Raw genomic sequence first — 56,049 nt, 5'->3', positions numbered from 1 at the left:
AACATCAAGTCCGCCAAGCGGATGGTGGAGCGCGCCCGCCCGGTCGTGTGGGACGTCCTCGAAGAGGTCATCACCGAGCACCCCGTGCTGCTCAACCGTGCGCCCACCCTGCACCGCCTCGGCATCCAGGCCTTCGAGCCGCAGCTGATCGAGGGCAAGGCCATCCAGATCCACCCGCTCGTCTGCGGCGCGTTCAACGCCGACTTCGACGGTGACCAGATGGCCGTCCACCTCCCGCTGTCCGCGGAGGCGCAGGCCGAGGCCCGCATCCTGATGCTGTCGACCAACAACATCCTCAAGCCGTCGGACGGCCGTCCGGTGACCATGCCCTCGCAGGACATGATCATCGGCCTGTTCTGGCTGACCGCCGAGCGCGAGGGCGAGGTCGGCGAGGGTCGCGTCTTCTCGTCGCCGGCCGAGGCGATCATGGCCTACGACCGTGGCGAGATCGGGATGCAGAGCAAGGTCCGGATCCGTCTCAACGACATCGTGCCCCCGCTCGACCTCGAGCTCGGTGCCGACTGGGAGGAGCGGACCGCGATCCTCCTCGAGACGACCCTGGGTCGCGTGCACTTCAACGACACGCTCCCGGCGGACTACCCGTTCGTCAACGAGGAGGTCGGCAAGAAGCGCCTCGGCGCGATCGTGAACGACCTGGCCGAGCGCTACACCAAGGTCCAGGTCGCCGCCTCGCTCGACGCCCTCAAGGACGCCGGCTTCCACTGGGCCACGCGCTCGGGTGTGACCGTCTCGATCGACGACGTCACCACGCCCGACAGCAAGGGCGAGATCCTGGGCCGCTACGAGGCGCAGGCCGAGAAGGTCCAGAAGAACTACGAGCGCGGTGTGATGACCGACGACGAGCGTCGTCAGGAGCTCATCGAGCTGTGGACCCAGGCTGCTGCCGAGGTCGGTCGCGCGATGGAGACCAACTTCGACCGCAAGAACCCGATCTACATGATGGTCGACTCGGGTGCCTCCGGAAACATGAACCAGATCCGGCAGGTCGCGGCCATGCGTGGTCTGGTGGCCAACCCGAAGGGCGAGATCATCCCGCGCCCGATCAAGGCCAACTTCCGCGAGGGCCTGTCGGTGCTCGAGTACTTCATCTCGACCCACGGTGCCCGCAAGGGTCTCGCCGACACCGCTCTGCGCACCGCCGACTCGGGCTACCTGACCCGTCGTCTGGTGGACGTCTCGCAGGACGTCATCATCCGTGAGGACGACTGCGGCACCGAGCGCGGCCTGCCCAAGCGCATCGACGACGAGCACGTGGAGACCTCGGCCTACGCCCGGGCCTCCGCCGTCGAGATCACCCACCCGGAGACCGGCGACGTCCTCGCCGCCGCCGGTGAGGACCTCGGCGACGTGAAGATCGGTGAGCTCGTCGCCGCCGGCATCTCCGAGGTCAAGGTCCGCTCGGTCCTGACCTGTGACGCCCGCACCGGCACCTGCGCCAAGTGCTACGGCCGCTCGCTGGCCACCGGCCAGCTGGTCGACATCGGTGAGGCGGTCGGCATCATCGCCGCCCAGTCCATCGGTGAGCCCGGCACGCAGCTGACGATGCGTACGTTCCACACCGGTGGTGTGGCCTCCGCGGACGACATCACGCAGGGTCTGCCCCGCGTGGTCGAGCTCTTCGAGGCTCGCTCGCCCAAGGGTCGTACGCCGATCTCGGAGTCCGCCGGTCGCGTGAAGATCGAGGAGACCGACAAGGCACGCGTCGTCATGGTGACGCCCGACGACGGCTCCGAGCTCCAGGAGATCCCGGTGTCGAAGCGTTCGCGCCTCAACGTGGAGGACGGCCAGCACATCGAGGTCGGCCACCACATCACGTCCGGTACGCCCGACCCGCAGGACGTGCTCCGCGTGCTCGGTGTCCGCAAGGCCCAGGAGCACCTCGTGGACGAGGTCCAGGAGGTCTACCGGTCCCAGGGCGTGTCGATCCACGACAAGCACATCGAGATCATCATCCGGCAGATGCTCCGCCGGGTGACGGTGATCGAGTCCGGTGACACCAACCTGCTCCCGTCCGACCTGGTCGACCGGGTGCGGTTCGAGGAGGAGAACCGTCGCGTGGTCTCCGAGGGCGGCAAGCCGGCCTCGGGTCGCCCGGTCCTCATGGGCATCACCAAGGCCTCGCTCGCGACCGAGTCGTGGCTCTCGGCGGCCTCCTTCCAGGAGACCACCCGGGTGCTCACCGACGCCGCGATCAACGGCCGCTCCGACAGCCTCCGTGGCCTGAAGGAGAACGTGATCATCGGAAAGCTCATCCCGGCCGGCACCGGCCTCGAGCGCTACCGCAACATCCGCGTGGAGCCGACCGAGGAGGCGCGCGCAGCGGCCTACTCGGTCACCGGCTACGACTCCTACGACTACGACTTCGGTCCGTCGTCGCAGGCCGTCGCGCTGGACGACTTCGACTTCGGTTCCTACCAGAACTGAGCGCGCAGCAACCCCGAGCCCCGGTCTCTCTCACGAGAGGCCGGGGTTCGGCGCGTTTCGGTGGATTCCACCGTGACTGAGAGAATTCGGGAGTGACCACCCTCTCCTCGCGTCCGACCTCGGCGGACGTCCTCGTCGTCGGCGCCGGACCCGCCGGCTCGGCCGCGGCCGCCTGGGCCGCCCGCGCCGGGCTCGACGTCGTGCTGGCCGACGCGGCCGCCTTCCCGCGCGACAAGACCTGCGGCGACGGCCTGACGCCGCGGGCGATCGGCGAGATGCAGAAGCTCGGCCTCGAGGACTGGCTGCGCGCCCACACGGTCAACCACGGGCTGCGCGCCCACGGCTTCGGCCAGACGCTCCTCCTCCCGTGGCCGGGCGGCTCGCTGCCCGACTGGGGCTCTGCGGTCGCCCGCACCGAGCTCGACGACCACCTGCGCACGGTGGCCCTCAAGAGTGGGGCCCGGGGCGTCGACGGCACCCGCGCGGTCGGCGTACGTCGTGATGGTGAGCGGGTCGCGGCGGTCGAGATGCGCGACGCGGAGGGCACCTACGAGATCGCCTGCCAGTGGCTGGTGGTCGCCGACGGCGTGCGGTCGCCGCTCGGCAAGCTCCTCGGGCGGGAGTGGCACCGCGACACGGTCTACGCCGTCGCCGGCCGGTCCTACGTCGACTCCACGATGTCCGACGACCCGTGGATCAGCTCCCACCTCGAGCTGCGCGACGAGCACGGCGAGCTGGTGTCGGGCTACGGCTGGATCTTCCCCCTCGGCGACGGCACGGTGAACGTCGGTGCCGGCACGCTCGCGACCACCCGGCGCCCGGCCGAGGTGGCGATCAAGCCGCTGATGCAGACCTACGCCGACACGATCGGCCAGGACTTCGGCCTGTCCGGCGAGCTGCGGATACCGACCTCGGCACTGCTGCCGATGGGCGGTGCGGTGAGCAACGTGGCCGGACCCAACTGGGCACTCATCGGCGACGCGGCCGCGTGCGTGAACCCGCTCAACGGCGAGGGCATCGACTACGGCCTGGAGACCGGCCGGTTCGTCGCCGAGCACATCGCGAGCGGCACCGGCCTCGGCGAGGCGTGGCGCGCGACGCTGGTCGAGCACTACGGCGAGTCGTTCTCGATCGCCCGCCGGCTCGCGGGGATCGCGACGCAGCCCAAGGTGGTCTCCGCCCTCGGGCCGGCCGGCATGCGATCGGACTGGCTGATGACGCTGGCCCTGCGCTGGATGGGCAACCTGGTCGACGACGCCGACCGTGACCGCGCCGCGCGCGTGTGGCGCTGGGCCGGACGCCGCTCGATGGCCCGCGACGCCCGACCGCCCTTCCAGTGACCGGCCTGTGAGCGAGCGCGTCTACCGCGCCACCAACGTCCTCGGGCGCGCTGCCCTACGCCTCCTCGCGGTGGACACGCGGTGGACCGGGCTCGAGCACCTGCCCACGAGCGGTCCGGTGATCCTTGCCGCGAACCACGTCAGCTACCCCGACTTCGTGCTGGTCGAGCAGGTCGCGGTCGAGCGGGAGCGCTACGTCCGCTTCCTGTGCCGGCACGACGTCTGGAACGTCCCGCTGGTGCGGACGGCGATGGACCGGATGCAGCACGTCCCCGTCGACCGCGAGGCGCCCGCGGCGGCGTACCTGAAGGCGCGCCGACTCCTGCGCCAGGGCGACGCGGTGGGCGTGTTCCCGGAGGCCGGGATCAGCTGGTCCTGGACGATCCGCTCGCTGATGCCCGGCGTCGCGAGCCTGGCCCGGGAGACGGGCGCGCCGGTCGTGCCGCTCGCGATCTGGGGCTCGCAGCGGCTGTGGTCGGTCGGGATCCCCGACCCGCGCGGCCGCAAGCCGAGGCCCAGCCTCCGGCGCCGTCGGCGGGTCGACCTCTCCTTCGGTGAGCCGCTTGCCTTCAGCGCGGGTGACGACCTCACCGGGTTCACCCGGCGCCTCGGCAGCGCGCTCACCGAGCAGCTCGAGGACCTCCAGCGGCTGCCGCACCACGTGCCCACGCCGGGCCAGCGGGCGCCGTGGCACCCCGCCCACCTCGGCGGGCACGCGCCCACGCGGGACGAGGCGGCGCCGTACGACGTGGTGCCGCGCGCCGCGATCAGCCCGACGTGGGGCCCGACGTGGGGGCCGGGTCGCGGCGACGAGCCGAGCGGCGCTGCTCCAGCCAGCCCAGCGGGTTCGTGAACGGCTCCAGCACGCGGCGTACGGGCGGGCTGGCGAGCAGGAGGGCGAGGGCGACCGCGCCGAGGATCGTGAGCACCAGCCCCAGCATCGGATAGGCGGCGGTGAAGTCCTGGTAGCCGAGCCCCTTGAACGCCTTGATGACGAAGCCGTGGAAGAGGTAGATCACCATCGTCGCGGTGCCCATGGTGGTGAACCAGCCGAGCGAGCGCCGCGGGACCAGCGACATCGCGGCGAAGGCGCCGAGCAGGCCGACCATCATCACCGTCAGCCGGGTCTGGAAGACGATCTCGTTGTCGATCGGGATCTCGCTGTAGCCGGTGTCGTACCAGAGCAGCGCGGCATTGGCCCACGTGTCGGTGTAGACGGCCATCACCCCGATGCCGATCAGGGTCGGGACGGCCGCGACGCGCACCCACACGTCGTCGAGGTGCGCGAGGTGGCGTGGCTTGAGGTGCAGGCCCAGCACGAAGAACGGCAGCAGTCCGAGGAAACGGGGGATCATCAGGGCCTCGGTGTCCCACAGGCCGCCGGCCAGGCTGACGATCACCGACAGCGGCAGGAACAGCCAGTGCTTCTTGAGGATGGGGGTGATCAGCCGCCACATGAGCAGCACGATCAGGTACCACATGGTCCAGTGCGGCTCGATCCACAGCGGGTACTCGACGCCCTCCCCGATGACGTCGCGGCGGAAGTAGAACAGTGCCGGCTCGAAGAGCAGGTAGGGGATCGCGAGGATGTAGACCAGGCTCTTCATCCGGCGCCGGTCCCACTCGAACGACTTCGACAGGTAGCCGCTCACGAAGACGAACGCAGGGATGTGCCAGAGGTAGATGAAGTCGTAGACCCAGTGGCTGCCGGTGGTGGCCTCGACCAGCCCGATCGCGTGCCCGACCACGACCAGCGTGACCAGCACCATCTTCACGTTGTCGAGCCACGGATCACGGGACGCGGGGGACACGGCGCTCACCGTACTTCACCACTTCACTAAGTTGGGACCATGTCATCCCTTCCGCAGCGACAGCGCGTGGGGGCGTACGCCGTCCTGCTCCGCGAGCACGGGGGCCGCATCGAGGTGCTGCTGAGCCGGCTCGCGCCGAAGGTCTCGCGCACCGAGCTCTGGACCCTCCCCGGAGGCGGCGTGGACCATGGCGAGGACCCCCGGCTGGCGGTCGTCCGCGAGATCCACGAGGAGACGGGACTCGACGCCACGGTCAGCGAGACCGCCCACGTCTACAGCTCCCACCTGCCCCGCGCCTCGCGCGACGGCCAGCTCGTCAACGCCCACGCGATCCGCATCGTCTACGCCGGCTGGGTGCCCCCGGACGCGCCGGAGCCGCGCGTCATCGAGGTCGACGGCTCGACCGTCGACGCCGCCTGGAAGCCGTTCGACGACATCGTCTCCGGCGCCGTCCCGGCGGCCGGGCTGGTCGGCGAGGCGCTCGCCGACCACCTGCCCTTCCGGCTGCAGCGGGTGGCGGCGTACGCCGTCGTGCTGCGCGGCACTGGCGACGACCGGCACGTGCTGCTCACGCGGCTCTCCGCGCGCGCGGCGCACCCGGGCCGCTGGACCCTGCCGGGCGGCGGCATCGACCACGGCGAGCACCCGTCGGTGGCGCTCGAGCGCGAGGTCGAGGAGGAGTGCGGACTGGCGTGCGAGGTCGGCGCTCTCGTGGGCGTGCACGACACCCACTTCGCGGGCAACGCACCGTCGGGTCGGCTCGAGGACTACCACGGCGTGCACCTGCTCTTCGCCGCGACCGTGGGCGACGGTGAGCCGGCGGTCCGGGAGGTCGACGGCACCACCGAGTCCGCGGCCTGGGTCCCGGTCGCCGACGTCCGCACCGGCCGGGTCGAGGTGCTCGACGTGGTGACCTACGCACTGGAGGTGGTCTCGTGAGCGAGTCCGTGTTCACCTATGCCGCACCGGGGCTCAAGTTCGGCCGCGGGGCGAGCTCCGAGATCGGCTGGGACGTCCAGCAGCTCGTGGGCGGTGCGCGTCGCGTCCTCCTCGTGACCGACCCGGGCGTCGCCGCGACCGGCCACCCGGAGCGCGTCGCCGAGGGCATCCGCGCCCGCGGGCTCGACGTCACGGTCTTCGCCGGCGCGCGCGTCGAGCCGACGGACGCCTCGATGGAGGAGGCGATCGCCTTCGCCCGCGACGCCGGCCCGTTCGACGCCGTCGTCGCGGTCGGCGGTGGCTCCGCGATCGACACCGCCAAGGCCGTCGACCTGCTCCTCACCAACGACGGCGACCTGATGGACTACGTCAACGCGCCGGTCGGCGGCGGTCGCGCCCCCGAGCAACCGTTGCTCCCGCTGGTCGCCGTGCCGACCACGACCGGCACCGGCGCCGAGTCGACCACCATCTGCGTCCTCGACGTGCTGGCCCTCAAGGTCAAGACCGGCATCTCCCACGCCCGCCTGCGTCCCACGCTCGCCGTGGTCGACCCCGACCTGACCATGACGCAGCCGGCGATGGTGACCGCGTCGTGCGGGATGGACATCCTCTGCCACGCGCTCGAGAGCTGGACCGCCCGGTGGTTCGGCGACTACGACGCCAAGCAGCCCGAGCAGCGGGTGCCCTACTGCGGGGCCAACCCGATCGCGGACATGTGGTCGGAGAAGGCGCTGTCCCTGCTGGCCGGTGCGTTCCGCACGGCCGTGCGCGACGGGTCCGACGGCGAGGCCCGCGAGCAGATGGCCCTCGCCGCGACCTTCGCCGGGCTCGGCTTCGGCAACGCCGGTGTCCACGTCCCGCACGCCTGCGCGTACCCGATCGCCGGACGGGTCCGCGACTACCGCCCCGCCGGCTACCCCGACGACGAGCCGATCGTCCCGCACGGGATGGCCGTCGTGATGACCGCGCCGGCTGCTTTCGCGCTGACGTTCGAGGCCTCGCCCGAGCGCCACCTCCGGGCGGCCGAGCTCCTGGGCGGCAGCGCGGCGTCCGGAGGGCCCGAGACGCTGCCGGACGTGCTGCGCGGCTTGATCCGCGACGTCGGGCTGCCCAGCGGCCTGGCCGAGATCGGCTACGGCGAGGCTGACGTCGACGACCTCGTGGACGGCGCCCTCAAGCAGCAGCGCCTGCTCGACACCGCCCCCATCGACGTGACGGCCGACGACCTGGCCACCGTCTTCCGGGGCTCCCTGCACCACTGGTGACCTGTCGCGTGCACAAGCGTCAGCTCGACCGTCTCGCTGTGTGCAGAAGCGTCAGCTCGGCCACCTAGGATGAGGTCATGAACCCCCGCCACCGCCGCCTCGTGATCCCGGTGGCCCTCGGGGCGCTGATCCTCATCGTCGTCCTCGCAGCCGTGCTGTGACGGACAGCGTGACGGACGACGTCATGAGCGAGGAGTGGAAGCGGCTCCGTGCCGCCGTGCTCGACGCCGACCGACTGGTGCGGGCGCTGGCGAGCGGGCGGCGCAAGGGGCAGCCGGTCCCGGTCGTGGCGGGCCGTGAGGTGAAGCGGATCGAGGTCCGGGTCGTCGACCTCAAGGCGGGTCGTCACCTGCAGGTGGTGTCGTACGACGACACGCAGGCGCACACCACCAACCACGCGATCGGCGAGGACGCCGCAGCCGCGGTGGATGCGCTGCTGGCCCAGCCGTTCGCCAGCTGGCACGTCGACACCACCGACACGACCCACCAGCTCCGGGTGACCAAGAAGGGCGCCCCGCTGCTGCACACCAAGGCACGGAGCGAGGCCCTCGAGGTCTCCCACGACCACGACCGCGCCAAGGACCGTCTCCTCGCCGAGGACGACCCGGTGCTGGTCGCGCTCGGCATCAGCGACGCGCAGGGCCGCGTGAAACCCACCCGCCAGGCGAAGTACCGCCAGGTGGAGGAGTTCCTGCGGCTGCTCGACGCCAGCCTCACCGAGGCGATGGATCAGGGGCAGGTGCGCACGCCGACCGACGACGACCCGCTGCGCATCGTCGACCTCGGGTGCGGCAACGCCTACCTCACCTTCGCCGCGCACGCCTTCCTGAGCCGCCGGCTGCCGGTGCGGATGACCGGCGTCGACGTGAAGCAGCAGTCGGCCGACCACAACTCGCAGGTCGCCGCCGGGCTGGGGATCGACGCCGACTTCGTCGTCGGCTCGATCGGCGACGCGAGCCTCGACCGCGCCCCGGACGTGGTGCTCGCCCTCCACGCCTGCGACACCGCGACGGACGACGCGCTCGCGCGGGCACTGGACTGGCACGCGTCACTGGTGCTCGCGGCGCCCTGCTGCCACCACGACATCGCATCGCAGCTGCGGACGACCGAGGTCCCCGCGCCCTACGCGATGCTCACCCGCTACGGCATCCTGCGCGAGCGGTTCGCCGACACCCTCACCGACGCGCTCCGGGCCGCGCTGCTGCGACGGGAGGGCTACAAGGTGGACGTCGTGGAGTTCGTCGAGAGCGCGCACACCCCGCGCAACACGCTGCTGCGTGCCGTCCGGCTGCGCGGCGAGGCGGGAGCGCACCGACGCCCCAGCGAGGCCGAGGAGGCCGCGGGTCGCGAGTACGACGACCTCCTGGCGCAGTGGGGCGTACGTCCCGCGCTGGGGGAGCTGCTCAGCCGGTGAAGAGGGCCGAGGCCTTCACCAGGGTCTGCCAGAGCCCGTAGGCCAGGGGGATCCCGACGAGGGCCCAGGCGAGGGCGATGACGGCAGGGCTGGTCGTGGTGGTGTCGTCGCTCATCGGAGGGCCTCCTTGCGGTTCGAGATGCGGTCCTCGTTGGCTGCGTGTGCGTCGTCGTCGAAGTGGTCCTCGGAGACCGGCTTGATCATCAGGTTGGCGACGAAGCCGACCGCGAGCACGCCGACCATCGTCAGCAGTGCGGGCCGGTAGTCGGCCGCGACCAGGTTGCCCGGCTCCCCGACCGTGTCGAGGATGCCGTTGACGATCAGCGGGCCTGCGACGCCGGCAGCCGCCCACGCGGTCAGAAGGCGGCCGTGGATGGCGCCGACCTCGAGGGTGCCGAAGAGGTCCTTGAGGTAGGCCGGGACGGTCGCGAAGCCACCGCCGTAGTAGGAGATGATCACCACCGCGAGGGCGACGAAGACGAAGGTCGAGCTGCTGCCGAAGAGGGCGAGGAGCAGGTAGAGCACCAGTCCGACACCGAGGTACATGACGTAGGTCGGCTTGCGGCCGATGCGGTCGGACAGGCTGGACCAGACGAAGCGGCCGATCATGTTGGCGAGCGAGAGCACGCCGACGAAGCCACCCGCGGCCGCCGCGGTGACGGAGCTGTCGCCGTTCTCGCGGAAGAAGTCCTGGATCATCGGCGCGGCCTGCTCGAGGATGCCGATGCCCGCGGTGACGTTGCAGAACAGCACGACCCAGAGGAACCAGAACTGCGGCGTGCGGATCGCCTGCGACGCCCGCACCAGCGCGCCGTTGGAGCCGGGGGAGTGCTCGGCGGTGCTGTCGTCGCCGTGGCCCGGAGGGACCCGCACGAGGGCCGCGCCGATCAGCATGAAGACCGTGTAGACGATGCCGAGGGTGACGAACGTCGACGCGAGCGCCGACCCCGAGGCGACAGCGCCGGGCTCGGTCGAGACGAAGTCTGGGTCGTAGACGGCCATCAGCTTGTTGGACAGTGGCGAGGCGATCAGCGCCCCGCCTCCGAAGCCCATGATCGCCATGCCCGTGGCCAGGCCCGGTCGGTCGGGGAACCACTTGATGAGGGTGGACACCGGCGAGATGTAGCCGATGCCCAGGCCGATGCCCCCGATGACGCCGTAGCCGAGGTAGAGCAGCCAGAGCTGTCCGGTCGCGATGCCGGCGGAGCCGACCATGAAGCCCACGCCCCAGCACAGGGCGGCGGCGAGCATCGCTTTGCGCGGGCCGGAGCGCTCGACCCACGTGCCCAGCACGGCGGCAGAGAGTCCGAGCATCACGATCGCGATCGAGAACACCCAGCCGATCGCGGTCAGGCTGGTGTCGAAGCTGGCGACCAGGGAGTTCTTGAAGACCGAGAACGCGTAGACCTGGCCGATGGACAGGTGCACGGCGAGAGCTGCGGGTGGGATCAGCCAGCGGCTGTATCCGGGACCGGCGACGATGGCCTTCTTGTCGAGGCGCGACATGGGCGTCCTTTCCGAGGGTGACCGTGGTCACGGTAGGTGCGGGTAGTTGACCTGTCATCGACCTCAGGGGTGGTCCCACGACGAACGGTCGGCCACGGGCGACGAACGGCCCACGGCTACGGTGTCGAGGTGAAGGAGCGGTACTTCGTGGCGGGCGTCCTCGTGATGCTGCCGTTCCTGGCGGGCGCGGTGTCCGAGGAGTCCCCGTCCGCACCGGGCCGCGAGGCCTTCCGGTTCTCCGATCCCGACATCGTCGAGTCCAGCGGGCTGGTGGCGCAGGACGGGCTCGTCGTCACGACCAACGACTCCGGCGACTCCGGCCGCGTGTTCACCGTCGACGCGCGGACCGGCAGCACCGTCGGTGTCACGACCTGGCCCTCCGAGCCCGTCGACGTCGAGGCGCTCGCGCCCGCCGGGCCGGGGCACGTGTGGGTCGGCGACATCGGCGACAACCGGGCCGTCCGCGACTCGGTCGAGGTGCTCCGGGTGCCGTTCGGCCGCGGGGACGTCGCGGCCGGCGCGACGGCGTACGAGCTCGTCTATCCCGATGGGCCGCGCGACGCCGAGGCGCTCGTGCGACACCCGCTCTCGGGGCAGCTCTTCGTGGTCACCAAGGGCATCTTCGGGGGCGCGGTGTACGCCGCCCCGCTGCGGCTGCGGGCCGACCGACCCAACGCCCTGGTGGAGGCCGGCGAGGCGCCGGGACTGGTCACCGATGCCACGTTCCTGCCCGGAGGCGGCGGGGTCGTGATGCGGACCTACTCCAAGGCGTACGTCTCCGACTTCCCGTCGTGGCAGCCCGTGACGTCGTGGACCCTGCCCGCGCAGGAGCAGGGCGAGGGCGTCGCGGTCGGCCCGGACGGCCTCCTGCTCAGCACGGAGGGCGCCCGGTCGCAGGTGCTGTCGGTGCCACTGCCCGACGAGGCCCGCGCGACCGACCTGCGCGGCTCCGCGTGGACCGCCCTGCGCTGGCTCGCGACCGCCGGTGGTGTCCCGCTCTAGGCAAGTGCCGCGTCGAGCGCGGCCTGCACGTGGAGGGTCGTGCAGGGGAAGACGGGCAGCTCCACGTCGGCCTGCTTGACCAGCAGCTCGAGCTCGGTGCAGCCGAGCAGCACGCCGCCCGCGCCCGCGTCCCACAGCTCCTCGATGATCGAGACGACGCGGCTGCGCGTGCGGGGCAGTACGACGCCGTGGACGAGCTCCTCGTAGATGGCGTCGTTGAGGAAGTCGTGGTGCGCGGCGTCGGGCACGATCACGGACAGCCCGTGGCTCGCGAGCCGGTCGACGAAGAACGACTCCGACATCGCGACCTTGGTGCCGATCAGGCCGACGGTCTCCACGCCCGAGTCGCGCACCGCGGCCGCGACGACGTCGGCGAGGTGGAGGACCGGGATGTCCACGGCCTCCTCGACCTGGTCGGCGACCTTGTGGAACGTCGTCGTGCAGAGCAGCAGGAAGTCCGCGCCCGCACGCTCGACGCCCTGCGCGGCCTCCGCCAGCAGCGCGCCGACCTGGTCCCAGCGCTCGTCGTCCTCGAGGTGGGTGACCTCGGCGAAGTCGACGGTCGTCAGCGCGAGCTTGGGGCTGGAGAGCCCTCCGAGCCGCTCCTGCATCCCGAGGTTGAGGTCGCGGTAGTAGACCGCGCTGCTCTCCCAGCTCATCCCGCCGACGAGTCCGATGGTCTTCACGCGCGGCAGTCTTCCATGCCTCAGGTGCGGTGCACCTTGTGTGCCGCGGCTTGGGCACGCGGCTTGATGACGAGCTCGTCGATGTCGACGTGGGACGGCCGCGTCGCCACCCACGCGATCGCGTCTGCCACGTCCTCGGCGAGGAGCGGGTGGTCCACGCCGGCGTACACCGCGTCGGCCTTGGCCTGGTCGCCGCCGAAGCGCTTGACCGAGAACTCGTCGGTCCGCACCATCCCGGGGGCCACCTCGGTGATCCGGATCGGCTCGCCGTTGAGCTCGAGGCGCAGCGTCTCGGAGACCACCTTCACGGCGTGCTTGGCGGACGTGTAGCCGCCGCCGCCCTCGTAGGCCCAGCGTCCCGCGGTCGAGCCGACGTTGACGATGACGCCGTCGCCGCTGGCGCGCAGTGCGGGGAGGAGTGCCTGGGTGACCCGGACGAGACCGAGGACGTTGACCTCGTACATCCACCGCCAGCCCTCGATGTCGGCGTCCTCGACGCGGTCGGTGCCGACGGCGCCCCCTGCGTTGTTCACCAGCACGTGGCACACGGGCACGGCCGCCGCGAGGGCGGCGACGGAGTCGGCGTCGTTGACGTCGCAGGTGAGCGCCGTGCCGCCGATCTCGGCGGCCAGCTCCTCGATCCGCTCGGTGCGCCGGGCCGCGCACACGACTTGGAAGCCCTGCGCGGCCAGGGCGCGGGCGCTCGCGGCGCCGATGCCGCTGGAGGCGCCGGTGACGACGGCGGTGCGGGACGGGGCCTGCTCGTGAGTCATGCATCCATCCTGCCAAGATGTCGCAGTGATCATCGCGGCGGCCGACGGTTCGGCACTCGGCAACCCCGGCCCGGCCGGCTGGGCGTGGTACGTCGACGACGGCTGCTGGGCGTCCGGCGGCTGGCCGCGCGGCACCAACAACATGGGCGAGCTGATGGCCGTCCTCGACCTGCTCCAGCAGACCGCGCACGTCGACGACGAGCTGCACGTCTTCTGCGACAGCAAGTACGTCATCGACTCGGTCACGAAGTGGATGCCGGGTTGGAAGCGCAAAGGCTGGAAGAAGAGCGACGGCAAGCCGGTGCTCAACGTCGAGCTGATGAAGGCGCTCGACGCCGCCATGGAGGGACGCCGCGACCGCGTCCGCTTCGAGTGGGTGAAGGGCCACGCCGGCCACGAGCTCAACGAGGCGGCGGACAAGCGGGCCAACGCGGCCGCGACGGCGTACCAGCGAGGCGTCGAGCCCGACGCGGGCCCCGGCTTCGTCGGCGGCAGCTCCGCCCACCCGGCCGCGACCGTCGGCCAGGTCGAGGAGGAGCCCGACCTGTTCAGCGACCTGGGCGGCGCCCCCGAGCCCTCCGACGAGGAGCACGTCGTCGCCATGGAGCGGTCGATGCTGAGCGACGAGGTCCGCACGGACCGCGCGGCCATGGCCGCACTCCTGCACCCCGACTGGCAGGAGGTCGGCCGCTCCGGGCGGCTCTGGACCCGCGACGACCTCGACGAGCTCGGTCCGATCGACCCGGTGGACTTCGAGGTGGTCTCGACCCACCGGCTGGGCCCCGACACCATCCTCCTGCTCTGGCGTACGTCGACGGCGGACCGCTCGACGCTGCGCAGCACCCTGTGGGTGCGCACCGGTGGCCAGTGGCAGGCCCGCTTCCACCAGGGCACCGACGAGCCGTGAGCGCCCTCGTGGCCACATGGGACACTCTGCGGGTGATTCCCGCCAGGCTCGCCGCTGCAGCCGCCCTCGTGGGTGGCCTGCTCTGGATCGCGCGCGCGGTGCTCGGCGGCGGCAGCGACCCCGTGCCCGCGACGCTGCACTTCGTCGGCCTCGGCTTCATCCTCGTGGCGTCGGCGATCTTCGGCAGCTCGCTGGTCAAGAGCGACGCCGTGGCCATGCGGGTCGTCGTGGGGCTGGCCTCGGGCCTGCTCGCGCTCTCCCTGGTCGAGGCGTTCCGGGTCACCGACAGCGGCTGGTACGACGGGTTCTGGGGCATCGTCGCCGCGATCATCGGCGGCCTCGCCCTCCTGCGCGGCCGCGGCAAGCAGCAGCGCGCACCACGAGCCGGCGGCGCCCACTCCCGCTGACCCACCCTTCGTGGCGGTGATCGGGAATCCCGGGCACCTCCGCGGGGTTGCACCGGAGGTGCCCTGACGCGGGCGCACCGACAGACGTGACCGGCACGGGGCGGACGAAGGAGACCAGCGTGGGCGAACGGGTGGCGATGATCAGCCTCCACACCTCACCCCTGGACCAGCCGGGCACGGGTGACGCGGGTGGGATGAACGTCTACGTCATCGAGCTCGCGAAGCGTCTCGGCGCGCAGGGCATCGACGTCGACGTCTTCACGCGCGCCACGTCCTCGACGCTGCCGCAGGTGGTCGAGGCGGCCGACAACGTGCTCGTGCGCCACATCGCCGCCGGTCCGTTCGAGGGGCTGACCAAGGGCGAGCTGCCCGGCCAGCTGTGCACCTTCGCCCGCGAGGTGCTGCGCGCGGAGGCGCTGCAGCCGCTGGGCCACTACGACGCCGTGCACTCCCACTACTGGCTGTCCGGCCAGGTCGGCGCACTCGCGCGCGACCGGTGGAACGTGCCGCTCGTGCACTCGATGCACACGATGGCCAAGGTCAAGAACGAGGCGCTCGCCGCCGGTGACACCCCCGAGCCGATGTCGCGGGTGATCGGGGAGGAGCAGGTCGTCGAGGCCGCCGACCTCCTCGTCGCCAACACCGACACCGAGGCCCGCCAGCTCGTCGACCTCTACGACGCCAGCCCGGACGCCGTCGAGGTGATCCACCCGGGTGTCGACCTCTCCGTGTTCGCCCCGCGCGACCGCGCCGAGGCACGCCGCTCGCTCGGCCTGCCCGAGGACGCCGCCGTGCTGATGTTCGCCGGCCGGATCCAGCCGCTCAAGGCGCCCGACGTGCTGCTCCGCGCCGTCGAGGTGATGCTCGCTGACGACCCGTCGCTGCGTCAGCGCCTCGTCGTGCCCGTCGTCGGCGGGCCCTCCGGCTCCGGCCTCGAGCACCCCACCGCGCTGGCCGACCTCGCCGCCGAGCTCGGCATCAGCGACGTCGTACGTTTCGTGCCGCCGGTGGCGCAGAGCGAGCTGGCTGTCTGGGCATCGGCCGCCACGGCGGTGGCCGTGCCGTCCTACAACGAGTCGTTCGGCCTCGTCGCCGTGGAGGCGCAGGCGACGGGTACGCCCGTCGTGGCCGCAGCCGTCGGTGGCCTGACGACCGTGGTGCGCGACGGCGTCAGCGGCCTGCTGGTCGACACCCACGAGCCGCGTGACTGGGCCGCCGCGCTGCGCCGCCTCGTCGACGACCCGGAGCTCGTGGAAAAGCTCGGCCGCGGTGCCATCGCCCACGCGCAGGACTTCAGCTGGGAGCGCACCGCCGAGCGCACGCTGGTCGCCTACGAGCGCGCCGCCGGGCGGATGCGTGCTGAGATGGTGTCGTGAAGGAGCTCGAGACCGTCCGTGCGTACCTCGCGGAGAACGAGATCGAGCACGAGGAGACCTCGCGCGAGGGCGTCGACGGGGCGAGCTTCTCGCTGAGCCTGCCCGGCGAAAAGAAGCTCCAGGTCCCCGTCCGGCTCGACGTCGGCCCGCACGCCCTGGGCGTGCACGCGTTCGTCTGCCGCAACCCCGACGAGAACCATGCCCGGGTCTACCGGTGGCTGCTCGAGCGCAACCTGCGGATGTACGCCGTCTCGTTCGCCGTCGACCACGCGGGGGACATCTACCTCGAGGCCCGGCTGCCGCTCGCCTCGGTCACGCCCGACGAGCTCGACCGCGTCCTGGGCTCCGTCCTGGCCAACTCCGACGAGTCGTTCAACGCGATCCTCGAGCTCGGCTTCGCCTCGTCCATCCGCAAGGAGTGGGAGTGGCGCATCTCGCGCGGCGAGTCGACCCGCAACCTCGAGGCCTTCCGCGGCTGGCTCGAGCAGTAGCCCTCAGGCGGCCTTCGGCTTCTTCCGCGTCATCAGCACGCCGACGATCGCGAGCGCACCGCCGACGAACGTCAGCGACGGCGGCACCTCGTCGATGGTCAGCCACGCGATCAGCGTCGCGATCCCCGGGACGAGGAAGGTCGTCAGCGACAGCGCCCCGGCGTCGGTGTGCGTCAGCGCGTAGGCCCAGGTGGTGAAGGCGACCGCGGTGGGCAGCACGCCGAGGTAGACGATCCACCACAGCTCGGCGCCGCCGTCGGCCACGATGCCCGGCAGGTCCGGCGAGAACGGCAGGCAGATCACCGCGCCCGTCAGGAACGACACGAACACGACCTGCACGGACGGCAGCCGACGGAGCAGCACCTTCTGCGTCAGCACGCCGACGGCGTACATCGCCGCGGCGACCAGCACCAGCAGCACGCCGACGAGGCTGGCGTCGGCGTCCGTCGACGAGCCGCGCGCGATCACCGCGACGCCGGCGAACCCGACGACCATCCCGCCGAGGAGCCAGCCGTGCAGGCGCTCGCCGAAGAGCGGAACGGCCAGGAGCGCGACGATGACCGGGCCGATCTGGATGATCATCGCCGCCGTCCCGGCGTCGACGTGGCGCTCGCCGGCGTTGAGGGCCAGGTTGTAGATGCCGAACCAGCCGATGCCGCCCAGCGCCAGCAGCGTCCACTCGCGTCGCGTCGGGGCGACCCAGCCGCGGCGCAGCACCAGCGGCAGGACCACGAGCGCGGCGACGAGCAGGCGGCCGGATCCGAGCGCCCCGGGACTGACGTCGTGCGCGACGTGGCGGATCACCACGAACGCCGACGCCCACATGACGAGTGTGATGGCCCCTGCCGTGACCGGCAGCCAGGTCGGCGGTGCAGTCGTCGCGCTGGGCGTCGTGTCGGTGGTCGTCACGGGTCAAGACTAGGAACGGTCATGACCGACCGCCAGCGCATTTCGGACGTCGTACGCCGACATCCCGCCGCTGGTCAGAGATCCAGCTTGTAACCCAGCCCGCGGACCGTCACGAGGTAGCGCGGGTCGCTCGGGTCGGGCTCGAGCTTGGCGCGCAACCGCTTGACGTGGACGTCGAGGGTCTTGGTGTCGCCGACGTAGTCGGAGCCCCAGACGCGGTCGATGAGCTGGCCGCGGGTGAGCACGCGGCCCGGGTTGCGCAGGAACATCTCGAGCAGCTCGAACTCCTTGAGCGGCAGCCGCTGCTCGGTGCCGTCGACCGTGACCACGTGGCGCTCGACGTCCATCCGCACCGGGCCGGCCTCGAGCGTGTCGGGCATCAGCTCGGGCTCCTGGCCGCGGCGGAGCACCGCGCGGATCCGTGCGACCAGCTCGCGAGGGGAGTAGGGCTTGGTGACGTAGTCGTCGGCGCCGAGCTCGAGGCCGACGACCTTGTCGACCTCGTCGTCCTTGGCGCTGACCATGATCACCGGCACCGACGACGTCTGCCTGATCTGGCGGCACACCTCGGTGCCGGGGACGCCGGGCAGCATCAGGTCGAGGAGCACGATGTCGGGTCCGAAGCGGTCGAACTCGGTGAGCGCGGTGTTGCCGTCGGCGGCGATCGCCACCTCGTAGCCCTCCTTGCGCAGCATGTAGGCGAGCGCGTCGCTGTAGCTCTCTTCGTCCTCGACGACGAGTACGCGTGTCATGTGCTGGTCTCCTGCTGTGTTCTGCGGACCGGTGGGACGGGCCTGGTGATGGATCGGGCGTCGGGGTCGATGGGTACGACGACCTCGACCGGAGTGGTGCCCGAGCCGTGCTCGGGGCTGGAGTTGCGGGGGAGGGTCAGGGTGAAGGTCGAGCCCTGGCCCTGCACCGACCACACCGAGATGTCGCCGCCGTGGGTGGCGGCCACGTGCTTGACGATCGCGAGCCCGAGGCCGGTGCCGCCCGTGGAGCGGTGCCGGGCCGGGTCGACGCGGTAGAAGCGCTCGAAGATCCGCTCGATGTCCTCGGCGGGGATGCCGATGCCCTGGTCGACCACGGACACCTGCACCTGGTCGCCCTCGGAGCGGGTGGTGACGACGACCCGCGAGCCGCTGCTGGAGTAGGCCACGGCGTTGGCGACGAGGTTGCTCACCGCAGCACCGATCAGCTCCTGCGAGCCGAACACCTCGAGCCCGTGCTCGCCGCGCGACTCCACGGTGATCTCCTTCGCCGCGGCCTCCATCGCGCTCGTGTCGACCGCCGTGGCGACGGCCGCGTCGAGGTCGACCATCACCGGCTTCTCCAGCGGGTCGTGGGCCTGGAGCCGGGACAGCTCGATGATCTGCTGGACGAGCTTGGACAGGCGGTCGCTCTCGGTCCGCATCCGGCCGGCGAAGCGCTGGACGGCCTCGGGGTCGTCGGAGGCGTCGTTGACCGCCTCGGCGAGCAGCCGGATGGCGCCCACGGGGGTCTTGAGCTCGTGGCTGACGTTGGCCACGAAGTCGCGACGGACCTCCTCGACGCGCTTCTCGCGCGTGCGGTCCTCGACCAGCGCGAGCACCAGCCGTGCGCCGAGCGGCGCGACGCGGGCGGTGAGGGTGCGGGCGGTGCCTCCGGCGGGCGCGGGCAGGACGATCTCGCTCTCGCGGATCTGCCCGTCGCGACGCACCTGCGCGACGAGCTCGAGCAGCTCGGGAACGACGAGGGTGTTGCCGCGCACCAGCCCGAAGGCGTACGCCGGTGCCGAGGCCTTGAGGACGTGGTCGGACTCGTCGACGACGACCGCGCTCGACCGCAGGATGCTGAGCACCGCGGCGACACCGGCCTGGACGACGGGCTGCTCGACCTCGGGGAGGGTGTGGCGCTGGCGGTCACTGATGTGCCACGCGAGGACCGCGCCGCCAGCCATGATGGCCCCGACGAGCGCGGCCAGACCAGCCTGCATCGTCGGATCCACGCTCACATCGTACGCACCGGGGCACCGCCGCCCGCCCCGATGGACGCCCGGCGCCGAGTGTTCACGCGCCGTTCATCGCTCACCGACATCTGTTCGCTTCGGCTGCCTACTGTCCGGTGCATGCGTGAGGCTTTCCATGACCAGCTCGACGGCATCTTCGCCGACCTGTCCGACATCTGCGGCATGGTCGAGGTCGCTGTCCACGAGGCCACCAAGGCCCTGATGACCGGGGACGTGCACACCGCCGACCAGGTGATCAGCGGCGACAAGGCGATCGACGACGCGCGCGAGCGGGTGGACGACACGTCGTTCCAGCTGCTGTCGCTGCAGCAGCCGGTCGCCGGCGACCTGCGGATGATCGTCTCGGCGCTCCGCATGGTCAGCGAGCTCGAGCGGATGGGCGACCTCTCGGTCCACGTCGCGAAGATCGCCCGGCTCCGCGTGCCGCAGGTGGCGGTGCCCGAGGAGCTGCGCCCGACGATGGGTCGGATGGCCGAGGTCGCCGAGGACATGGTCCGCCGGGTGCGCGGCATCATCATCGATCGCGACGTCGAGGCAGCCATCGAGCTCGGCCGCGACGACGAGGTGATGGACCAGCTCCGGCGCCGCAGCTTCACCGAGCTGCTCTCGACCGACTGGCAGCACGGCGTGGAGGCCGCGGTCGACATCGCCCTGCTCGGTCGCTACTACGAGCGGATCGCCGACCACTCCGTCTCGGTCGCCAACCGCGTCGTCTTCGTGGTCACCGGCGAGCGCCCCGAGCGCGACTGAGCTCGGGCCAGGGTCAGCGGCCCTGGTTCGCCACCGCTGCAGCAGCCGCTGCAGCGGCCTCGGGATCGAGGTACTCGCCACCGGCGACGGTGGGCTTCATGGACTCGTCGAGGCGATAGAGCAGGGGCATGCCGGTCGGGATGTTGAGCCCGGCGATGTCCTCGTCGCTGACGCCGTCGAGGTGCTTGACGAGCGCGCGGAGGCTGTTGCCGTGGGCGGCCACCAGCACGGTCTTGCCGCCCTGGAGGTCGGGCACGATCTCGGCGTCCCAGTAGGGCAGGAACCGCGCGATGACATCCTTGAGGCACTCGGTGCGGGGCAGCTCGTCGCCGAGGTCGGCATAGCGCGGGTCGCCGGCCTGCGACCACTCGTCGGAGTCGTCGAGCGGCGGCGGGGGCACGTCGAAGGACCGGCGCCAGAGCATGAACTGCTCCTCGCCGTACTCCTCGAGCGTCTGCTTCTTGTCCTTGCCCTGGAGCGCGCCGTAGTGGCGCTCGTTGAGCCGCCACGAGCGCTTGACCGGGATCCAGTGGCGGTCGGCGGCGTCGAGCGACAGGGCGGCGGTGTTGATCGCGCGGCGCTGCAGCGAGGTGTGCACGACGTCGGGGAGGATGCCGGCCTCCTTCAGCAGCTCGCCTCCGCGGACGGCCTCGCCGCGACCCTTCTCGGTGAGGGCCACGTCGACCCAGCCGGTGAAGAGGTTCTTGGCGTTCCACTCGCTCTCGCCGTGGCGGAGCAGCACGAGGGTGTGGGTCACGAGGCGTCCATGCCTTCCCAGTAGCCGGTGTCGTTCGCGACGACCGGGACGTTGAGCGAGACCCGCTCGCCATTGCCGAAGTCGACCGTCAGCGGCACCACGTCGCCTGCGGTGAACTCGCCGGTGAGCACGATGTCGGCGGCGGGCTCGGCCAGGTTGACCAGGCCACCGGCCGGGATCGTGACCGGCTCGAACTCGGCGGCCGTCACGGTGGCGTCCTGGCCGGCGACGGCGGTGAAAGTCGCCTCACTGTCCGAGCTGTTGTTGGACAGTGACGCCACGAAGGTGCCCGAGCCCTCGGCTGCCGAGACCACGACGGCGGAGAGCACGTCGACGGCCCCCTCGCGGTTGTTGGCGCCGCTTCCCGGCGTGTAGACGCGGTCGGTGGCGTAGTCGAAGCCGCAGGAGGACAGCGGCGCGGCGAGCGCGACGACCGTTGCGGCGCTCACGAGGAGTCGATGCTGCATGGCGCACAGCCTAGCGCCGGCCGGCCCCACCGCTGAGCCCGGCTCAGGTCAGCCCGACCGTGCCTCCCGCGATGATGAGGCCGACCGCCACGAGGACCGTGAAGACGCCGGCGATCAGCAGCAGCCGGGGGGTGCCGGTCTTGAGTGCGAGCACCATCGGGAGCGAGCGCTCGCCCTCCTCGTGGTCCTGCACGAGGCCCGGCAGGGCGGACAGCAGGTGGAGGCCCAGGCCGAGGGCGGCGGCGAGGGCGGTCATCGCGACGGTGGGTGGCGTCGTCGTGCCGACGCCGTTCCAGCCGCCGTACGCCAGGAACGCCGGGTAGAGCGCGAAGCTCACCATCCACGGCAGGAACGACAGCACGCGCGCGTGGAGGTAGCGGTCGCCGACGGCCGAGACGGCCACGACCGCGAGATAGGCGAGCCCGGCGCGACGGCCGTGGGCCACCGCGAGGGGTACGACGAGGAGGACCGCGCAGGTGAGCGCGAACCAGACCGTCCCCGGGTCGAGCCCGCGGACGAGCGGCTTGTCGGGCCGGTGTCGCTCGTCGCGGCGTCGGTCGGTGAGGTCGTCGGCCCAGCCGATGATGGCCTGGCCGACCAGCACCGTGGCCACCACGAGACCCACCTCGCGCAGCGGTCGACCGGCGACGGCGGCCGCCGTGCCGAGCCCGATCGCCATGCTGATCACGTGTCGCGGCTGGGCCGCCAGCAGCAGGAGCACGGCGGGAGGCGTGGGCATGGCGGGAAGTATGCCCGCCGGCGTGCGCGGAGGGGGCCCGACCACAGGAACTGCCGATCTGTCAAGCCCGCAAGGGGCCTCTGACCTGCACAAACGCGTCAGGAGGTCGTTCGAACCCGTGTTAGAATGGTCACCTAGGAAAGGGAACTGAACATATGACTTTCACCGTTGGCGAAACGGTCGTCTATCCCAATCACGGGGCCGCTGTCATCGAGGAGATCGAGACGCGGACGATCAAGGGAGAGGACCGCGAATACCTCGTCCTCCGGATTGTCGCCCAGCAGGACCTGGTCGTTCGCGTGCCGGCCTGCAACCTCGACCTCGTCGGCGTCCGTGACGTCGTCGACAAGGAGGGCCTCGACCGCGTCTTCGACGTGCTGCGGGCCGCCCACGTCGAGGAGCCGACCAACTGGTCGCGCCGCTACAAGGCCAACCTGGAGAAGCTGCACTCCGGTGACGTCATGAAGGTGTCGGAGGTCGTGCGCGACCTGTGGCGCCGCGAGCGTGACCGCGGGCTGTCGGCCGGCGAGAAGCGGATGCTTGCCAAGGCGCGCCAGATCCTGGTCTCGGAGCTGGCCCTGGCCGAGAAGACCAACGAGGACAAGGCCGAGGCCACCCTCGACGAGGTCCTCGCCTCCTGAGCGTGTACGACGCCGATCGAGGCCCCTGGGACGAAGGTCCCCGGGGCCTCGGTCTCGTTCTGGACGACGAGCGCGGTTCCCTGCCCTACGAGCTCCTCCACGGTGAGGCGCTCGTGGCGTGCGCGGCGTGGGCGCTCGGGGAGTCCGGGGTCGACCTCGTCGACGCCAGCGTGACGTGGGGCGGCCTGGTCGACTCCGGCGAGGACGTCGTGCTGCACGACGCGCTCTGCCCGATGACGCCGCCGGCCTTCATCGCGGACTGCCTCGCGCAGGCGCGCGCCACCGGCGACGTCGTGGTCGGAGCCCGTCCGGTCACCGACACCGTCAAGGTCGTCAGCGACGACCGGGTCGGCGCGACGCTGGACCGCGACGACCTCGTGGCGATCACCTCCCCACTGGTGCTCCCGGCCGCGGTCGTGGCAGGCCTGGACCGGCAGCCCACCACCGACCTCGCCCGCGCCGTGGCCGACCTGGCTGCGGCGGGTCACCGGGTCCGGCTGGTCCCGGCGCCGTCCGAGGGACGGCGGGTGTCGTCGGTCGAGGACGTCCGGCTCCTCGACGCCCTCACCTCGCCCCAGGCACTGTCGCGCTGAGCTCCGTCGCGAGCGCCACGTCCTCGGGGAAGGTGACCTTGAGGTTGAGCGAGGTGCTCGGCACTGCGGCGACGGGCACGTCGGCGTACGCCGCGACGCAGGCCGCGGTGTCGGTGCCCTCGAAGCCGTCGTCGGCCGCCGCCCGGTAGGACGACAGCAGCGCGTCAGCGCGGAAGGCCTGCGGCGTCTGCACCGCACCCGCGTCGTCGGCGACCGGGGTCAGGTCGGCGTGCAGCAGGCGGTCGACCGGCACGACGGGGATCGCGCCGCCCACCTCGCGGGCGGCGTCGACGACGGCCCTCCAGAGCGCGAGCCCGGCGAGCGGGCGCGCTCCGTCGTGCACGACGACCACGTCGACCTCGCCGGAGACGACGTCGTCGGCCAGCACTTGGATGGCTGCCCACTCCGACGCGTGACGGGTGGCCCCGCCCTCCACCACGAGCACCTCGCGGTCGCCGAGGTGCGGCGCCACGTCGGCCTCGACGGCGTCCCGGTCCTCGGGTCGCACGACGAGCACGAGGCGGCGTACGTCCGGGAGCGCGAGCGCGTCGCGCACCGACCACACCAGCACCGGCACGTCGCGCAGGGGGAGCAGCACCTTGTTGACCTCGGCGCCGACGCGGGTGCCCGAGCCGGCGGCCAGGATGACGACGGCCGTGCCGGTCATGGACGCGTGACCAGCGCCGTGGCGATGGCGGCGACGCCCTCGCCGCGACCGGTGAGGCCGAGCCCGTCGGTCGTGGTGGCGGAGAGGCTGACCGGGGCGCCGAGCGCCTCTGACAGCGCGGCGGTCGCCTCGTCGCGTCGTGGACCCAGGCGCGGCACGTTGCCGATAACCTGCACGGCCACGTTGCCGATCTCCCAGCCGGCGTCGCGCACGCGGCGCGCGGTCTCGGTGAGCAGGGCGACGCCCGAGGCCCCCGCCCACTCGGGCTCCGCGGTGCCGAAGTTGGTGCCGAGGTCGCCGAGCCCGGCGGCGGAGAAGAGCGCGTCGCAGGCGGCGTGCGCGGCCACGTCGGCATCGGAGTGACCCTCGAGCCCGGCGGGCTCGTCGGGCCACGCGAGTCCGGCGAGGTGCATCGGCACGCCGGGCACCAGTCGGTGGACGTCGGTGCCGATGCCGATGCGGGTGTCGACGCGAGCGCCGTCAGGGGACTGTAAGGACGTCACGTCGGCATCATGCCCGGTCACGCGTCACAATGGACACGTGACTGATCGCCGCCCGCCGTGGGCGCTCGCCGGGGTCCTGGCCGGACTGGCCGGCCTCGCGACGAGCTATGCCGCCGCCATGGTGCTCACGATCCGCGAGTCGCCCGTCGTCGCGGTCGCCGAGATGGTCATCCGGCTCACGCCCGGTGAGGCTGCTGAGCGGGCGATCTCGGTGCTGGGCCACTTCGACAAGCCGGCGCTCGTCATCGGGATCCTGCTGATCCTCCTCGCCCTCTTCGCGCTGGCCGGCCGCCTAGCGGAGAAGGGCTTCTGGCAGCCGATGGTGGTCTGGTTCGCGCTGGCCGGCCTCGGCCTGGGTGCGGTGCTGGCCCAGCGCAGCGCCGGCCTCGCCGACTCCCTGCCGGTGCTCATCGGCCTGGTCACCTGGGTCACCGCGCACTCGGCGCTCAACGACGCGCTGCGCCGCGAGCGGCGCCGCCCCGACCTCGAGTCGCGCGAGCGCCGGGTCTTCGTGATGGTCGCCGGCGCGATCTCGCTCGCAGCGGTCGGCATCGCCGCCGGCGGCCGGGTCGTCGGCGCGGGTCGTCGCCACGTGGAGGCGAGCCGCCGGCTGCTCCGCATCCCCGGCGTCACCCGGCGCCAGGCACCTGTCGCCACGTCGGTCGACCTCGCCGGGATCGCGCCGTGGCAGACGCCCAACGAGGACTTCTACCTGATCGACACCACCCTCGCGAAGCCCACCATCGAGCCCCAGGACTGGGCGCTGCGCATCCACGGGCTGGTCGACCGCGAGCTCGTCCTCACCTACTCCGACCTCGTCGAGCGCGAGCTGACCGAGTCGTGGATCACCCTCAACTGCGTCAGCAACGAGGTGGGCGGCGGTCTCGTGGGCAACGCCCGCTGGAGCGGCGTACGACTCGCGGACCTGCTCGCCGACCTCGGCGTCTCGGACCAGGCGGACGCCGTCCTGCAGACCTCGCACGACGGCTGGTTCTGCGCGACCCCGCTGGCCGCGCTGACCGACGACCGTGACGCCATGCTCGCCGTGGCGATGAACGGACGCCCGCTGCCCATCGAGCACGGTTTCCCGGTGCGGACGATCGTCCCCGGGCTCTACGGCTACGTCTCGGCCACCAAGTGGGTCGTCGACATGGAGGTCACGACCTTCGAGACGGCCGTCGGCTACTGGACGACCAAGGGCTGGTCGGCCGAGGGGCCGGTCAAGATCGCCTCGCGCATCGACGTGCCGCGCTCGGGCGACGACGTCGAGGTGGGCGACGTGCAGATCGGTGGCGTCGCCTGGCACCAGCACACCGGCATCGAGGCCGTGGAGGTGCAGGTCGACGGCCGCGAGTGGGAGCGCGCCGAGCTCGGCGAGGTGCCGTCGGTCGACACGTGGGTGCAGTGGAAGGTCACCGTCGACGTCCCCGAGGGGGACCACACCGTGCGGGTCCGGGCGATCGGCAAGGACGGCGCGACCCAGACCGACGTCGTGCGCGCTCCCGACCCCGACGGGTCGACCGGGCTGCACGCGATCGAGATCAGCGCCTCCTGATTCGACCTAGCTGTTGCGGATGACGTACGCCGTCCCGCCGGAGGCGCTGATCCAGATCCGCTCGAACTGCGCCCGGTCGTAGACGCGGCGCACCTCGGCGTTCGTGGCGCCGGCGGGGTCGTTGACGACGACGTCGCCGTCGGCCTCGAAGCCGACGACCACCATCAGGTGGCCGTTGCTCGCCGAGATAGGCGCCCCCGCCAGCTGGTTGCGGCCGAACGCGACGGAGACGACCAGCGGCATGCCGGCGGCGATGTAGTCCTCCGCCTCGCGCAGCCCGCTCATCCGGGTGACGTAGGAGTCGCCGCCGACGAGGGTGGCGGCGTAGGCGGTGTTGAAGGCCCAGTTGCCGGTGCCGTCGTAGCCGTGGTCGTAGACCATCTTGGCGGTGTGGTCGACCACTGCGTCGACATGACCGGGCGTGATGCCGGTCGGCGCGGGGGAGATGCCGTAGTAGCCCAGCACCATCGCGGTCGAGGCGGCCGAGCACCACGCCTCGCCACCGCCACCCCACTGCGGGTAGTGCCCGTCGTGCACCATCTGCGACAGCGTCGGGACGGGGAGGACCGTGCCGACCGCCGGGCCGGGCGTCGAGGTGGGTCGCGGCGCGCTCGCGTCGAGCGACGCGACGCCGCCGACGCGCTCGAGGCTGACCGCCAGGCTCGACCCGCGGGGCCGCATCAGGGTGACGCGGACCTGCCACGACGCGATCGAGGAGGCGGCGTACCACGTGTCGACGCTGACGCGGCCGAGGTCGTCGGACTGGCCGGAGTACGTCGTCCGCGCGACAGGGCGCCCGGTGCGGGACCAGTCGGCCATGGTGTCCCAGCTGCCGGTGGTCCCGTCGGTGGCCATCGCGCGCACCTCGACGCGGACCAGGCTCTTGCCGGGCGTGGTCGCCTCCCAGGTCGGGATGAGGGCGGTCGCGTCGAAGCCCGGCGTCGACCACGGCGACGTCCAGGTGCCCGCCTCGTAGCGGCGGCCCGCGACCGTGCGCGGCTTGGCCTTGCGCAGCGACACCTGGCCGCGGCCGAGCTTCAGTCCGGCGCGGGTGCCGGCCTTGAGGTCGGCGTACGAGCTCCAGGACACCAGCGAGACGTGCGGAGTCGCGCGGACGCGCGGCTCGGCGTGGGCGGCGGGAGTGGGCGCCAGCGCGCCGAGGACGAGCGGGAGCAGGAGGAGCGCGGCGGCGCGGCGTCGGAGCACCGGACGACGATACCCCGCGAAATCCCACCCGTCCCAGGAGCCACAGGACCTCGTGCGCGACACTTCTTCGTTGTCGCGCCTGCGCCCCTAGACTCGGCGGGTGACCCTGAGGCTCCACGACACCGCGACGCGCGAGACGCGCGACTTCGTCCCCCTGCAGCAGGGCCGGGCGGGGATCTACGTGTGTGGCCTCACCGTCCAGAGCGAGCCGCACGTCGGGCACGTCCGCTCGGCGGTGAACTTCGACGTGCTGCGCCGCTGGCTCGCGGCCACCGGCTACACCGTCGACTTCATCCGCAACGTCACCGACATCGACGACAAGATCCTCGCCAGGTCCGCGGAGCAGGGCGTCCACTGGTACGCCCTCGCCGCCGCGATGAAGCGCGAGCTCGACAAGGCCCTCGCCGCGATCAACGTCCTCCCGCCGACGTACGAACCGGGTGCGACCGGGCACGTCCCGGAGATCCTCGAGCTGATCGAGCAGCTGGTCGCCCGCGGCCACGCCTACGCGGCCGAGGACGGCAGCGGCGATGTCTACTTCGACGTCCGCAGCTGGCCGGCCTACGGCGAGCTGACCCGCCAGAAGGTCGAGGACATGGAGCCGGCCGGCGACGCGGACCCGCGCGGCAAGCGCGACCCCCGCGACTTCGCGCTGTGGAAGGGGTGGAAGCAGGAGACCGAGCCGCAGACTGCGGCCTGGCCGTCCCCCTACGGCCCCGGTCGGCCCGGTTGGCACATCGAGTGCTCGGCGATGGCCGGCAAGTACCTCGGTCCCGCCTTCGACATCCACGGCGGCGGCGTCGACCTGCGCTTCCCCCACCACGAGAACGAGCAGGCCCAGTCGCGCGCTGCCGGCCGGCCGTTCTCGTCCTACTGGCTGCACAACGCCTGGATCACCACCGCCGGCGAGAAGATGAGCAAGTCGCTCGGCAACTCGTTGCTCGTCCCGTCGGTGCTCGAGCGGGTGCGCGGCATCGAGCTGCGCTACTACATGGTTTCCGCGCACTACCGCTCGCACGTCGAGTTCAGCTTCGAGGCGCTCGACGAGGCGGCCAAGGGCTTCCGCCGGATCGAGGACTTCCTCGACCGGGCCTCCGGCGTGGTGGGCGGCTGGTTCGCCTCGCTGCCCGACGCCTTCGTGCAGGCGATGGACGACGACCTCGGTACGCCGGCCGCCGTCGCGGTCATCCACGACTCCGTCCGCGAGGGCAACCGCCTGCTCGTCGACGGCGCCTCCGACGAGCTCAGCCAGAAGTTCGGCGAGGTCATCGCGATGCTCGACGTGCTCGGCCTCAACCCCGCCGACGAGGCGTGGGCCAACGGCGCCGACGACGACGACAAGCTGACCAGCGTGATCGACGCGCTGGTGCAAGGACTCCTGGCCGAGCGGACGGCGGCACGCGAGGCGAAGGACTGGGCGCGTGCGGACGCCATCCGCGACCAGATCAAGAACGCCGGCGTCGAGGTGGAGGACACCCCCGCCGGCCCCAAGTGGACGGTGAGCTGACATGGCAGGCAACAGCAAGCGCAAGGGCGCCATCAAGAAGACCGGCAAGGGCAACCCCACCGCCGGCTCGGGCGGCCGCGTCCGTCGCGGGCTCGAGGGCAGGGGTCCGACGCCCAAGGCGACGGAGCGGCCCTACCACCAGGCGCACAAGGCGGCGAAGCGCGCCGAGAAGTCCAAGGACACGCGGGCCAAGCGGCGTACGACGTCCGACGCCGAGTGGGCAGCCGGGCGCAACTCCGTCGTCGAGCTGCTGCGCGGCGGCGTGCCGGTGACGGCGGTCTACGTCGCCGAGGGTGCCGAGCGCGACAACCGGCTGCGCGAGGCCTTCAAGCTCGCCGCGGAGCAGGGGGTCAAGCTGCTCGAGGTCACCCGCAACGAGATGGACCGGATGACCAGCGGGGCGGTCCACCAGGGCCTCGCCGCACGGCTGCCGGCCTACGAGTACGCCCACGCCGACGACCTGCTCGACCGTGCCGACGAGGCCAAGGAGCCGGCGCTCATCGTCGCCCTCGACTCCGTCACCGACCCGCGCAACCTCGGCGCCGTGGTGCGCTCGGCCGCGGGCTTCGGCGCGCACGGCGTGCTCATCCCCGAGCGCCGCGCGGCCGGCATGACCGCCTCGGCCTGGAAGACCAGCGCCGGCGCGGCCGCGCGTCTTCCGATCGCGCAGACGGTCAACCTGACCCGCCAGCTCAAGGCCTACCAGGAGGCGGGCTGCATGGTCGTCGGCCTCGCCGCCGACGGCGACATCTCGCTGCCCGAGCTCGTCGCGCCCGACGGGCTCGCCGAGGGACCGCTCGTCGTCGTGGTCGGGTCGGAGGGCACCGGCCTCGGTCGCCTGGTCGCCGAGACCTGCGACCAGATCGTCTCGATCCCGATGGCCGGGCAGCTGGAGTCCCTCAATGCCGGGGTGGCCGCCTCGGTCGCCCTCTACGCGATCTCGCAGGCCCGCCTCCCCGGATGACCACCCCACGCCGCGTGCTCGTCGGTGCCGTGCTGCTGGCCGGCAGCGTGGCGCTCGGGTTGGCGGTCGCGGTCTCGCTCTTCCTCAACAGCAGTCGCACGACCGTCCTGGTCGGGCACGACGCCGTCGTACGACCCACGATGGCGCGCGACGCGGTGGTGCAGACGGGGCCGCTGCTGCCGGACTTCCGGTTCCGCGACGTCGGAGCGATCGGCGTCACGATCACCCTCGGCAAGACCGAGGTCGGCTCCATCGAGGAGCTGGTCGAGCGCTACGCCTACATCGCCGGCGACCCGGCGGCACCAGTGGAGAAGGTGCAGGGGGTCGTGGTCGACATGGCGGTCTCGGCCGCGATCCGCGGGCTGGGCGTCGGCCTGCTGCCCGTCGCGGTCTTCCTGCTGCTCGGCCGGCACCGACGCGGCCAGCTGTTCCGCGGCATGCGTACGCGCCAGGGGGTGCTCGCCGCGGCGCTGCTGGCGGTGCTGCCGCTGCTGATCTGGCAACCCTGGCAGTCGAGGGAGGAGACCCAGGAGGAGCAGGGGACCTGGCAGACGCTGGCCGAGCTCGCCGGTCCCGACGTCGAGCTGCCTGCGGAGGTGCGCGACATCGAGGTCCGCTCCGGCCCCGTCACGACCCAGAGCAAGCGCCTCGTGCTGAGCGCGATCGACACCTATGACAAGAGCAAGGAGTTCTACTCCACGGCCGCCGAGGGCGCCGCGGACCTCGCCGTCCGGCAGCCCGAGGACGGCGAGACCGTCGCGCTGCTGGTGAGCGACCGGCACGACAACATCGGCATGGACCGCGTCGCCCGCGCGATCGGCGAGGCGGCCGGGGCGACCGTGGTGCTCGACGCAGGGGACGACACCTCCACCGGCCAGCCGTGGGAGGCCTTCAGCCTCGACTCCCTCGCGGCGGCGTTCGATGACTGGGACCGCTTCGGCGTCGCCGGCAACCACGACCACGGGACCTTCGTCAGCACCTACCTCGCCGACGAGGGCTGGACGATGCTCGACGGCGAGGCGGTCGACGCTCCCTGGGGCGGCACCCTGCTGGGCGTCGACGACCCGCGCAGCAGCGGGCTGGGCAACTGGCGCGAGGAGTCCGGCCTCAGCTTCACCGAGGTGGGGGAGCGGCTCGCCGACGCGGCCTGCGCGGCCGCCGACGACGGCGAGCGGGTGAGCACCGTGCTCGTCCACGACGCCAACCTCGGCCGCGAGGCGCTCGCCCGCGGCTGCGTCGACCTCGTGCTCGGCGGCCACACCCACGTGCAGTCCGGGCCCACCGAGGTGACGGGCGAGGGCGGCGAGTCGGGGTGGACGTGGACCAACGGCACCACCGGTGGTGCGGCGTACGCCATCGCGCTCGGCAGCAAGCCCCGCCGCGACGCCGACGTCAGCCTCGTGACGTACGCCGACGGGCGACCGATCGGCCTCCAGTGGGTGCGGCTGCGCACCGACGGGTCCTGGCTCGTCGGCGACTGGTCGCCGATCGAACCGGGCTGAGGAACCCCACGCTCCCCAGCCCGGCTCGAAGGGTCAGAAGGCGCAGAGGACGCGGGCGTCGCCCCACACGCCCCAGCCGTAGCCACTGCCGCTGCCGCTTGAGCCCGCGACGTACTCGTCCTGGAGGCGCAGGCGGAAGACGCCCGTGACGTCGAAGGTGACGCGCGTCGGCGCCTGCCCGGTGGTCATGATCCCGTGCGACCGCTCCACGCTGTCGGCCCACGAGCGGAACCCGACCTTGAAGCCGGTCTCCGACTCGTCGTCGAGCCCGATGGAAGCGTCGAACGTCGTGCAGGAGTCGCTGAGGTTCCACTCTCCCCACGGCTTGGCCTCCCACCAGAAGTCGGAGCTGTTGAAGACGGAGTGCGAGTAGGGCGTCCCCGCGATGAACGCCGAGCCGTCGTCGAAGCGCAGGCTGTCCACGCGGTCACGGTCCGAGAGGTAGTACCAGCCGTAGACGGTCATGGACACGGCGGCGCTCGTCGAGTCCTTGAGCCCGACGCCACCGGGGAACGCCACCCGCACCGGGACCGACTTGCCGGCTGTCGAGAGGCTGGTCGTCGACGTCCATGCGCCGTTCGCCACGACTGCGCTACCGATCACGCCCCACGACTCCGCTGCTGCCTGGTAGGCCTGGACCTCGACCGTCCGACCGTCGAGGTTCCGGCTGGCCGCACCCGCCACCGTGAACGCCTGGCCGGCCTCGACCGTCGACGCGCTCTGCCCGGTGATGGAGACAGCGGTGGTCTGCTTCGGCTGCTGGCCCATGTGCACCAGGACGCTGTCGCACGCCCGCTTCACGCACGCCCTGTAGGTGCGGTCGCCGGACTTCACGTCCTCGCGGTGGGTGAAGCGGCCCTTGCGGCTGGTCCGCTTGACCGCCTCCACGACCCACGACTTGCCCTTGGTCTTCTGGAAGATCGTGACGGGGACCCGACCTCGCACGCCCTTGACGGTGCCGGTCAGCGTCACGACGCCGCCCTTCTTCACCCACTCCGGGGAGGCCGAGATGGTCACCCGGGCGCGCTGCGCCTTGTGGTCCGAGGAGGGAGTCGCTGCGACCCCTGGTGCGGCAAGCAGGGTGAGCAGCAGTGCCGTCACGACGGCGTGGACCAGGCGCATGGGGGCCTCCGGTGGATGGTGGTCCTCGGATCCTCTGCTGCCGACTCGTCGGTCGCACTCCCCACAAACGGGGGTCGGCCCGTCACTCCGGGTCCGTGACCGCCTCGTCGCCGGTGATCGCCTCGTCCGGCTTGGTGGTCAGGAAGCGGTCGATGTAGTCGCGGGCGGTCTCGAAGATGTCGACCTGCTGGCCGGCCTGCTCGGAGAGGTACCAGCGGTGCTCGAGGATCTCGTGGAAGACCTCGGCCGGCTCCAGCTTGCCGGACGCGTCGGGCGGGATCATCGCCATGATCGGCTCGAAGATGGCGTGCATCCACTTGCTCGCCACGAGGTGCCGGTCCTCGCGGCCGAGGTCGAAGTGCGCGGTGAAGGCGGCGAGGTCGTTGAGCAGCCGGCGGGCCTGGTTCTCCTCGACGCTCATGCCGGTCAGCGCCTGGATCTCCCGGGCGTGGTGGCCGAGGTCGACGACCTTGGGCTGGATGCGGATGGTGTCGCCGTCGAGGTCGGTGACGATGTCGAGCTCGTCGACGTCGAAGCCGAGCTCGTTGAGCCGCTCCACGCGCTGCTCGATGCGCCACATCTCGTCAGCCCGGAACTCCTCCAGGCCGGTCAGCTCGCCCCACAGCGCCTCGTAGCGCGTGCGCAGGTGCTCGATGATCTGGAAGCCGTCGATCTCGTGCACGGCGCCGCTGGCCTCGAGGTCCATCAGCTCGGCGAAGATGTTCTCGCAGCCGACGGTGATGTCGTACTCCCGCATCCGCTCGCTCACCTCGTCGCGCAGCTCCCCGGTCTCGGCGTCGACGAGGTAGGCCGAGAACTCGCCGGCGTTGCGCCGGAACAGCACGTTGGACAGCGACACGTCGCCCCAGTAGAAGCCGGCCAGGTGCAGGCGGACGAGCAGCACGACGATCGCGTCGATCAGCGTCGGCACCTGCTCCGCGGTCATGCCGCGGCTGAAGAGGCTGCGGTAGGGAAGGGAGAACTGCAGGTGCCGGGTGATCAGGGCCGCCGGCAGCTCCTCGCCGTCGGCGGACTCGCGGCCGGTGACGACACCCTGCGGCACCACCGCCGGCATCCCGATCCGCTGGAGGTCGCGGAGCAGGCGGTACTCGCGGAAGGCGATGTCGTCCTGGGTCTCCTTGACGGCGTAGACCCGGTCGCCGAGCCGCACGATGCGCACGATGTGGCGCGACAGCCCGCGCGGGAGGGGTACGACGACGTCGTCCGGCCACTCCTCGAGCGGGAGGTGCCACGGCAGGCCGAGGATGGCCGGGTCCGGCCGGTTGGCGACGATCCGCATGGCCATGGGACGACCCTAGTCCTAGTCGAGGGCCCAGATGTCGACGCGCGGGCCGTCCGTCGCCGGCACCTCCACGCCGTCGGGGCTGCTCGTCAGGTCGGCGCCGCCCGGCTCCGACCCGAGCACGTGCCGGCCCGGATCGAGGGGCAGGGAGAAGGCCGGCGCTGCGGCCCGCCGCGCGACGACGAGCGCCGAGCCGTCGGGGTGCTCGCGCACGAAGGCGATGGTGTCGTCGTCGACGTGCGCCCATCGCAGCCCGCCGCGCCGGAGGGCGACGTGGGCACGACGCACCTGCGCGAGGTCGGCGTACGCCGCCAGGGTGGTGCGGTCCCAGTCGTCGGGTCGGTGCCACGGCATGGTGCGCCGCGAGTCCTCGCCGTTGACGCCCTCGAGGCCGATCTCGTCGCCGGCGAACAGCATCGGCACGCCGGGCAGGGTGAACTGCAGGCCGGCCGCGACCCGGTGCACGGCGGCGTCGCCGCCGACGACGGTGCGGATCCGGGCGGAGTCGTGGGAGCCGAGGATGTTCCAGCTCGACGCGGTCGCCCGCCACCCCAGCGTGCCCTGCCACGCACGGAGCGTCTCGACGACGGTCGCGCCGTCGCGTCGGGGGACCGGAACCGGCCGGCCGAAGGCGCGTGCGGGCGACGAGGGGTCGCGCAGCCACGACCACACCGGCCACGAGAAGCCGGAGTAGTTCATCGTGCCGTGCCAGCCGTCGCCGTCGATGTCGCCGGTCGCGTCGTGGTTGTGCTCGCCGATGACCCACGGGTCCTCGCGCAGCTCGGCGGCGGTGGCGCGCACCGCCCGCGCGACCTCGTGCGCGACGTCGATGTCGGCCAGCCGACCGGTCATGTTGGCGACGTCGATGCGCCAGCCGTCGACGTCGTACGGCGGCCGGAGCCAGCGCCCGACCACCGAGTGCGGTCCCTCGACCATCGCGTGCCGGACGTCGTGGTTGGCGTGGTTGATCTTGGGCAGCGTGCCGTGGCCCATCCAGCAGGCGTAGGTGCCGTCCTCCTCGAAGTAGTAGAAGGAGCGGTGCGGGTCGTCGACGCCGTCGACCGCGGACAGGAACCACTCGTGGGTGTCGCCGGTGTGGTTGGTCGTGAGGTCGCCCAGGATCCGCCAGCCGCGGGCGTGGACCGCCGCGCTGAGCCGGGCGTAGGCCTCGTCGCCGCCCAGGAGCGGGTCGACCGCGGTGAATGTGGTCGCGTTGTAGCGGTGGTTGCTCTCGCCCGGGAACACCGGAGTCGTGTAGACGACGTCGGCGCCGACCTGCTCGACGTGGTCGAGGTGCTCGGTGATGCCGTCGAGGTCGCCGCCGTAGAGCTGCATCGGCGTGCGGGGGTCGCCGCCCTCGAAGCACACCTCGTCGTCCCACTCGGCCGCCAGCGCCCAGTCGGGGACCTCGCGCTCGTCGGCCGCCGCGGACCGCGCGAACCGGTCGGGGAACACCTGGTAGACCACGGCGTCGCGTCCCCAGTCCGGTGCCGACGGGAAGGCTGCGAGCCGGAAGTCGTTGCCGTCGGGGACGTCGTGGTCGACGGTGCCGGCGCCGGTCAGCCACTGCTGCGTGCCGTCGGCCCGGACGAGCAGGAACCGGTAGTGCGTGACCGGGTTGTGCACCGGCAGGGCCGCCTCCCACCACACGGCGTGGCCGTCGGCGGTCGAGGTGGTCGGGTAGAAGACCGGCTCGGCGTCGTACGTCGTCCGCAGCCAGATCGCCTCCACCGGGTCGGCGGCGCTGGTCCGGACCCGCACGGTCACCGTGTCGCCCAGGCCGGGCGCCTCGTCGGAGACGTAGAGCGGGGAGCCGTCGTGGTGCGGCAGGTGGAGGAGGCTCACGGGCCTCATCATCTCAGCCGGAAGGCCTGACTAGGATTGCCGCCGCGTCCCCCGGACGCACGCCGCGTTAGCTCAGGGGTAGAGCACCAATCTTGTAAATTGGGTTGCGAGAGTTCGAATCTCTCACGCGGCTCGCTGTCGGACCCGCTCCCTAGCGTGGAGCCATGAGTTGCCTCGGGTGCGGCGCGGCCCTGACCAGGCGCCACCAGAAGGTCTTCTGCAGCAATCGGTGCCAGCGTGCGATGGAGCGCAAGCGGAACATCGCGCTCTGGCTCGAGACCGGCGTCGCTCACACCGGCAGCGGCATCGGTCACTACGTCCGGTCCTACCTCCTCGAGCAGCAGGAGAGTCGGTGCGCCTTGTGCCGGTGCTCGACGACATGGCAGGGCAGCGAGCTGAGGCTCGTCCTCGACCACGTCGACGGCGACTCGACCAACAACCGGCGCGAGAACCTGCGGCTGGTCTGCCCGAACTGCGACTCCCAGTTGCCGACGTTCAAGGCCCGCAACCGGGGGAACGGGCGGGCCTGGCGACGGCAGCGCTACGCCGACGGGAAGTCGTACTGACGACCGCGGGGTACTACGCCTCGGACGCGAAGGCCTTGTCGAGGTCGTCGAGCCGGTCGTCGCAGTAGGCCAGGGTAAGGGCGAAGAGGTGCGAGATCTGGTCGGCGTCGCTGACATGACGCAAGGTTCGACTGACGTCCTTGCTGCGCAGCCATCGCGCTCCCGACGGCGCCAGACAGACGGCCGCCGCGTCGGTCGAGAGGTCACCGTCGGTCATGTCGTCCGTGGGGACCTTGCGCCAGTCGAGGAAGAACCGCGCCAGGTCGCCACGCTCCTCGTGAGTCGGCTCGGCGCTCTGGTCGCCCGTCCTGATCTCGCGGTACCCATCGAGAAGGTTCGGGCAGTAGGCGTCGACTGCGGCGTCGAAGACCTCCCCGCTGCCGTCGTCGAACTCGAGGGACGCGGCCCACACATCGACCTTGGCGGCCACCATGCCCCCGCCGCTAAGGATCGAGCAGAAGGTGCGACCACGGTCGACGAGCTTCTCGTCGGAGATCCTGAGGTCGATGTCGGCCCTGTCGAGGTTGGCCGTGGCCCGGTCGAGGAACTCCTCGTCGTCACCTGGCAGGTCGTCGGGCGGCACCGGGGTCGCGAGGGGCACGGCGACGGGGTCTCCGGCCGTGCTTTCGTCGGCGGACGGCGCCGAGTCAGACGCCGAAACCGTGGCGGACGTGGAGCTCGGCTCGCCAGTGTTCGTGCACGCGGGCAGGGCCAGCAGTGCCCCGACCACGAGGATTCGCCCAAGAGTCGACATCAGCGGACCTGCTCGACCCCGAACTCGCACGCCGGGTCGGCGATGGCGTCCTGGGCGGCGATGAGGCGCAGCTCGCGCTCGCCGGAGTCGAGGGTCTCCTTCAGCACCGCGAAGACCGACGAGGCCGTCCGGGCCAGCGCCTCGGCGGGGGAGCCCGTCTCCTTCAGGTGCGCGGTGAAGAGCGCTGCGGTGATGTCGCCGGAGCCGTTGGCCTTCATCGGGAGGCGGGGCGTGCTCACCAGCCAGGCACCGTCACCGGTGACGGCGAGCATCTCGATCGTGTCGTCGGCGGCGCCGTCCCGGTCGACCGAGGTGACCAGCACCGTCGAGGGGCCGAGGCCGCGCACCTCGTCGACTGCGATGAGGATGTCGTCGAGGGACGACGTACGGCTGAGGGCGTCGCGGTCGGTGATGAAGCCGAGCTCGAACTGGTTGGGCGTCAGCACGTCGGCGACGGGGATGACCGTCGAGACGTACTTCGGCGGGATGGCCGGGTTCACGAAGCAGCCCGACGTCGCGTTGCCCATGACGGGGTCGCAGGTGTACGTCGCCGCGGGGTTGGCCGCCTTGACCTGCGCGACCGCGTCGGCGATGACGTCCGCGATCTCCGGCGATCCCTGGTAGCCAGACAGGATCGCGTCGCAGGACGCGAAGACGCCCCGCTCGCCGATGCCCGTGATCACCGCGGCGACGTCCTCGGCCGGGATCAGTGGCCCGCGCCACGCGCCGTAGCCGGTGTGGTTGGAGAAGTTCACCGTCAGCACCGGCCATACCTCGTGGCCGAGGCGCTGGAGCGGGAAGACGGCCGCGGAGTTGCCGACGTGGCCGTAGGCGACGTGGGACTGGATCGAGAGGACGCGCATCCTGCGACTTTAGTGCCGGGTGTCAGGCCACCTGCAGCGACCGCTTCGAGAGCCCCATCCAGTAGCCGTCGATGACCTGGATGCCCGGTGCGTCGGCGGCCGTCGCTGCACCGAGAGTCACGAAGAGCGGCGTGTAGTGCTCGACGGTCGGGTGGGCATACGGCATGCCCGGCGCCTTGGCCTTGTAGTCCGACAGCAGGTCGACGTCGCCGCGGGCCAGCGCTTCGGCGGCCCAGAGGTCGAAGTCGACCGACCAGCCGGGAGCCTCGGCCTCGATGCGGAACTCCTTGAGGAACGGCAGGCCGTGGGTGAGGAAGCCCGACCCGACGATCAGCACGCCCTCCTCGCGCAACGGGCGCAGGCGCTCGCCGAGCTTCATCAGCCGGTGGGGGTCGTCGGTGGGCAGCGACATCTGCAGGACCGGGATGTCCGCCTCGGGGTACATGATCTTCAGCGGCACCCACGCGCCATGGTCGAGACCGCGGGAGACGTGCTGGTGGACCGGCTCGCCGTCGGGCATCATCGCCGCGACCCGTTGCGCCAGCGCCGTGGCGTCGGGCGTCTCGTAGGTCATCTCGTAGTACTTCGGCGCGAACCCGCCGAAGTCGTAGACCAGCGGAGCCCGGCTTGCCGACAGGCTGACCGGGGCCGATTCCCAGTGGGCGCTCACGATGAGGATCGCCTTGGGGCGCGGCAGGTCGGCGGCCCAGGCCGAGAGCTGGCCGGACCAGATCGGGTCGTCGAGCAGCGGCGGCGCACCGTGGCCGATGTAGAGGGCGGGCATCGCAGTGGTCATGACATCCTCAATAGTCCGAGATTCAACTATATTCCCCGGGTAGTCCAGTGACAATCGGTTTCTCCGGCGCCCGATCGACGACCGAAGGCCACTGGACTACCGCGGCGGCACGTTGTCGTACTCCGGAAGAGCCCAGTCGATCGGATCCGAGCCCTGCTCCTCGAGCAGCCGGTTGACCTTGCTGAACGGCTTGGAGCCGAGGAACCCGCGGTGCGCGCTCAGCGGTGACGGGTGCACCGACTCGACCGACGGGATCGACCCGAGCAGCGGCTTCAGCGACTGGGCGGGACGGCCCCACAGCACCGCCACGCACGGACCACCGCGCTCGGCGAGCGCGACGATCGCGCGCTCGGTGATCGCCTCCCAGCCCTTGCGCTGGTGGCTGTTGGAGTCGCCCGGGCGCACCGTGAGGCACCTGTTGAGCAGCATCACGCCCTGGTCGGCCCACGCCGACAGGTCGCCGTGCCGGGGCGGCATGATCCCGAGGTCGTCGCGCAGCTCGAGATAGATGTTGCGCAGGCTCGGCGGCAGCGGCCACACGCCCCGCTCGACCGCGAAGCTCAGCCCGATCGGGTGCTGCGGGTTGGGATAGGGGTCCTGCCCCACCGCCAGCACGCGTACGTCGGCGAGCGGGCGCTCGAACGCCCGGAAGACTCGGTCGGCAGCGGGCTGGTAGCCCCGCCCGGCCGCCGACTCCTCCTGCAGGAAGCGACCCATGGCCGCGATCTGCTCGTCGACCGGCGCGAGCGCCTCGGCCCAGTCGGGCGCGACGCGCCCCTTCTCGACGAGCCTCGCCAGGGAGCTCATCTCGTCGGCCTCTGCAGCCGGTCGAGGAACGCCACGAGCAACGCCTCGCGCATCGCCGGTGACGCCACGTCGAGCATCGCGTTGACCTCAGCCATCCGGCTGGGCAGCTCGAGGTCGCCCTCCGCGGAGGCGCCGACCAGTCCCGACGCGGCCAGCAGCCCGTCGAAGTCGTCGTCGCCCAGCGTGGCCGGGTCGAGCGCCTCGATGAAGGCGACCACCCCGGCATCGACCGCCACCGGGCCGACTGCCTGGGCCGCTGCCACCGACTCGCCCAGTGCCGACGCGAAGTCGTCCACGTGCGTGAGCGTCCCCGCGCTGACGGACAGGTGGATGCTCGGGCCGTGGTCGGCGTACGACAGCTGCGGCTGGACGTACCACCCGCGCGCGACCAGCTCGTCGGTGAGCGTGAACGGGTCGAGGGTGTCGTCGGTCGCCAGCGTGACGAGGGTCGAGTCGGGCGCCACGACCAGGCGCAGCGCGGGCTCCCGCTCGATGCAGGCGACGATCGCGTCGACCGCAGTCAACGCCTGGTCCGTCAGCTCGGCGTAGCCCGCGTCGCCGATGTGCTCGACGACCGCCCAGGTCCCGGCGATCGGTCCGCCGGACCGCGTCGACTGGGTCGTCGCGTTGAGCATCGTGTAGCCGGGCCAGGCGGCGGAGGCGAAGAACTGCGGCTTGCGCAGGGCCGCGTCGCGGTGCAGCAGCAGCGACGTGCCCTTGGGGGCGTAGGCGTACTTGTGGGTGTCGACCGAGATCGACGTGACCCCCTCCACCGCGAACGTCCACGGCGGCACGGCGCGACCGAGCCGGGCGGCGTAGGGCAGCACCCACCCGCCGATGCACGCATCGACGTGGCAGCGCACGCCCCGGGCGGCTGCGGCGGCGGCGATCTCGGTGACCGGGTCCACCACGCCGTGGGCGTACGACGGTGCGCTGGCCACGACCAGCACCGTGTCGTCGTAGATCGCGTCGGCCATCGCCGCTGCGTCGGCGCGGAAGTCGGGTCCGACCGGCACGAGCACCGCCTCGACCCCGAAGTAGTGCGCCGCCTTGTGGAACGCGGCGTGCGCCGTCGCGGGCAGCACCATCCGCGGTCGTACGACGTCCGGGCGGGCGTCGCGCGCCCCCTGCACCGCCAGCAGGATGGACTCCGTGCCGCCGGAGGTCACCGTGCCGACCGCGCTGTCGGGCGCGTCGAGGAGGCCGCACGCGAAGCCGACCAGCTCGTTCTCCATCTGCAGCAGCGAGGGGAACGCCGTCGGGTCGAGGGCGTTGGACGCGGCGTAGGCGGCGACCGCCTCGCGGGCGACCCGGTCGACCTCGGGGTCGCCGGAGTCGTAGACGTAGGCCAGGGTGCGGCCTCCGTGGACCGGGAGGTCGGCACCCTGCAGGGCCCGGAGCCGCTCGAGCGGGTCAGACATCGGAACCTCCTGGTCCGGACGTGGCAGCCGCCACCTCGGCGGGATCGAGGGTGTACTGCCGCAGCCACCACAGGCTCGCGGCCGTCAGCGCCGCAGGCACCAGCGAGAAGCCCAGCGCGATCGCGGTCAGTGCCGAGTCTGGCTGGCCGAGGTCGCGCCCTTCGCTGGAGAGGTAGCCGCCCAGCGCGAGCATCAGCGCGAACACCGCGGTGCCGAGGGCCAGGCCGAGCGTCTCCGCAGCCGTCCACACCCCGGTGTAGACGCCCGCCCGGTTCTCGCCCGTCCGTGCGGCGTCGACGGCCGCGACGTCGGGCAGCATCGCCATCGGGAAGACCTGGCACCCGGCGTACCCCACGCCGACCAGCCCGGTCGCGACGAAGGTCCACACGTCGTTGCCGCCGCGCGCGAGCACGGCGAGCGCGGCACCGGCGGCGAGCACCAGCGACGCGGCGACGTACCCCCGCTTCTTGCCGACCCGCTCGCCCCACCGCGCCCACACCGGCGTCAGCAGCAGCGCGGGTCCGACGAAGCAGACGAAGAGGATCGTGGCGGCGGCCGTGCTTCCCAGGAGGTCGTCGGCGACGTAGGGGACGCCGGCAAGCATGGAGCCCGTGGCCAGCGCCTGCAGGACGAACGTCGTCAGCAGGACGCGGAAGTCGCGGGCCTGCCCGACCACCCGCAGCTGCTCGCGCAGCGTGCCCGCCCCGGCGCCGACGGCACCGATGGGCGCGGACCGGGTGCCCCACCACGCACCGACCACGCCGACGAGGATGACGACGGCCATCACGACACCCATCACCCGATAGCCGTCGCGCCCGCCGATCGCGTCGCGGATCACCGGCGCCGTCGCGCCGGCCAGCATGATCGTGAACGCCAGGATCGCGACCCGCCACGTCATCAGCCGGGTGCGCTCGTCGTACGACCTCGTGATCTCCGCGGGCATCGCGACGTAGGGCACCTGGAAGAAGGCGTACGCCGACGCGGCCAGCACGTAGAACACGAGGACCCACCCGGCCTCGAGCCACCGGCTGTCGAGGTCGGGCGCCGCGAAGATGAGCGCGAAGGCACCGGCCAGCATGAGGCCGGCCCGGATCAGCCAGGGCCTGCGCGGCCCGGCGGGGTCGATCGTGCGGTCACTCACGCGACCGGCGACCGGGTTGAGCAGGACGTCCCACGCCTTCGGCAGGAAGACGATCACACCCGCCCACAGCGCCGCGATGCCGAGCTCGTCGGTGAGGTAGGGCAGGAGCATCAGCCCGGGAACCGTGCCGAAGGCACCGGTCGCGACCGACCCGCTGCCGTAGCCGATCCGGACTCCGTGCGACAGGCGCGACGAGGCGCCCGGTGAGGTCGCGGTCGTCACCGCTGGCCCAGCGCGCGCGAGCCGGACGACCCGTAGCGGCGCGTGGGGTTCGAGCCGATCGAGGCAGCGGAGGCGGCCTTCTTGGTGGGCGCCTTCTTCGAAGCAGCAGCCTTCTTCGAGGCCGCAGCCTTCTTGGCCGGAGCCTTCCGTGCAGGCGCCTTCCGTGCAGGCGCCTTCGTGGCAGGCGCCTTCTTGGCAGCCGCCTTCGTGGCAGCCGCCTTCTTCGCAGGAGTCCTCCTCGCCGCAGCCTTCTTCGCCGGCAGTGTCCCTGCCGACCACTCCGCGACCCACTCGTCGATGACCTCCCACGTCGTGCCGCGGGCGGCGCGCCCGGTGAGCATGCCGAGGTGGCCGCCCGGCACGATCTCGAAGCGCACCTGCGGCGAGCCGGTCAGCAGCGGGATGACCGCGCGGACCGCCGGCAGCGGCGCGATCCCGTCGGTGTTGCCGGCGAAGACCAGCACCGGGACCGTGATCGCGGCGAGGTCGATCGTCCGGTCGCCGATCTCCATCCGGCCGGCCGCGAGGGCGTTGCCCTTGACGAAGCGGTGGTAGAGCTGGCCGAACGTCCGGCCCGGGTAGGCGGTCATGCTCGACATGAACCGCGTGACGGCCTCCATCTGCTTGAGGTAGTCGGTGTCGTCGAGGTGCGTCGCCACGGCCAGCGGCTTCATCACGACCTTCTGGGCCGAGGCTGCCGTGAACGCCCAGTTCACGATCGGCACCGGTACGCCGCCGAGCGCCCGGTAGGCCCGCGTCACCAGGCCGGTGCCCTGGCCCAGGTTGAGCAGCGGCCGGACCGGTGCCATCAGGGGCACCTTGGTGACGTCGACGGGGGAGCCGACCACCGTGAGGGAGGCGATCGGCAGGTCCGCCCGGTCCGCGGCGACGAGCAGCGCGAAGATGCCGCCGAGGCTCCACCCGACCAGGTGCACGCCCCGCCCGCCGGAGTGCTCGTGCACCGCCCGGATCGCCTCCGGCAGCACCTCCTCGACCCAGTGCTCCATGCCGAGGGCGCGGTCCTTGAAGGAGACCTGCCCGTACTCCACGAGGTAGGTCGGCCGCCCGCCCATCACCAGGTGCTCGACGAGCGAGCAGTCGCGGCGCAGGTCGTAGCACAGCGACGGCGCGGCGAGCGGGTTGACCAGGAGGACGGGGTCGCCGGTCTGCTCGACGTCGACCGCCGGCCGGTAGTGGTAGACCTCCCGCAGGACCCCGTCGTCGATGAGCGTCCGGGGCATCGGGCGCAGGTCGGCCAGCCCGCCGTAGAGCAGCGTGTGGGCGACGTTGCCCGCCGCCGCGACCAGCTGCTCGGGCGTGGGGATGAGATCCATGCGAGAAATCTACGCACCCGGTGCATCCGGACGCTGCGTTCGCACCGAGAAGGGGGTGACGGGCGCCGACCGGCGCCCCTGACGGAAGGACCCTCAGATGCGACGCGTACCCGCACTCCTCGCCACCTCCGCCCTGGCCCTCGGCGCCATCACGGCTGCCGCCCCGGCCGCCAACGCGAAGGCGGTCGGCGAGGACGCCCTGGCCGGCCTCCTCACCGCCGACGGTGACGAGTTCGACAAGAACGCCAAGGACTTCGACATCCTCACGCAGGCTGCCTTCGCCGTCGTTGCCGCCAAGCCCGGCACCCCGGTCGCCATCGTCGCCGACGGCACGAAGCGCGCGACCGTCTTCGCTCCCACCGACCAGGCCTTCCGCGTCCTCGTGAAGGACCTGACCGGCAAGACCATCAAGAGCGAGAAGAAGATCTTCGAGTCGCTCGTCGAGCTGGCGGGCGTGGACACCATCGAGGACGTGCTCCTCTACCACGTCGTGGTCGGCAAGACGCTGACCAGCCCCAAGGTGCTCAAGGCCAACGGCGCCATGCTGAAGATGGCCAACGGCAAGACGGTCAAGGTCAAGGTCCAGATGAAGCCGAAGCTGAAGATCACCTTGAAGGACAAGGACAAGGGCGCCCAGGACCCGAAGGTCATCCTGAGCGCGCTCGACCTCAACAAGGGCAACAAGCAGATCGCCCACGGCATCGACCGGGTCCTGCGCCCGATGAAGTTGAGCTGAACGACTCGACCACCACGCACGCCGTGACGTGAGACGGGTGGGGAGCGCTGATGACCGTCGTCGCGTTCCCCACCCGCACGCCCCGGTACGGTGGCCCCGTGGTGACCGAGGCAGTGACGTTCGACGACGAGCACGACACGTCCGTCGAGGACGTCGCCGCGCGTCTGGTCGCCGGTGACGAAACCGCCCTCGAAGAGGTCTACGACCGCTGGTCGGCCCTCGTCCACACCTATGCCCACCGCGCCCTCGGCGACGCCCACGACGCCGAGGACGCCACCCAGCAGGTCTTCGTCGCTGCCTGGCACAGCCGGCACACGCTGACCCCGAGCCCTTCCGCGCTCCCCGCCTGGCTGATCGGCATCGCACGGCACAAGATCTCCGACGTGCGCGCGGCCCGGGCCCGCGACGCCCGACGGGCCGAGGCCGCGATCACGGTCGACGGCGTCGGAATCACCTCCGAGCAATCCGCCGAGCACGACGTCGCCGAACAACTGGTGATCAGGCAAGTCGTGCAAGACCTGCCCGACCCGCGCAAGACCATCCTGTTCCTCGCCTTCTGGGAGGGACAGAGCCACGCCGAGATCTCGGAGTCCACCGGACTCCCGCTCGGCACCGTGAAGAGCCACGTCCGTCGTGGACTGATCCACATCCAGCAGCAGCTCGAGGGGGTGCGCCGTGAGTCACGCTGAGCTCGACGACCTCGCAGGGCTCGCCCTCGACCGCGACGACGTGTCCCCCGACGTGCAGCGCCACGTCGACGGCTGCCTGCAGTGCACGGAGGCGGTCGACGCCTTCGCGGCGGCCCGAGCGCTGGCCGGTGGTGGCCCCCTGGTGGCGCCCCCGCAGCACGTACGCGCCCAGGTGATGACGCACGTACGCCGTGGCACGCCGGACGCACGGTCCGCCGCGATCCCGCTGCCCGTCGCACTCGAGTCGCACCCACGTGCCCGTCGGGGGATCTCGCCGTGGCTCGCCGGCATCGCGGCTGCGCTCGCACTCCTCGCCGGGCTCGGTCTCGGCCGGCTGACCGGTGAGCCTGCCCCCACCCCCGAGGCGGTCGATCCCGGCACCGTCGTGGCCGCGGCCGACCTGACCGCGCTCGACTCCGACGCCGCGCGTGGCGTCGCGAGCGCCGTCGAGACGGCCGACGCCGTCACGCTGCGCGTCAGCGCCGAGGAGCTCGGCGACGGGGACGGGGTGCACGAGGTCTGGCTGATCAACGTCGACGGCAAGCGCATGGTCGCCATCGGCCTGCTCGCCTCCGGTGACGAGGGCCAGTTCGAGGTGCCGCTCGGCCTCATCGACAAGGGCTACCGCATCGTCGACATCTCGGTGGAGCCCGACGACGGCGACCCCACCCACTCGGGTGTGAGCCTCGCGCGCGGGGAGCTCGCGTAGCGCGCGTTGCTCGACACGGCCCCGGGTGAGGGCTAGGCATGTCTCCATGAAGTGGAGGTACGCGATCCTTGGCGGCACCGCGGCGGCTGCGGCCGCCACGACGGTGCACGACCTGGTCCAGACGAAGCACGCGATCATCCGCAACTTCCCGATCGTGGGCCATGCGCGCTACTTCCTCGAGCGGTTCGGTCCCGAGCTGCGCCAGTACATCGTCACCAGCAACGACGAGGAGCGCCCGTTCAGCCGTGACCAGCGGCGCTGGGTCTACGCCAGCTCCAAGCTGGAGAACAACTACTTCGGGTTCGGCACCGACAACGATGTCGAGACGGTCGAGGGCTACCCGGTCATCAAGCACCGCACCTTCACCGGTCCGGGCGCCGCGACCATGCCGCACGCCCAGGAGGAGGTCGTCCTGCCGTGTGCCAAGGTGATGGGCGCGGCGCGCGGTCGGGAGCACGCCTTCCGCCCGCAGTCCGTGGTCAACATCTCCGGGATGAGCTTCGGCTCGCTGTCGGGCAAGGCGATCGAGTCGCTCAACAGGGGCGCCGCCATGGCCGGCTGCCTGCAGAACACCGGTGAGGGCGCGCTGTCACCACACCACCGCCACGGCGGCGACATCGTCTTCCAGATCGGCACCTCCTACTTCGGCTGCCGCGACGAGCACGGGAAGTTCGACATGTCCCGCCTCGTCGACCTCGTGCAGTCCGCGCCGGTCCGCGCGATCGAGATCAAGCTGAGCCAGGGCGCCAAGCCAGGGCTCGGCGGGATGCTGCCGGGCGAGAAGGTCAGCAAGGAGATCGCCGACATCCGCGGCATCCCCGAGGGCAAGGACTGCGCCTCGCCCAGCCGCCACGAGGTCTTCGACGACGTCGACTCGATGCTCGATTTCGTCGAGAGCGTCGCCCAGCACACCGGCCTGCCCGTCGGGATCAAGTCAGCGGTCGGCAACCTCACGATGTGGGACGAGCTCGTCGCGGCGATGTCCGGGGGTCAGCGCGGGGTCGACTTCGTCAACATCGACGGCGGTGAGGGCGGCACCGGCGCCGCCCCGATGATCTTCGCCGACTCGGTCGCCTATCCGTTCCGGATCGGCTTCGCGGAGGTCTACCGCCGCTTCGCGCAGGGTGGGCTCGCCGACGACGTGGTCTTCATCGGCGCCGGCAAGCTCGGCATCCCCGAGAACGCGATCGTCGCCTTCGCCCTCGGTGTCGACATGGTCAACGCCGGGCGTGAGGCGATGATGTCGATCGGGTGCATCCAGGCGCAGAAGTGCCACACCGACCACTGCCCGGTCGGTGTCGCGACGCAGAACCCCCGCTACACCCGCGGCCTCGACGTCAGCCTCAAGAGCGTGAGGGCGGCCAACTACGTCCGCTCGCTGCGACGGGACCTGCTCAAGGTCTCCGAGGCGATCGGGGTCGTGCACCCGGGGCTCATCGCGCCGCGCGACGTCGACTTCGCCACCGGCACCCGCGCGACGATCGGCCTCGCCGAGACCTACGGCTACGACCCCTCGTGGCCGCGGCTCGGACCGGCGCTGGTGAAGGAGATCGAGGCGATCATGGTCGCGCAGGACGACACCGCCCGGCACGTGGCGACGGAGGCTCGCCCCTGAACGCGAGAGGTCGCGGTCAGCCGGCCCGCGAGCGCCGGGTGGTCTTGTCGTGGTGCTCGGGGAGCGAGACCAGCTCCTCGAGGAAGTCCTTCGCCCACTTGGCGACGTCGTTGGCCACGACCGTCTTGCGCATCGCCCGCATCCGGCGTCCGGTCTCCTTGCTGTCGGCGGCGTAGGCCTCGAGCAGCGAGGCCTTCATCCCGTCGATGTCGTAGGGGTTGATGAGCCAGGCCTGGCGCAGCTCCTGCGCGGCGCCGGCGAACTCCGAGAGCACCAGGGCGCCGTCGTTGTCGAAGCGGCAGGCGACGTACTCCTTCGCGACGAGGTTCATCCCGTCACGGAAGGGCGTGACGACCATGACGTCGGCGGCGCGGTAGAGCGCGGCCATCTCCTCGCGGGGGTAGGACGAGTGCATGTAGGAGATCGCCGGGCGCCCGATGCGCCCGTGGTCACCGTTGATGCCGCCCACGAGGCGCTCGATGTCGTCGCGCAGGATGCGGTACTGCTCGACGCGCTCGCGCGACGGTGTCGCGACCTGCACGAAGACGGCGTCCTCCACGTCGATCTCCCCGTCGCGCACCAGCTCGCCGAAGGCACGCAGGCGCGAGTGGATGCCCTTGGTGTAGTCGAGGCGGTCGACACCGAGGAAGATCTTGCGCGGGTTGCCGAGGGCCTCGCGGATCTCGGTGGCGCGCTTCTCGACTCCCTCGGAGCGGGCCAGCTCCTCGAAGCCGGCCGTGTCGATCGAGATCGGGAAGGCCGTCGCCTTCACCGGCCTGCCGTCGGGGAGGTAGATGGTGTCGCGGTGGGTCTTGTGGCCCACGCGGCTGCGCACGAGTCGTACGAAGTTCGCCGCCGCCCCCGGCAGCTGGAAGCCGATCAGGTCGGCGCCGAGCAGTCCTTCGAGGATCTGGCGGCGCCACGGCAGCTGGGAGAACAGCTCGGCGGGCGGGAACGGGATGTGGAGGTAGAAGCCGATCCGCAGGTCGGGCCGCTGGGTGCGGAGCATCTGCGGCACGAGCTGGAGCTGGTAGTCCTGCACCCACACGGTCGCGCCGTCCGCGGCGACCTCGGCGGCCCGGTCGGCGAAGCGCTGGTTGACCTCGACGTAGGACTCCCACCACTCGCGGTGGAACTCCGGCTTGGCGATGACGTCGTGGTAGAGCGGCCAGAGGGTGCCGTTGGAGAGGCCCTCGTAGAACTCCTCGACCTCCCGCGCGCTCAGCGACACCGGGACGAGCGAGAGGCCGTCCTCGACGAACGGCTCGACGTCCTCCTCGTCGGGGGACCCGGGCCACCCTATCCAGGCCCCGTCGTTGGCCCGCAGCACCGGCTCGAGCGCTGTGACCAGGCCGCCGGGGGAGGTCCGCCACGACACGCTGCCGTCCGGGTGGGTGACCCGGTCGACGGGCAGGCGGTTGGCCACGATCACGAGGTCTGCCTGCTGCGATGGGCTCACGCCGCAACCCTAACGAGGACCGGTGACATGCAGGTCACCCCGCGGTGTCCTCCCGGTGGCCCCCCTGTGCATCCGCCGCATTCCGCCGGTTTGTCCAGACGACTCGCCGGAGGCGAATGACATGGTTGTCGTTCGTCGCCTAGACTCACTCCCGTCCACCCGGTCACGGGTGGGTGTGGGGTCGAGGAGGAGATGGCATGGAAGCCGCGAAGCACATCGCTACCGAGCAGGAGACTGCTCCGGGGCTGAGCCAGCGCGACCGCGACATCCTCGAGTTCGAGCGTCACTGGTGGAAGTACGCCGGCGCCAAGGAGCAGGCGGTCCGCGAGAAGTTCGACATGTCGTCCACCCGCTACTACCAGGTCCTCAACGCCCTCATCGACCGCCCGGAGGCCCTCGAGTCCGACCCGCTGCTGGTCCGCCGGCTGCGTCGCCTCCGCGCGTCCCGCCAGCGCCAGCGCTCCGCCCGCCGCCTCGGCTTCGAGGTCTGACCCACCGAGATCTGACCAACCACTCACGATCGGCTTCCTTCCCCATGGCCTTCTTCCCCAGTCCTGGCCGTTCCTCGCTCCGCCGCCGTCCGGGCCGTCCCCGTGACGAGCGGGGCGTGGCCTTCCCGTCACCCGTCGTGATGCTCTCGGTCCTCGCAGTCGCGATGGCCGCCGTCACCTTCGTCGCGACGCGCGACCAGGCGCCGACCGAGCGCCGCGTGGACAACACCGCGACGATCGCGAGCGCCGACCAGGCGCCGAGCGCCGAGCCCGAGGCCGAGCCGACGAAAGAGCCGAAGCCGAAGCCGCGGCTCGAGCGGGCCGAGGTCTACGTCGAGGTCTTCAACAACTCCGGCATCAAGGGCCTCGCCGCCACCACTGCCCAGAAGGCCACCACGGTCGGCTGGACCGTGGTCGGTGAGGACAACTGGTACGGCGTCGTGCCGACGACCACGGTCTACTTCCCGCCGCGCCTCAAGGCCGCCGGCAAGCAGCTGGCCCTCGACCTCGGCATCAAGCGCACCTCGCCCGCGGTGGGCGAGATGAAGCGCGACCGGTTGACGATCATCCTCACCACCGACGCTCCCCAGTAGGCACGTCGCGCGCCACGCGTGGTTGGCTTGTCGCATGGAGTTCACCTCCGACGACGCGCGCGCCCACTACGACGCCGTACGCGCCGTCCTCGACGGTGTGGTGGTCGGACTCGACTTCGACGGCACGCTGTCGCCGGTGGTCGACGACCCTGAGGCCGCCCGGCTGCACCCCGGTGCGCCCGGCGCCCTCCTCGAGCTCGCGGAGGTCGTCCGCGCGGTCGCCGTGATCACCGGGCGGCCCGCCCGCCAGGCCGTCGCGATGGGTGACCTCGACGCGCTCGGCAACGCGATGCTCGACCGCGGGGCGGAGCTCTTCGTCTTCGGGCAGTACGGCAACGAGCGGTGGAGGGCGACCGACCAGCGCATCAGGTCGCCGCGCCCTCCGGCCGGTCTCGCGACCTTCGAGCGCGAGCTCCCCGCCGTCCTGCGCAAGGCCGACGCCGCCGACGCCTTCATCGAGGAGAAGGGCCTCGCCGTCGCGGTGCACACCCGGCGGATGGACGACCCCGCGGGTGCCCTCGAGCGGTTGCGCGGCCCGGTCGCGGAGCTCGCGGCGCGCCACCACCTCAGCATCGAGCCCGGCCGCAACGTCGTCGAGATCCGCTCCGGCGACATGCACAAGGGCCAGGCGGTGCGTGCCTTCATCGCGGAGCAGCAGGCCACCGGCATCGTCTTCGGCGGCGACGACCTCGGCGACATCGAGGCCTTCGAGGCCGTCCGCGCGCTGCGCGCCGACGGCCTGCCCGGCCTCGTGGTCTGCTCGGCGTCCCATGAGCAGCCCGACCTGGAAGAGCTCGCCGACGTCGTCGTCGAGGGCCCCGCAGGTGTGGTCGAGCTGCTCACCCGGCTCGCCTCGCCGCTGCGCGCCTGACGCTCGCCCGTCGCCGCGGGCATCCAGATCGTGGACTCGGTGTGCACATCGTGAGACGGCCTGCCTACTCTGGTCCTGCTCATCACGAGGGACTGAGGGAACGGCCCGTAGAAGTCCCGGCAACCACCCATGAGCCTCCTGTCCGGATCCGTCCGACAGTCATGGGAGCAGGTGCCAAATCCGACCCACGCGAGAGTCGCGGGGACAGATGAGAAGGAGGACTTCATGAGCACCGTGCTGGACGAGAACACCACCGCCACCGCCCCAGAGGGTCGCAAGGGACTGCGCGAGGGCGCCTTCGGCAACGCCCGCTCCCTCGCCTGCCGCGAGTGCGGGCACGAGGTCGAGCTCGGCCCGTCGTACGCCTGTCCGGAGTGCTTCGGACCCCTCGAGGTCGCCTACGACTACCCGGCCGTGACGCGCGAGGAGATCGCCGCCGGCCCCGCCAACATCTGGCGCTACAAGGCGCTCCTGCCGGTGCCCGACGACATCGAGCAGAGCCCGAACACCGAGCCCGGGTTCACCCGGCTGCTCAAGGCGCACAACCTCGGTCGCGAGCTCGGCATCGACAACCTCTGGGTCAAGGACGACTCGACCAACCCGACCAACTCCTTCAAGGACCGCGTCGTCGCCTGCGCCCTGAGCGCCGCCCGCGAGCTCGACGCCAAGGTCTTCGCCTGCCCGTCGACCGGCAACCTGGCCAACGCGGTCGCGGCCGCCGGCGCCCGGGCCGGGATCCCGACCGTGGTCTTCATCCCGAGCAACCTCGAGACGCCGAAGAAGGTGAACTCGGCGGTCTTCACCGAGAAGCTCGTCGCCGTCGACGGCAACTACGACGACGTCAACAAGCTCGCCTCGGAGATCGCCGGCGAGGAGGAGGGCTGGGCGTTCGTCAACGTCAACGTGCGGCCCTTCTACGCCGAGGGCTCCAAGACCCTCGGCTACGAGATCGCCGAGCAGCTCGGCTGGCGGCTGCCGGACCAGATCGTCATCCCCGTGGCGTCCGGCTCGCAGCTGACCAAGGTCGACAAGGCGTTCCAGGAGCTGATCAAGCTCGGGCTGGTCGAGGACAAGCCCTACAAGGTCTTCGGCGCCCAGGCGACCGGTTGCTCGCCGGTCTCGGCGGCCTACAAGGCCGAGACCGACGCGATCCGCCCGGTCAAGCCCGACACGATCGCCAAGAGCCTGGCGATCGGCAACCCCGCCGACGGCATCTACGTCCTCGACATCTGTCGCAAGTCCGGCGGCGCCGTGGAGGACATCTCCGACGACGAGGTCCGCGAGGGCATCATCCTGCTGGCCCGTACGGAGGGGATCTTCACCGAGACCGCCGGCGGCACCACCGTCGGCGTGCTGAAGAAGCTCGTCGAGACCGGTCAGCTCGACACCTCGCTCGAGACCGTCGTGATCAACACCGGGCACGGCCTCAAGACCCTGGACTCGGTGTCCGACCGGGTCGGCCCCGCAGCCACCATCGCACCCTCCTACGACGCGTTCGTAGCCGCCAACATCCTCTGAGAGGCAAGATCTCCTCATGGCAGTCTCCGTCCGGATCCCGACCATCCTCCGCACCTACACCGGCGGTGAGTCCGAGGTGAGCGCCGAGGGCGACACCCTCGCGGCGGTGCTCGACGACCTCGACGCCAGCTACTCCGGCATCAAGGGCCGCATCCTCGACGAGGCCGGCAAGCTGCGCCGGTTCGTGAACGTGTACGTCGGCAACGACGACGTGCGGTTCCTCGACGAGCTCGACACGCCGACGCCCGACGGCGTCCAGATCTCGGTCATCCCCGCCGTAGCGGGCGGCTGAGCGGAACCCCGCGACGGCCGGCACGCGTCGTACCGGACATGACGACGATGAAGCACGTCCTGCTCGCTGCCCTGCTCCCGCTCGGCCTCGCTGCGACCGCCGCCCCGGCAGCGGCGGCCGACCCACAGCCCGTGCAGCCGTTCGTGCCCGGCATCAACGAGGAGCCCGACCTGTCCACCGCCTGGCAGAAGTGGCAGGCGAAGGGCATCGACGACTACGTCATCACCGTGCGGGAGTCCTGCTTCTGCGTGCGCACCCAGCCCGTCGAGACCGTCATCCGCAACGACCGCACGGTCCGCGTCACGCGCGGTGACCGGCGGCTGAAGGCCTCCCGCGGTTGGTCGATGGACGAGCTCTACTCGCTCATCCGCAGCGCCCGGACGGAGGCCGAGCGGGTCGACGTCGAGTGGACCCCCCGCGGCGTCCCGAGCTCGATCGCGATCGACCCGAGCACGATGGTCGCCGACGAGGAGACCTACTACACCGTCACGCTCAGCCGGCTCTGACGCCGACCACGGCGGCGTTGCCACGGGAGTCGACCTTGATCTCCGCGACGGCGCCGTCCTGCAGGAGCCGCTCGGCCTCGCGGGCCTCGTCCTGCGGGAGGAACCAGCTCTCGATCCCGCAGCGGACCTGCCACGAGCGGTCGTCGCAGGCCAGGTAGGGGCCGTCGGCGGGCCGCTGGCGACTCCACTCGCCGGCGGTCCACACGCCGTCCTCCTCGACGAGGCTGACGTAGAGGTCGCCACCCTCGCCCGACGACTGCCGGTCGTCGTGGCGCAGGTCCGGGTAGTCGAGCGCCACGTAGGCACCGCGGAACGGGTCGATCGGGTCGACAGGCGCGACCCTGACGAGATAGGTGTCGCCGAGCACCCGCGCGGAGAGCTGGGGTGCGACGGCCACGCCCACGAGGACCAGCTGGCTGACGGCGATCAGGGCGACCGTGACGGTGCGCTTCATCGGGGTGCTCCGTTCGAGCTGTCGGGGGTGTCGGTGTCGAGTGCCTGGACCAGCTCGCGCCGGGCCCGGTCGAAGAGGAAGCCGCTGCCCAGGAAGACCGTGCCGAGGACCACGAACAGCCAGGCGCCGGTCACGATCGGGGCGAAGACGGCGAAGCTCTGGAAGGTCGTGAAGACCACCAGCCCGCCCATCGCCATCCAGGTGAGGGCGGTGTGCTCGCGCACGGTGCCGAGCGCCACCAGGGCGACGGCCAGGACGACGTACGCGGCCACCGAGACGGCGGCGTGCAGCCAGTCCGACGCGTCCACGTCGCTCGTGTCGGAGCCGGTCGACCAGAGGCCGAGCAGGGTCGCGATGACCAGGACCAGCACGGCGCCGGCCGGTTCGAGGGCGCGTACGCCGCGCGCCACGACGGCGGCAGCGGCTGCGGCGACACCCGCGGCAGCGAGCGCCACGACGAGCCAGGGCGACCAGGCCAGGCCGTCGCCACCGATGTCGGGGATCGCGGCCACGAAGAGGGAGAGCAGCGCCATGGCAGCGGCCACCGTGCGCCACGCCCAGGCGAAGTCGTCGAGACGGCCGTCGTGCAGGACCGCGAGACCCGCTGCCAGCACGGCCGCGGCGCCGAAGAGCACCACGACCGCCAAGCCGTTCTGCTCGTCCCAGAGCGGCTGCACGAACCACCACGCGACTCCGACGAGGAGGCCGACGATGAAGGGGGCGTGGGCCCGGACGGCGTAGCCGTGCAGCAGCGCGCCGACGGCCCAGAGCCCGAGGAGGCGCGGCTCGAAGGCGGGCACCTGCAGCGACTGGGCGGCCTGGAACAGGACGGCGCCCATGCCGAGGGCGGCGAGGAGGCGGGCGGCCCCGACGAGCGGGCGCGACGCCCGGCGCGTTGCGAGGAGCTCGCCGCCGGCGAGGAAGGCCAGCCAGAGGACGGTGACCGCGACGAAGCGGGCCACGGGGGAGAGCTGGTCGAGGTTGGCGGCGACCAGCCAGATGAGGCCGATGCCGACGAAGCCGCTGCCGAGGTAGAGCAGCACGCGGCCGACGCTGAAGCGGGCGTGGTCGGCGGCGCTGTAGTGCCGGGAGATGCGCTCCGCCTGGTCGGGGCTGATGATGCCCCGGGAGGTCCAGTCGGCGACCTCGGAGCGCAGCCAGGCGAGCTGGCGAGGGGGCACCGAGCGGGTGGGCAGGAGCGCTGTGTCGGTCATGGCTCCAGCGTGGCCCTCTGCGGTGCGGCTGTCGTGAGTACATGGACCCACGTGCGGGGGGTCTGTTGGGCCATCCGTCGACCGGGGTTGGGCGCCGGTCCATCTCCATGTGGTTGAAGGGTGGAGTGGAGAGGCACAGGCACCTGGGCAGGACCGGGACGGCGCTGGCGGTCGTCGGCGGGATCGGAGCCGGAGCGGCGTACGGCGCCCGCGGGCTGCTGGTGCGCCAGGCCGCGCAGGCGCGCAGGGCGATCGGCAAGCCGCTCGGCGAGGAGGCGCCGGCGGGGGACCGGCACTGGAAGAAGGGGTACGGCGACCCGGTGGACCTCCTCGTCCTCGGCGACTCGATCGCCGCCGGGTTGGGCGCGGAGAAGGCGAAGCACACGCTCGGCGGCCGGCTGGCACGCGGGACCGCCCGGAGCGCGGGCAGGTCCGTGCGCCTGCGGACGGCGGCCGTCGTCGGCTCGGAGAGCAGCATGCTCGCGGAGCAGCTGGCCGCCTTGCCGGCGTCGTACGTCCCCGATGTCGCGGTCATCGTGGTCGGCGGCAACGACGTGACCCACCGCGTGCCGGTCGCCGAGTCGGTGCGCCACCTGGTCGCGGCCGTCGACGACCTCCGGGCACGTGGCACCGAGGTGGTCGTCGGGACCTGCCCCGACCTCGGTGCGCTGAGACCCGTGCCGCAGCCCCTGCGCGCGCTCGGGTCGCGGGCGTCGCGGCAGCTCGCCGCGGCCCAGCGCGTGGCTGCCCTGGAGCACGGCGCGCGAGTCGTCTCGCTGGCCCACGTGGTGGGCCCGTTCTTCATCACCAACCCGGAGGAGATGTTCAGCCTCGACCGCTTCCACCCGAGCGCGCACGGCTACAAGCGGACCGCGAAGGCCATGCTCCCGTCGGTGCTGGCGGCGCTGGGCGTGGTGCAGGACCTGCCGTTCGGGCACCACGCACCCGGGGTCGGTGGATCAGGTTAGGGTTCCCGGGTGCGAACGACTGCTCGACGAGCCGGCCAGGCCGTCAAGAGAGCCGCCCAGAAGGCCGGTCGGATGCAGGACCCGCCCGCACCGGAGGCGCCGGCACCGGCGGCCGACCCGAAGGCCGAGCGCCGCCAGCGGCTCCTTGCGAGCAACCTGACCGAGCTGGCCATCGAGTTCCGCACCGACAAGTGGGGCGTGCACCGCTACACACCTCACTACGAGCGGCACCTCCAGCACCTGCGGAAGGACTCGTTCACGCTGCTCGAGCTCGGCATCGGCGGCTACAAGAAGAGGCGCAAGAGCGGCGCCTCGATGAAGATGTGGCGCTGGTTCTTCCCGCGGGCCACCATCGTCGGCCTCGACATCGAGGACAAGACGTGGCTGACCCGCGGACACATCCACACCTACCTCGGCGACCAGACCGACCCCGCGATCCTGAATCAGATCATCGAGGAGCAGGGTGCGCCGCTGGTCGTCATCGACGACGGCAGCCACATCCCGGCCCACGTGCGCGAGTCGTTCAAGATCCTCTTCCCGCTGATGCCCGACGGCGGCATCTACTGCATCGAGGACATCCAGACGTCCTACTGGCCGGCCTGGGGCGGCGAGATCGACCCGCGCGCACCG

The 56,049-nt window shown here is 71.6% G+C and carries 58 protein-coding genes, 1 tRNA gene and 1 riboswitch (2 of these 60 running past the window's edge); of the genes, 32 read left to right on the top strand and 27 right to left on the bottom strand.

What is annotated here, in order from left to right:
* From EUA06_RS19055 to EUA06_RS19045, 3 genes are all read left to right on the top strand, one after another.
* Window positions 1-2,445, top strand: the 3' portion of a protein-coding gene (locus EUA06_RS19055; protein WP_129478750.1) for a DNA-directed RNA polymerase subunit beta'. 1,401 nt of this gene lie to the left of the window's left edge; the window shows 2,445 of its 3,846 coding nt (coding positions 1,402-3,846); its start codon lies off the left edge, out of view; its stop codon occupies window positions 2,443-2,445.
* A gap of 92 nt (window positions 2,446-2,537) precedes the next feature.
* Window positions 2,538-3,785: a geranylgeranyl reductase family protein gene (locus tag EUA06_RS19050; protein WP_129478748.1), complete on the top strand. Its 1,248-nt coding sequence runs from the start codon at window positions 2,538-2,540 to the stop codon at window positions 3,783-3,785.
* A 7-nt stretch (window positions 3,786-3,792) separates the two neighbouring features.
* Entirely contained in the window at window positions 3,793-4,638 is an 846-nt protein-coding gene (locus EUA06_RS19045; protein WP_165354449.1) for a lysophospholipid acyltransferase family protein, read from the top strand.
* Here the strand turns inward: EUA06_RS19045 and EUA06_RS19040 are convergent.
* Window positions 4,553-5,596, bottom strand: coding sequence for an acyltransferase family protein (locus EUA06_RS19040; protein ID WP_129478744.1), 1,044 nt, complete (start codon window positions 5,594-5,596; stop codon window positions 4,553-4,555). The genes EUA06_RS19045 and EUA06_RS19040 overlap by 86 nt on opposite strands.
* Window positions 5,597-5,635: 39 nt before the next feature.
* Between EUA06_RS19040 and EUA06_RS19035 the strand changes: the two genes are divergently transcribed.
* The 3 genes from EUA06_RS19035 (at window position 5,636) to EUA06_RS19025 (ending at window position 9,214) form a co-directional block, all read left to right on the top strand.
* Window positions 5,636-6,535, top strand: a complete 900-nt coding sequence (locus EUA06_RS19035) for an NUDIX hydrolase (RefSeq protein ID WP_129478742.1) — start codon at window positions 5,636-5,638, stop codon at window positions 6,533-6,535.
* On the top strand, window positions 6,532-7,800 hold the full coding sequence (locus EUA06_RS19030) for a hydroxyacid-oxoacid transhydrogenase (protein ID WP_129478740.1): 1,269 nt from the start codon (window positions 6,532-6,534) through the stop codon (window positions 7,798-7,800). The genes EUA06_RS19035 and EUA06_RS19030 overlap by 4 nt, the downstream gene beginning before the upstream one ends.
* A 169-nt stretch (window positions 7,801-7,969) precedes the next feature.
* Entirely contained in the window at window positions 7,970-9,214 is a 1,245-nt protein-coding gene (locus EUA06_RS19025) for a class I SAM-dependent methyltransferase (RefSeq protein ID WP_242498254.1), read from the top strand.
* Here EUA06_RS19025 and EUA06_RS23270 read toward each other — a convergent pair.
* On the bottom strand, window positions 9,204-9,329 hold the full coding sequence (locus EUA06_RS23270) for an MFS transporter small subunit (protein ID WP_277985683.1): 126 nt from the start codon (window positions 9,327-9,329) through the stop codon (window positions 9,204-9,206). The genes EUA06_RS19025 and EUA06_RS23270 overlap by 11 nt on opposite strands.
* Window positions 9,326-10,720 carry an OFA family MFS transporter gene (locus EUA06_RS19020; protein ID WP_129478739.1) on the bottom strand — a complete coding sequence of 465 codons (1,395 nt, stop codon included), beginning with the start codon at window positions 10,718-10,720 and terminating at the stop codon, window positions 9,326-9,328. Before EUA06_RS19020 ends, EUA06_RS23270 begins: the two co-directional genes overlap by 4 nt.
* A 129-nt stretch (window positions 10,721-10,849) precedes the next feature.
* On the opposite strand from EUA06_RS19020, the gene EUA06_RS19015 reads away from it, so the two are divergent.
* Window positions 10,850-11,722, top strand: a complete 873-nt coding sequence (locus EUA06_RS19015; protein WP_129478737.1) for a hypothetical protein — start codon at window positions 10,850-10,852, stop codon at window positions 11,720-11,722.
* Here EUA06_RS19015 and EUA06_RS19010 read toward each other — a convergent pair.
* Together EUA06_RS19010 and EUA06_RS19005 are read right to left on the bottom strand one after the other, a co-directional pair.
* The gene (locus tag EUA06_RS19010; RefSeq protein ID WP_129478735.1) at window positions 11,719-12,408 is read right to left on the bottom strand and encodes an aspartate/glutamate racemase family protein; all 690 of its coding nucleotides are present in this window, start codon (window positions 12,406-12,408) and stop codon (window positions 11,719-11,721) included. The two genes, EUA06_RS19015 and EUA06_RS19010, sit on opposite strands and share 4 nt — an antisense overlap.
* A 20-nt stretch (window positions 12,409-12,428) precedes the next feature.
* Entirely contained in the window at window positions 12,429-13,181 is a 753-nt protein-coding gene (locus tag EUA06_RS19005) for an SDR family NAD(P)-dependent oxidoreductase (RefSeq protein WP_129478733.1), read from the bottom strand.
* 25 nt (window positions 13,182-13,206) lie between these two features.
* Here EUA06_RS19005 and EUA06_RS19000 point away from each other — a divergent pair, with 25 nt between their 5' ends.
* The 4 genes from EUA06_RS19000 (at window position 13,207) to EUA06_RS18985 (ending at window position 16,362) form a co-directional block, all read left to right on the top strand.
* Complete coding sequence (locus EUA06_RS19000; RefSeq protein WP_207208436.1) at window positions 13,207-14,088, top strand: RNase H family protein; 882 nt, start codon at window positions 13,207-13,209, stop codon at window positions 14,086-14,088.
* A 32-nt stretch (window positions 14,089-14,120) separates the two neighbouring features.
* A complete protein-coding gene (locus EUA06_RS18995) occupies window positions 14,121-14,495 on the top strand; it encodes a hypothetical protein (protein WP_129478729.1) in 375 nt (124 codons plus the stop codon).
* Between the two features lie 119 nt (window positions 14,496-14,614).
* The gene (gene mshA, locus EUA06_RS18990) at window positions 14,615-15,871 is read left to right on the top strand and encodes a D-inositol-3-phosphate glycosyltransferase (RefSeq protein ID WP_242498253.1); all 1,257 of its coding nucleotides are present in this window, start codon (window positions 14,615-14,617) and stop codon (window positions 15,869-15,871) included.
* On the top strand, window positions 15,868-16,362 hold the full coding sequence (locus tag EUA06_RS18985) for a type III secretion system chaperone family protein (RefSeq protein ID WP_129478727.1): 495 nt from the start codon (window positions 15,868-15,870) through the stop codon (window positions 16,360-16,362). The genes mshA and EUA06_RS18985 overlap by 4 nt, the downstream gene beginning before the upstream one ends.
* Window positions 16,363-16,365: 3 nt before the next feature.
* On the opposite strand, the gene EUA06_RS18980 is transcribed toward EUA06_RS18985, so the two are convergent.
* From EUA06_RS18980 to EUA06_RS18970, 3 genes are all read right to left on the bottom strand, one after another.
* Window positions 16,366-17,271: a DMT family transporter gene (locus EUA06_RS18980; RefSeq protein ID WP_242498252.1), complete on the bottom strand. Its 906-nt coding sequence runs from the start codon at window positions 17,269-17,271 to the stop codon at window positions 16,366-16,368.
* A 74-nt stretch (window positions 17,272-17,345) separates the two neighbouring features.
* Entirely contained in the window at window positions 17,346-18,023 is a 678-nt protein-coding gene (locus EUA06_RS18975; protein ID WP_129478726.1) for a response regulator transcription factor, read from the bottom strand.
* On the bottom strand, window positions 18,020-19,258 hold the full coding sequence (locus EUA06_RS18970; RefSeq protein WP_129478724.1) for a sensor histidine kinase: 1,239 nt from the start codon (window positions 19,256-19,258) through the stop codon (window positions 18,020-18,022). The genes EUA06_RS18975 and EUA06_RS18970 overlap by 4 nt, the downstream gene beginning before the upstream one ends.
* A 120-nt stretch (window positions 19,259-19,378) precedes the next feature.
* Between EUA06_RS18970 and phoU the strand changes: the two genes are divergently transcribed.
* Window positions 19,379-20,029, top strand: coding sequence for a phosphate signaling complex protein PhoU (gene phoU, locus EUA06_RS18965; RefSeq protein WP_129478722.1), 651 nt, complete (start codon window positions 19,379-19,381; stop codon window positions 20,027-20,029).
* A gap of 13 nt (window positions 20,030-20,042) precedes the next feature.
* On the opposite strand, the gene EUA06_RS18960 is transcribed toward phoU, so the two are convergent.
* From EUA06_RS18960 to EUA06_RS18950, 3 genes are read right to left on the bottom strand one after another with little or no spacing between them, the layout of a single operon-like run.
* A complete protein-coding gene (locus EUA06_RS18960) occupies window positions 20,043-20,786 on the bottom strand; it encodes a phosphoglyceromutase (protein WP_129478720.1) in 744 nt (247 codons plus the stop codon).
* Entirely contained in the window at window positions 20,783-21,253 is a 471-nt protein-coding gene (locus EUA06_RS18955; RefSeq protein ID WP_129478718.1) for a copper chaperone PCu(A)C, read from the bottom strand. The genes EUA06_RS18960 and EUA06_RS18955 overlap by 4 nt, the downstream gene beginning before the upstream one ends.
* 43 nt (window positions 21,254-21,296) lie before the next feature.
* Entirely contained in the window at window positions 21,297-21,992 is a 696-nt protein-coding gene (locus EUA06_RS18950; protein WP_129478717.1) for a UbiA family prenyltransferase, read from the bottom strand.
* 155 nt (window positions 21,993-22,147) lie between these two features.
* On the opposite strand from EUA06_RS18950, the gene EUA06_RS18945 reads away from it, so the two are divergent.
* A complete protein-coding gene (locus EUA06_RS18945) occupies window positions 22,148-22,633 on the top strand; it encodes a CarD family transcriptional regulator (protein ID WP_129478715.1) in 486 nt (161 codons plus the stop codon).
* A 2-nt stretch (window positions 22,634-22,635) separates the two neighbouring features.
* Complete coding sequence (locus tag EUA06_RS18940) at window positions 22,636-23,226, top strand: 2-C-methyl-D-erythritol 4-phosphate cytidylyltransferase (RefSeq protein WP_129478713.1); 591 nt, start codon at window positions 22,636-22,638, stop codon at window positions 23,224-23,226.
* On the opposite strand, the gene EUA06_RS18935 is transcribed toward EUA06_RS18940, so the two are convergent.
* Together EUA06_RS18935 and ispF are read right to left on the bottom strand one after the other, a co-directional pair.
* Entirely contained in the window at window positions 23,198-23,893 is a 696-nt protein-coding gene (locus EUA06_RS18935) for an IspD/TarI family cytidylyltransferase (protein ID WP_129478711.1), read from the bottom strand. The genes EUA06_RS18940 and EUA06_RS18935 overlap by 29 nt on opposite strands.
* Window positions 23,890-24,396: a 2-C-methyl-D-erythritol 2,4-cyclodiphosphate synthase gene (ispF, locus tag EUA06_RS18930; protein WP_129478709.1), complete on the bottom strand. Its 507-nt coding sequence runs from the start codon at window positions 24,394-24,396 to the stop codon at window positions 23,890-23,892. The genes EUA06_RS18935 and ispF overlap by 4 nt, the downstream gene beginning before the upstream one ends.
* A 37-nt stretch (window positions 24,397-24,433) precedes the next feature.
* Between ispF and EUA06_RS18925 the strand changes: the two genes are divergently transcribed.
* Window positions 24,434-25,951, top strand: coding sequence for a molybdopterin-dependent oxidoreductase (locus EUA06_RS18925; RefSeq protein WP_242498251.1), 1,518 nt, complete (start codon window positions 24,434-24,436; stop codon window positions 25,949-25,951).
* A gap of 6 nt (window positions 25,952-25,957) precedes the next feature.
* Here the strand turns inward: EUA06_RS18925 and EUA06_RS18920 are convergent, their stop codons facing one another.
* Complete coding sequence (locus EUA06_RS18920) at window positions 25,958-27,157, bottom strand: peptidase C39 family protein (protein WP_129478707.1); 1,200 nt, start codon at window positions 27,155-27,157, stop codon at window positions 25,958-25,960.
* Between the two features lie 100 nt (window positions 27,158-27,257).
* Here EUA06_RS18920 and cysS point away from each other — a divergent pair, with 100 nt between their 5' ends.
* The 3 genes from cysS to EUA06_RS18905 are packed head-to-tail and all read left to right on the top strand — an operon-like array spanning window position 27,258 to window position 31,130.
* Entirely contained in the window at window positions 27,258-28,664 is a 1,407-nt protein-coding gene (gene cysS, locus EUA06_RS18915) for a cysteine--tRNA ligase (protein WP_129478705.1), read from the top strand.
* 1 nt (window position 28,665) lies between these two features.
* On the top strand, window positions 28,666-29,628 hold the full coding sequence (gene rlmB / locus EUA06_RS18910) for a 23S rRNA (guanosine(2251)-2'-O)-methyltransferase RlmB (protein WP_129478703.1): 963 nt from the start codon (window positions 28,666-28,668) through the stop codon (window positions 29,626-29,628).
* Complete coding sequence (locus EUA06_RS18905) at window positions 29,625-31,130, top strand: metallophosphoesterase (protein WP_129478701.1); 1,506 nt, start codon at window positions 29,625-29,627, stop codon at window positions 31,128-31,130. Before rlmB ends, EUA06_RS18905 begins: the two co-directional genes overlap by 4 nt.
* A gap of 33 nt (window positions 31,131-31,163) precedes the next feature.
* Here EUA06_RS18905 and EUA06_RS18900 read toward each other — a convergent pair whose 3' ends face one another.
* From EUA06_RS18900 to EUA06_RS18890, 3 genes are all read right to left on the bottom strand, one after another.
* Window positions 31,164-32,252, bottom strand: coding sequence for an NPCBM/NEW2 domain-containing protein (locus EUA06_RS18900; protein ID WP_129478700.1), 1,089 nt, complete (start codon window positions 32,250-32,252; stop codon window positions 31,164-31,166).
* A gap of 82 nt (window positions 32,253-32,334) precedes the next feature.
* The gene (locus EUA06_RS18895) at window positions 32,335-33,558 is read right to left on the bottom strand and encodes a DUF4032 domain-containing protein (protein ID WP_129478698.1); all 1,224 of its coding nucleotides are present in this window, start codon (window positions 33,556-33,558) and stop codon (window positions 32,335-32,337) included.
* A gap of 15 nt (window positions 33,559-33,573) precedes the next feature.
* Complete coding sequence (locus EUA06_RS18890; protein ID WP_129478696.1) at window positions 33,574-35,400, bottom strand: glycoside hydrolase family 13 protein; 1,827 nt, start codon at window positions 35,398-35,400, stop codon at window positions 33,574-33,576.
* A 61-nt stretch (window positions 35,401-35,461) separates the two neighbouring features.
* On the opposite strand from EUA06_RS18890, the gene EUA06_RS18885 reads away from it, so the two are divergent.
* Window positions 35,462-35,533, top strand: a tRNA-Thr gene (locus EUA06_RS18885).
* A 31-nt stretch (window positions 35,534-35,564) separates the two neighbouring features.
* Complete coding sequence (locus EUA06_RS18880; RefSeq protein ID WP_129478694.1) at window positions 35,565-35,966, top strand: HNH endonuclease family protein; 402 nt, start codon at window positions 35,565-35,567, stop codon at window positions 35,964-35,966.
* 13 nt (window positions 35,967-35,979) lie between these two features.
* Here EUA06_RS18880 and EUA06_RS18875 read toward each other — a convergent pair whose 3' ends face one another.
* The 7 genes from EUA06_RS18875 to EUA06_RS18845 form a co-directional block, all read right to left on the bottom strand.
* Complete coding sequence (locus EUA06_RS18875) at window positions 35,980-36,567, bottom strand: DUF732 domain-containing protein (protein ID WP_129478691.1); 588 nt, start codon at window positions 36,565-36,567, stop codon at window positions 35,980-35,982.
* Between the two features lie 152 nt (window positions 36,568-36,719).
* On the bottom strand, window positions 36,720-37,583 hold the full coding sequence (pdxY, locus tag EUA06_RS18870) for a pyridoxal kinase PdxY (RefSeq protein ID WP_129478689.1): 864 nt from the start codon (window positions 37,581-37,583) through the stop codon (window positions 36,720-36,722).
* A 22-nt stretch (window positions 37,584-37,605) separates the two neighbouring features.
* Window positions 37,606-38,379 carry a dioxygenase family protein gene (locus tag EUA06_RS18865; protein WP_207208435.1) on the bottom strand — a complete coding sequence of 258 codons (774 nt, stop codon included), beginning with the start codon at window positions 38,377-38,379 and terminating at the stop codon, window positions 37,606-37,608.
* Between the two features lie 96 nt (window positions 38,380-38,475).
* On the bottom strand, window positions 38,476-39,186 hold the full coding sequence (locus EUA06_RS18860) for a uracil-DNA glycosylase (protein ID WP_129478687.1): 711 nt from the start codon (window positions 39,184-39,186) through the stop codon (window positions 38,476-38,478).
* Window positions 39,183-40,607, bottom strand: a complete 1,425-nt coding sequence (locus EUA06_RS18855; protein ID WP_129478685.1) for a pyridoxal phosphate-dependent decarboxylase family protein — start codon at window positions 40,605-40,607, stop codon at window positions 39,183-39,185. The genes EUA06_RS18860 and EUA06_RS18855 overlap by 4 nt, the downstream gene beginning before the upstream one ends.
* Entirely contained in the window at window positions 40,600-41,970 is a 1,371-nt protein-coding gene (locus EUA06_RS18850) for an MFS transporter (protein ID WP_129478683.1), read from the bottom strand. The genes EUA06_RS18855 and EUA06_RS18850 overlap by 8 nt, the downstream gene beginning before the upstream one ends.
* A complete protein-coding gene (locus EUA06_RS18845) occupies window positions 41,967-43,304 on the bottom strand; it encodes an alpha/beta fold hydrolase (protein WP_129478680.1) in 1,338 nt (445 codons plus the stop codon). Before EUA06_RS18845 ends, EUA06_RS18850 begins: the two co-directional genes overlap by 4 nt.
* 97 nt (window positions 43,305-43,401) lie before the next feature.
* Between EUA06_RS18845 and EUA06_RS18840 the strand changes: the two genes are divergently transcribed.
* The 4 genes from EUA06_RS18840 (at window position 43,402) to EUA06_RS18825 (ending at window position 47,053) form a co-directional block, all read left to right on the top strand.
* Window positions 43,402-44,040, top strand: a complete 639-nt coding sequence (locus EUA06_RS18840) for a fasciclin domain-containing protein (protein ID WP_129478678.1) — start codon at window positions 43,402-43,404, stop codon at window positions 44,038-44,040.
* Between the two features lie 98 nt (window positions 44,041-44,138).
* Complete coding sequence (locus EUA06_RS18835; RefSeq protein WP_165354448.1) at window positions 44,139-44,729, top strand: RNA polymerase sigma factor; 591 nt, start codon at window positions 44,139-44,141, stop codon at window positions 44,727-44,729.
* Window positions 44,716-45,438, top strand: a complete 723-nt coding sequence (locus tag EUA06_RS18830; protein WP_129478675.1) for an anti-sigma factor — start codon at window positions 44,716-44,718, stop codon at window positions 45,436-45,438. Before EUA06_RS18835 ends, EUA06_RS18830 begins: the two co-directional genes overlap by 14 nt.
* Before the next feature lie 46 nt (window positions 45,439-45,484).
* Window positions 45,485-47,053 carry an FMN-binding glutamate synthase family protein gene (locus tag EUA06_RS18825; protein WP_129478673.1) on the top strand — a complete coding sequence of 523 codons (1,569 nt, stop codon included), beginning with the start codon at window positions 45,485-45,487 and terminating at the stop codon, window positions 47,051-47,053.
* Window positions 47,054-47,069: 16 nt separating this feature from the next.
* On the opposite strand, the gene EUA06_RS18820 is transcribed toward EUA06_RS18825, so the two are convergent.
* A complete protein-coding gene (locus EUA06_RS18820) occupies window positions 47,070-48,512 on the bottom strand; it encodes an alpha,alpha-trehalose-phosphate synthase (UDP-forming) (protein WP_129478671.1) in 1,443 nt (480 codons plus the stop codon).
* Between the two features lie 197 nt (window positions 48,513-48,709).
* Between EUA06_RS18820 and EUA06_RS18815 the strand changes: the two genes are divergently transcribed.
* From EUA06_RS18815 to EUA06_RS18790, 6 genes are all read left to right on the top strand, one after another.
* On the top strand, window positions 48,710-49,003 hold the full coding sequence (locus EUA06_RS18815; protein ID WP_129478669.1) for a nucleoid-associated protein NapA: 294 nt from the start codon (window positions 48,710-48,712) through the stop codon (window positions 49,001-49,003).
* 116 nt (window positions 49,004-49,119) lie between these two features.
* Entirely contained in the window at window positions 49,120-49,596 is a 477-nt protein-coding gene (locus EUA06_RS18810) for a LytR C-terminal domain-containing protein (RefSeq protein ID WP_242498250.1), read from the top strand.
* 34 nt (window positions 49,597-49,630) lie between these two features.
* On the top strand, window positions 49,631-50,467 hold the full coding sequence (otsB, locus tag EUA06_RS18805; RefSeq protein ID WP_129478665.1) for a trehalose-phosphatase: 837 nt from the start codon (window positions 49,631-49,633) through the stop codon (window positions 50,465-50,467).
* A 76-nt stretch (window positions 50,468-50,543) separates the two neighbouring features.
* A riboswitch (SAM riboswitch) is annotated at window positions 50,544-50,682 on the top strand.
* A gap of 10 nt (window positions 50,683-50,692) precedes the next feature.
* Window positions 50,693-51,985, top strand: coding sequence for a threonine synthase (thrC, locus tag EUA06_RS18800; protein WP_129478663.1), 1,293 nt, complete (start codon window positions 50,693-50,695; stop codon window positions 51,983-51,985).
* 16 nt (window positions 51,986-52,001) lie between these two features.
* On the top strand, window positions 52,002-52,277 hold the full coding sequence (locus EUA06_RS18795; protein WP_129478661.1) for a MoaD/ThiS family protein: 276 nt from the start codon (window positions 52,002-52,004) through the stop codon (window positions 52,275-52,277).
* A 38-nt stretch (window positions 52,278-52,315) separates the two neighbouring features.
* Window positions 52,316-52,783, top strand: a complete 468-nt coding sequence (locus EUA06_RS18790; RefSeq protein WP_129478659.1) for a DUF6174 domain-containing protein — start codon at window positions 52,316-52,318, stop codon at window positions 52,781-52,783.
* Here EUA06_RS18790 and EUA06_RS18785 read toward each other — a convergent pair.
* Together EUA06_RS18785 and EUA06_RS18780 are read right to left on the bottom strand one after the other, a co-directional pair.
* Window positions 52,770-53,237 (bottom strand): GDYXXLXY domain-containing protein, encoded by a 468-nt coding sequence (locus EUA06_RS18785; RefSeq protein WP_129478657.1) that lies wholly within the window; start codon window positions 53,235-53,237, stop codon window positions 52,770-52,772. The two genes, EUA06_RS18790 and EUA06_RS18785, sit on opposite strands and share 14 nt — an antisense overlap.
* Window positions 53,234-54,451 (bottom strand): DUF2157 domain-containing protein, encoded by a 1,218-nt coding sequence (locus tag EUA06_RS18780; protein WP_129478655.1) that lies wholly within the window; start codon window positions 54,449-54,451, stop codon window positions 53,234-53,236. Before EUA06_RS18780 ends, EUA06_RS18785 begins: the two co-directional genes overlap by 4 nt.
* Window positions 54,452-54,576: 125 nt before the next feature.
* Between EUA06_RS18780 and EUA06_RS18775 the strand changes: the two genes are divergently transcribed.
* Both EUA06_RS18775 and EUA06_RS18770 read left to right on the top strand, forming a co-directional pair.
* Entirely contained in the window at window positions 54,577-55,419 is an 843-nt protein-coding gene (locus EUA06_RS18775; protein WP_242498249.1) for an SGNH/GDSL hydrolase family protein, read from the top strand.
* A gap of 9 nt (window positions 55,420-55,428) precedes the next feature.
* Window positions 55,429-56,049, top strand: partial view of a class I SAM-dependent methyltransferase gene (locus EUA06_RS18770; RefSeq protein ID WP_129478651.1) — the 5' portion only. It continues 216 nt past the right edge of the window; 621 of the gene's 837 nt are visible here — the first part of the coding sequence; it begins with the start codon at window positions 55,429-55,431; its stop codon lies beyond the right edge, outside the window.

The organism is Nocardioides glacieisoli, from assembly GCF_004137245.1.
In the GTDB taxonomy this organism is placed as follows: domain Bacteria; phylum Actinomycetota; class Actinomycetes; order Propionibacteriales; family Nocardioidaceae; genus Nocardioides; species Nocardioides glacieisoli.
Note: the sequence above shows the minus strand (reverse complement) of the source record. Positions and strands in the feature narration are given on the sequence as shown.

Coding starts and splice junctions, on each gene's coding strand:
- EUA06_RS19035 (WP_129478742.1), top strand. CDS start 5,636: ATGTCATCCCTTCCGCAGCGACAGCGCGTGGGGGCGTACGCCGTCCTG.
- EUA06_RS23270 (WP_277985683.1), bottom strand. CDS start 9,329: ATGAGCGACGACACCACCACGACCAGCCCTGCCGTCATCGCCCTCGCC.
- EUA06_RS19020 (WP_129478739.1), bottom strand. CDS start 10,720: ATGTCGCGCCTCGACAAGAAGGCCATCGTCGCCGGTCCCGGATACAGC.
- EUA06_RS19005 (WP_129478733.1), bottom strand. CDS start 13,181: ATGACTCACGAGCAGGCCCCGTCCCGCACCGCCGTCGTCACCGGCGCC.
- EUA06_RS18975 (WP_129478726.1), bottom strand. CDS start 18,023: ATGACACGCGTACTCGTCGTCGAGGACGAAGAGAGCTACAGCGACGCG.
- phoU (WP_129478722.1), top strand. CDS start 19,379: ATGCGTGAGGCTTTCCATGACCAGCTCGACGGCATCTTCGCCGACCTG.
- EUA06_RS18955 (WP_129478718.1), bottom strand. CDS start 21,253: ATGCAGCATCGACTCCTCGTGAGCGCCGCAACGGTCGTCGCGCTCGCC.
- EUA06_RS18950 (WP_129478717.1), bottom strand. CDS start 21,992: ATGCCCACGCCTCCCGCCGTGCTCCTGCTGCTGGCGGCCCAGCCGCGA.
- EUA06_RS18945 (WP_129478715.1), top strand. CDS start 22,148: ATGACTTTCACCGTTGGCGAAACGGTCGTCTATCCCAATCACGGGGCC.
- EUA06_RS18935 (WP_129478711.1), bottom strand. CDS start 23,893: ATGACCGGCACGGCCGTCGTCATCCTGGCCGCCGGCTCGGGCACCCGC.
- rlmB (WP_129478703.1), top strand. CDS start 28,666: ATGGCAGGCAACAGCAAGCGCAAGGGCGCCATCAAGAAGACCGGCAAG.
- EUA06_RS18905 (WP_129478701.1), top strand. CDS start 29,625: ATGACCACCCCACGCCGCGTGCTCGTCGGTGCCGTGCTGCTGGCCGGC.
- EUA06_RS18900 (WP_129478700.1), bottom strand. CDS start 32,252: ATGCGCCTGGTCCACGCCGTCGTGACGGCACTGCTGCTCACCCTGCTT.
- EUA06_RS18895 (WP_129478698.1), bottom strand. CDS start 33,558: ATGGCCATGCGGATCGTCGCCAACCGGCCGGACCCGGCCATCCTCGGC.
- EUA06_RS18880 (WP_129478694.1), top strand. CDS start 35,565: ATGAGTTGCCTCGGGTGCGGCGCGGCCCTGACCAGGCGCCACCAGAAG.
- pdxY (WP_129478689.1), bottom strand. CDS start 37,583: ATGCGCGTCCTCTCGATCCAGTCCCACGTCGCCTACGGCCACGTCGGC.
- EUA06_RS18865 (WP_207208435.1), bottom strand. CDS start 38,379: ATGACCACTGCGATGCCCGCCCTCTACATCGGCCACGGTGCGCCGCCG.
- EUA06_RS18860 (WP_129478687.1), bottom strand. CDS start 39,186: ATGAGCTCCCTGGCGAGGCTCGTCGAGAAGGGGCGCGTCGCGCCCGAC.
- EUA06_RS18855 (WP_129478685.1), bottom strand. CDS start 40,607: ATGTCTGACCCGCTCGAGCGGCTCCGGGCCCTGCAGGGTGCCGACCTC.
- EUA06_RS18845 (WP_129478680.1), bottom strand. CDS start 43,304: ATGGATCTCATCCCCACGCCCGAGCAGCTGGTCGCGGCGGCGGGCAAC.
- EUA06_RS18840 (WP_129478678.1), top strand. CDS start 43,402: ATGCGACGCGTACCCGCACTCCTCGCCACCTCCGCCCTGGCCCTCGGC.
- EUA06_RS18825 (WP_129478673.1), top strand. CDS start 45,485: ATGAAGTGGAGGTACGCGATCCTTGGCGGCACCGCGGCGGCTGCGGCC.
- EUA06_RS18815 (WP_129478669.1), top strand. CDS start 48,710: ATGGAAGCCGCGAAGCACATCGCTACCGAGCAGGAGACTGCTCCGGGG.
- otsB (WP_129478665.1), top strand. CDS start 49,631: ATGGAGTTCACCTCCGACGACGCGCGCGCCCACTACGACGCCGTACGC.
- thrC (WP_129478663.1), top strand. CDS start 50,693: ATGAGCACCGTGCTGGACGAGAACACCACCGCCACCGCCCCAGAGGGT.
- EUA06_RS18795 (WP_129478661.1), top strand. CDS start 52,002: ATGGCAGTCTCCGTCCGGATCCCGACCATCCTCCGCACCTACACCGGC.
- EUA06_RS18790 (WP_129478659.1), top strand. CDS start 52,316: ATGACGACGATGAAGCACGTCCTGCTCGCTGCCCTGCTCCCGCTCGGC.
- EUA06_RS18785 (WP_129478657.1), bottom strand. CDS start 53,237: ATGAAGCGCACCGTCACGGTCGCCCTGATCGCCGTCAGCCAGCTGGTC.
- EUA06_RS18780 (WP_129478655.1), bottom strand. CDS start 54,451: ATGACCGACACAGCGCTCCTGCCCACCCGCTCGGTGCCCCCTCGCCAG.